The 57,671-nt window shown below is 62.1% G+C and carries 24 protein-coding genes (2 of these 24 running past the window's edge); 17 read left to right on the top strand and 7 right to left on the bottom strand.

All coding sequences use genetic code 11. The features are described from left to right. The 5 genes from pvdM to AC0R79_RS10590 form a co-directional block, all read left to right on the top strand. Positions 1 to 868, top strand: the 3' portion of a protein-coding gene (pvdM, locus tag AC0R79_RS10610) for a pyoverdine-tailoring dipeptidase-like protein PvdM (RefSeq protein WP_007956370.1). It extends 503 nt beyond the left edge of the window; 868 of the gene's 1,371 nt are visible here — the last part of the coding sequence; the start codon falls outside the window, past its left edge; the stop codon is at positions 866 to 868. Further along, complete coding sequence (pvdN, locus tag AC0R79_RS10605) at positions 865 to 2,148, top strand: pyoverdine-tailoring periplasmic protein PvdN (protein ID WP_474734349.1); 1,284 nt, start codon at positions 865 to 867, stop codon at positions 2,146 to 2,148. The genes pvdM and pvdN overlap by 4 nt, the downstream gene beginning before the upstream one ends. A 32-nt stretch (positions 2,149 to 2,180) precedes the next feature. Next, the gene (gene pvdO, locus AC0R79_RS10600) at positions 2,181 to 3,089 is read left to right on the top strand and encodes a dihydropyoverdine dehydrogenase (protein ID WP_127797451.1); all 909 of its coding nucleotides are present in this window, start codon (positions 2,181 to 2,183) and stop codon (positions 3,087 to 3,089) included. A 151-nt stretch (positions 3,090 to 3,240) separates the two neighbouring features. Then, the gene (locus AC0R79_RS10595; protein WP_007956365.1) at positions 3,241 to 4,902 is read left to right on the top strand and encodes a cyclic peptide export ABC transporter; all 1,662 of its coding nucleotides are present in this window, start codon (positions 3,241 to 3,243) and stop codon (positions 4,900 to 4,902) included. Positions 4,903 to 5,028: 126 nt separating this feature from the next. After that, positions 5,029 to 9,192: an amino acid adenylation domain-containing protein gene (locus AC0R79_RS10590; protein ID WP_474734347.1), complete on the top strand. Its 4,164-nt coding sequence runs from the start codon at positions 5,029 to 5,031 to the stop codon at positions 9,190 to 9,192. A gap of 175 nt (positions 9,193 to 9,367) precedes the next feature. Here the strand turns inward: AC0R79_RS10590 and AC0R79_RS10585 are convergent, their stop codons facing one another. The 5 genes from AC0R79_RS10585 to AC0R79_RS10565 all read right to left on the bottom strand — a co-directional run bounded on the left by AC0R79_RS10585 (position 9,368) and on the right by AC0R79_RS10565 (position 42,288). Then, positions 9,368 to 11,857, bottom strand: a complete 2,490-nt coding sequence (locus AC0R79_RS10585; RefSeq protein WP_474734346.1) for a TonB-dependent siderophore receptor — start codon at positions 11,855 to 11,857, stop codon at positions 9,368 to 9,370. A gap of 334 nt (positions 11,858 to 12,191) precedes the next feature. Continuing rightward, positions 12,192 to 15,422, bottom strand: a complete 3,231-nt coding sequence (locus tag AC0R79_RS10580) for a non-ribosomal peptide synthetase (protein WP_474734345.1) — start codon at positions 15,420 to 15,422, stop codon at positions 12,192 to 12,194. Then, positions 15,419 to 28,966 (bottom strand): non-ribosomal peptide synthase/polyketide synthase, encoded by a 13,548-nt coding sequence (locus AC0R79_RS10575; RefSeq protein ID WP_474734344.1) that lies wholly within the window; start codon positions 28,964 to 28,966, stop codon positions 15,419 to 15,421. The genes AC0R79_RS10580 and AC0R79_RS10575 overlap by 4 nt, the downstream gene beginning before the upstream one ends. After that, positions 28,966 to 41,376 (bottom strand): non-ribosomal peptide synthetase, encoded by a 12,411-nt coding sequence (locus AC0R79_RS10570; RefSeq protein ID WP_474734342.1) that lies wholly within the window; start codon positions 41,374 to 41,376, stop codon positions 28,966 to 28,968. The genes AC0R79_RS10575 and AC0R79_RS10570 overlap by 1 nt, the downstream gene beginning before the upstream one ends. Positions 41,377 to 41,550: 174 nt before the next feature. Beyond that, positions 41,551 to 42,288 carry a thioesterase II family protein gene (locus tag AC0R79_RS10565; protein WP_221533012.1) on the bottom strand — a complete coding sequence of 246 codons (738 nt, stop codon included), beginning with the start codon at positions 42,286 to 42,288 and terminating at the stop codon, positions 41,551 to 41,553. Positions 42,289 to 42,417: 129 nt separating this feature from the next. Between AC0R79_RS10565 and AC0R79_RS10560 the strand changes: the two genes are divergently transcribed. Continuing rightward, positions 42,418 to 43,551 carry a cupin-like domain-containing protein gene (locus tag AC0R79_RS10560; protein WP_474734340.1) on the top strand — a complete coding sequence of 378 codons (1,134 nt, stop codon included), beginning with the start codon at positions 42,418 to 42,420 and terminating at the stop codon, positions 43,549 to 43,551. Positions 43,552 to 43,557: 6 nt separating this feature from the next. Here the strand turns inward: AC0R79_RS10560 and AC0R79_RS10555 are convergent, their stop codons facing one another. Beyond that, complete coding sequence (locus AC0R79_RS10555; protein WP_474734338.1) at positions 43,558 to 44,730, bottom strand: MFS transporter; 1,173 nt, start codon at positions 44,728 to 44,730, stop codon at positions 43,558 to 43,560. An 84-nt stretch (positions 44,731 to 44,814) separates the two neighbouring features. Further along, positions 44,815 to 45,990: a 1-deoxy-D-xylulose-5-phosphate reductoisomerase gene (gene ispC, locus AC0R79_RS10550; protein ID WP_474735087.1), complete on the bottom strand. Its 1,176-nt coding sequence runs from the start codon at positions 45,988 to 45,990 to the stop codon at positions 44,815 to 44,817. 399 nt (positions 45,991 to 46,389) lie between these two features. On the opposite strand from ispC, the gene idi reads away from it, so the two are divergent. From idi to AC0R79_RS10495, 11 genes are all read left to right on the top strand, one after another. After that, a complete protein-coding gene (idi, locus tag AC0R79_RS10545) occupies positions 46,390 to 46,935 on the top strand; it encodes an isopentenyl-diphosphate Delta-isomerase (RefSeq protein WP_433899345.1) in 546 nt (181 codons plus the stop codon). Positions 46,936 to 46,948: 13 nt separating this feature from the next. Continuing rightward, positions 46,949 to 48,781 carry a 1-deoxy-D-xylulose-5-phosphate synthase gene (dxs, locus tag AC0R79_RS10540; protein ID WP_474734337.1) on the top strand — a complete coding sequence of 611 codons (1,833 nt, stop codon included), beginning with the start codon at positions 46,949 to 46,951 and terminating at the stop codon, positions 48,779 to 48,781. Positions 48,782 to 48,808: 27 nt separating this feature from the next. Next, positions 48,809 to 48,961: a hypothetical protein gene (locus AC0R79_RS10535; protein WP_474734335.1), complete on the top strand. Its 153-nt coding sequence runs from the start codon at positions 48,809 to 48,811 to the stop codon at positions 48,959 to 48,961. Beyond that, positions 48,962 to 49,768, top strand: a complete 807-nt coding sequence (locus AC0R79_RS10530) for an SAM-dependent methyltransferase (RefSeq protein WP_474735086.1) — start codon at positions 48,962 to 48,964, stop codon at positions 49,766 to 49,768. 30 nt (positions 49,769 to 49,798) lie between these two features. Next, on the top strand, positions 49,799 to 50,878 hold the full coding sequence (locus AC0R79_RS10525) for a terpene synthase family protein (protein WP_474734334.1): 1,080 nt from the start codon (positions 49,799 to 49,801) through the stop codon (positions 50,876 to 50,878). Between the two features lie 105 nt (positions 50,879 to 50,983). Then, positions 50,984 to 52,018 (top strand): Rieske 2Fe-2S domain-containing protein, encoded by a 1,035-nt coding sequence (locus AC0R79_RS10520; RefSeq protein ID WP_474735085.1) that lies wholly within the window; start codon positions 50,984 to 50,986, stop codon positions 52,016 to 52,018. Between the two features lie 167 nt (positions 52,019 to 52,185). Further along, positions 52,186 to 53,115 carry a 4-hydroxy-3-methylbut-2-enyl diphosphate reductase gene (gene ispH, locus AC0R79_RS10515; RefSeq protein ID WP_474734332.1) on the top strand — a complete coding sequence of 310 codons (930 nt, stop codon included), beginning with the start codon at positions 52,186 to 52,188 and terminating at the stop codon, positions 53,113 to 53,115. A gap of 25 nt (positions 53,116 to 53,140) precedes the next feature. After that, on the top strand, positions 53,141 to 54,409 hold the full coding sequence (gene ispG / locus AC0R79_RS10510; RefSeq protein ID WP_474734331.1) for a flavodoxin-dependent (E)-4-hydroxy-3-methylbut-2-enyl-diphosphate synthase: 1,269 nt from the start codon (positions 53,141 to 53,143) through the stop codon (positions 54,407 to 54,409). Positions 54,410 to 54,653: 244 nt separating this feature from the next. Next, positions 54,654 to 55,454 (top strand): glucose 1-dehydrogenase, encoded by an 801-nt coding sequence (locus AC0R79_RS10505; RefSeq protein WP_474734330.1) that lies wholly within the window; start codon positions 54,654 to 54,656, stop codon positions 55,452 to 55,454. Beyond that, on the top strand, positions 55,447 to 57,273 hold the full coding sequence (locus tag AC0R79_RS10500; RefSeq protein WP_474734328.1) for a glycoside hydrolase family 15 protein: 1,827 nt from the start codon (positions 55,447 to 55,449) through the stop codon (positions 57,271 to 57,273). The genes AC0R79_RS10505 and AC0R79_RS10500 overlap by 8 nt, the downstream gene beginning before the upstream one ends. Before the next feature lie 308 nt (positions 57,274 to 57,581). Then, a protein-coding gene (locus AC0R79_RS10495) for a hypothetical protein (protein WP_007956348.1) crosses the window boundary here: on the top strand, positions 57,582 to 57,671 show its 5' portion. Its footprint extends 300 nt past the window's final position; the window shows 90 of its 390 coding nt (coding positions 1-90); it begins with the start codon at positions 57,582 to 57,584; its stop codon lies beyond the right edge, outside the window.

Genomic DNA, 57,671 nt, shown 5'->3' with positions numbered 1-57,671 from the left:
CATGCTCAACGCCTACCCGCTGGGCCACGACCTGAACCTGCTGGACCTGTGGACAGCGCGCGGCATGCGCATGTTCGGCTTCAGCTACATCGGCAACAACGACTGGGCCGACTCGTCGCGCCCGCTGCCGTTCTTCAATGATTCGCCGGACGCCCTCGACGGTCTTTCGGACCTGGGCAAGCAAGCGGTGAAACGCCTGAACGACCTGGGCGTGATCATCGACGTGTCGCAGATGTCGACCAAGGCCCTGGAGCAAGTCGCGCAACTGAGCCGCACCCCGCTGGTGGCGTCGCACTCGGCGCCGCGCGCCATGGTCGATATCCCGCGCAACCTCAGCGACAAGGAAATGCAGCTGATCAAGAACAGCGGCGGCGTGGTGCAGATCGTCGGCTTCTCGCAATACCTGCGCCCACTGACCCAGGGCACTCAGGACAAGCTGAATGAACTGCGCAAACGCTACGACCTGCCGCCACTGCCGAACCTGGCCGTGGCCCTGATGCCGGGCGATCCGATCATCTCGGCGTGGTCGGAGCAGAAATTCGGCGAATACGCCGGCCAGCTCTACGCGATCCTCGAAGGCGAACCCAAGGCCAGCCTCAAGGACCTGGGCGACGCCATCGATTACACGGTCAGAAAGATCGGTATCGACCACGTCGGCATCAGCTCGGACTTCAACGAAGGTGGCGGCGTCAAAGGCTGGGAGAACGTCGGCGAAATCCGCAACGTGACCGCCGAACTGCTGTCGCGCGGTTACACCGAAGCCGATATCGCCAAGCTCTGGGGCGGCAACTTCCTGCGGGTGTGGGATCAGGTGGAGAAATCCGCCAAACCGGCACTGGCCACTGCCCGGGAAGCCGCCAAGCCATGAGCAACCGTCGTGACTTTCTCAAGCAGGCCGGGATCCTCGCCGCTGCCTTGCCGCTGGGCGCGAGCCTGCCGAATATCGCCAGCGCTTCGACCGCCACCGCCCCGCTGCCACGCAACAAGTGGGCGCAGTTGCAGCAATTGTTCGATCAGGATCCGGCGTGGCTGCACTTCTCCAACTTCCTGATCACCACCCACCCGCGCCCGGTGCGCGAGGCGATCGAAATGCACCGCGCCGCCCTCGACAAGAACCCCGGGCTGGCGATGGACTGGGACCACGGCGTCACCGAAAAACGCGAGGAAGCCGTGCGCGTGCTGGCCGGCCAATACGTGCAGGCCGATGCCCGGCAGATTGCGCTCACCGGCAGCACCACCGAAGGCCTGGCGATGATTTACGGCGGCGTGCAGGTGCGCGCCGATCAGGAAATCCTCACCACGGCCCACGAGCATTACGCAACGCACACCATCCTCGAACTGCGCACCCAGCGTGACGGCACCAAGGTGCGCAAGATCCGTCTGTTCAAGGATCCTTACCGGATCAGCAAAGACGAAATCCTGACCAGCATCGACCGCGCCATCCGCCCCGAAACCCGCGTGCTGGGCATGTGCTGGGTGCATTCGGGCAGCGGCGTGAAACTGCCGCTCGCCGACATCGGTGCGCTGGTCGACAAACACAACCGCGGACGCAGCGAAGCCGACCGGATCATCTACGTGGTGGACGGCGTGCACGGTTTCGGTGTGGAAGACATGAGCTTCCCAGCCATGAACTGCGACTTCTTCATCGCCGGCACCCACAAATGGATGTTCGGCCCGCGCGGCACCGGGATCGTGGTCAGCCGCACGCCCGAAGTGAAATACGTCACGCCGATCATCCCGACCTTTTCCGAGGCCGAGCACTTCTCCACCACCATGACCCCGGGCGGCTATCACGCTTTCGAACACCGCTGGGCGCTGACCGAAGCCTTCACCTTGCACCTGCAACTGGGCAAGGCCGACGTGCAGGCGCGCATTCATGAGCTCAACAGCTACCTGAAAAAACGCCTGCTGCAACGCCCGCAGATCGAGCTGGTCACGCCGTTGAGCCCTGAGTTTTCCGCCGGCTTCACCTTCTTCCGGGTCACTGGCAAGAACAGCGACAAGATCGCCGCGCACCTGATGGCCAACAAAGTCGTGGCCGACGCCGTCGAGCGCGATGTCGGGCCAGTGATCCGCACCGCGCCGGGCCTGCTCAACGACGAAGCCCAGATCGACCGCCTGCTGGCCGTGCTGGATCAGGCGCTGTGAGCCGAACCTTTTTCCTTTTGACGAGACTCGAAATGAACAGTGAACTGCCTCGTTTTGCCTTGAAAAGCCTGTCGGCGCTGACGCTCGCCGCCCTCGCCGCCTGCCTGCTGCCGACCACCGCCCAGGCTGCCACCCCACCGGCACCGGGCAAGGTGTTCAAGGACTGCAAGGACTGCCCGGAAATGGTCGTGCTGCCCACCGGCACGTTCACCATGGGCACGCCAGAAGACGAAGTCGGCCGCGAGCCCGACGAAGGCCCGATGCACCCGGTGACGTTCGCCAAACCGCTGGCAATCAGCCGTTTCCAGGTGCTCAAGGGCGAATGGTTTGCCTACCTCAAGGACACCGGTTACGTCATGCCCGATGGCGATACCCGCCCGGGCCGCGCGTGCAAGGCCGGGATCCCGGATTACGCCGGCAGCGACCCGCGCAAGCAGTACACCGACAAGCACCCGGCGGTGTGCATGGACTTCGCCGAGGCCAATGCCTACGTGGCCTGGCTGTCGAAAAAGACCGGCAAGCAATATCGGCTGGTGAGTGAGTCCCTGCGCGAATACGCCGCCCGTGGCGGCACCACCGGGCCGTTCCCGTTCCCGTTCGATGAGGGCAAGGAATACAGCATCGCCAAGCACGCCAATACCTACGGTGCGGCCGATGGCTACAACTTCACCGCGCCGGCCGGCAGCTTCCCGCCCAACGCCTTCGGTGTGTACGACATGCACGGCAACGTCTACGAATGGACCGCCGATTGCTACAACGAAAACTACGAAGGCGCGCCGAGTGACGGCAGTGCGTGGGAGACCGGCAAGTGCCAGTTCAAGCGCATTCGCGGCAACGACTGGGGCGAAGCGCCGGTGTTCTCCCGTTCCGGCAACCGCAATGCGCTGGTGCCGACCGAGCGTGGCGACTGGATCGGTTTTCGCGTGGCGCGCGACCTGTAACCGCGAGCACCGCAGCGGCACCCGTCGCTCGCTCGTCGCTTGAGTCCTCGAGAAACCCGCGGGCGGCTAAATCGCTGCCCGCGGGTTTCGTCTTTTAACCAGCCCTACCCTTGAACCAATGCCTTGACCGGCACCAAAAGCGGAAACCTCCATGACCACAAAATCGCGCGGAGCCATCAGTGAAGTCCTCGGCCTGCTCAAGCCTTACCGGGTCGTCGTGGCGCTGTCGATCCTGCTCGGCATGCTCGGTGGCGTCAGCGTCACCGCCCTGCTGGCGACCATCAACAAAGCCCTGAACGGCGCCGGCAGCCCTTCGGCCACGGTATTGGCGACGTTTGCCGGCCTCTGCGCCTTTGCCCTGTTGACCTCGATTCTGTCGGACATCGGCACCAACCACGTCGGCCAGCACATCATTGCCGGGCTGCGCAAATCCCTGGGTGAAAAGGTCCTGCTGGCGCCCATCGAACAGATTGAACGGTTCCGCAGCCACCGCCTGATTCCGGTGCTGACCCACGACGTCGACACGGTCAGCGATTTCGCCTTTTCCTTCGCGCCGCTGGCCATCGCCTTTACCGTGACGCTCGGTTGCCTGGGCTATCTGGCGTTCCTGTCGCTGCCGATGTTCATCCTGCTGCTGGTAGCCCTGGTGGTCGGTATCGCGGTGCAATACGTCGCCCGCAACAAAGGCATCAAAGGCTTCGAAACCGCTCGCGAAGCCGAGGATGAACTGCAAAAGCACTACAGCGCGATTGCCGCCGGCGCCAAGGAGTTGCGCATTCATCGGCCGCGTCGCCAGCGCATGTTCAGCCAGCGCATCGAAGGCACCGCCGATTTCATCTGCCGGACCCACATTCGTTCGGTCAACATTTTCGTGATGGCCAAGACGTTCGGCTCGATGCTGTTTTTTGTGGTCATCGGCCTGGTGCTGGCCCTGCAGTCCTTGTGGCTGGGCACTGACAAAGCGGTGCTCAGCGGTTTTGTACTGGTGCTGCTGTACATGAAAGGCCCGCTGGAATACCTGATCACCACCCTGCCGGTGATCAGCCGCGCGAACATCGCGTTCAAGCGCATCAACGATCTGGCCGAGCAGTTTTCCTCGCCGGAGCCGCACCTGCTGTTGAGCGAATCCGCGCCGGTGAGCAAGACCCCGGTCCAGCAGCTGCAAATGCACAACGTGCATTACGCCTTTCCCCCGGTCAAAGGCAGCGCCGCCTTCGAACTGGGCCCGGTCAATCTGAACATCGCTCAGGGCGACATCGTGTTCATCGTCGGCGAGAACGGCGGCGGCAAGACCACCCTGATCAAACTGCTGCTGGGGCTGTATGCGCCACAGCGCGGTGAAGTCCTGCTCAACGGTCAGGTGGTCGATGCCCGGGCCCGCGATGACTACCGCCAGCTGTTCACCACGATTTTTGCCGACTACTACCTGTTCGATGAGCTGGTACAGGGCGATCAACAGGTCCCTGCCGATGCCGGCCGTTATCTGGAGCGCCTGGAAATCGCCCACAAAGTGAGCATTCAGGACGGCGTGTTCAGCACCACCGATCTGTCCACCGGCCAGCGCAAACGTCTGGCCCTGATCAACGCCTGGCTGGAGGAACGTCCGGTGCTGGTGTTCGACGAATGGGCCGCCGACCAGGACCCGGCGTTCCGGCGGATCTTCTACACCGAGTTGCTGCCGGAACTGAAACAGATGGGCAAGACGATCATCGTGATCTCCCACGACGACCGCTATTTCGACGTCGCCGATCAACTGGTGCGCATGGAGGGTGGCCGGGTCGTCACCCACAAAAAGCCCCTCGAAACCGCCTGAGCGAAAGCGCCCTTTCAGCCGACAGCGCCTGTGCGCTGTCGGCCTTCAACCTGAATGTTTATCGCCGTGGACCCGACTGTCGGCAACGCCGTCAGCGACCACGGCGCTGCCAACCACGAGAGACCGATGAACGACTTACTCGATGATGAAGTGCTGGCGCTGCTGATGGCTGATGCCGGCGTGCAACTTCAAGGCATCCCGGCCCGCCTCCACCCGGTCCCGGCGCCGCTCTCCTTCGCCCAGCAGCGCTTGTGGTTCGTGCAACAGCTGACGCCCGACAGTGCCGCCTACAACCTGCCCCGTGCCGTGCGCCTGAACGGCGTTGTGCAAGCCCGGCATCTGCAAGCGGCGCTGAACAAAGTCATCGCACGCCACGACGTGCTGCGCAGCGCGATCGTCGAGATCGACGGCGTGGCGATGCAGGTCGTCGATGAACACGCGACACTCGAACTGGCCTTCGAAGACCTGCGCCACCTGAGCGCCGAAACACGCGACCCCGAACTTGCCCGACGCATTGCCGTCGAGGCCGGTCTGCCCTTCGATCTGAAAACCGCGCCGCTGATGCGCGCGACGCTGCTACAGACCGCCGACGACGAACACCTGCTGTTGATGAACATGCACCACATCGCCTCCGATGCCTGGTCCAACGCCATTCTCATGCAGGACCTGATGCAGGCCTACGAACAGGTCGTGGCGGGCGATCCGTCGCCGCTGCGCCGACCGGCCATCCAGTACGCCGACTACGCCAACTGGCAACGCGGCGAATACCTCGACAGCGCCGCGTGTGCCGCCAGCGCCGACTATTGGCGCAACTACCTGGGGCAGACCCTGCCGCCGCTGGAACTGCCGACCGACTTTCCTCGCCACGAACAGCAGACCCACCCGGCCGGCAAACACGACTTCAGCCTGCCGACGGCGCTGACACAGAATTTGAACCGCTTCTGCCAACAGTGGGGACTGACGCCGTTTGTGGTGGCGCTCGGCGCCTGGCAATTGCTGCTGAGCCGCTACAGCAACCAGCAGGACTTCACGGTCGGCGTGCCGAATGCGAGCCGCAATCGCAGCGAAACCCAGGAGCTGGTGGGCTTTTTTGTCAGCGCCCAGGTCTACCGCGTGCGCATCGATCCACAGCTGCCGTGCCAGGATTTTCTCCAGCGCCTGCGCCGCGAAACCCTCGCCGCGCTGGATCATGCCGACTACCCGCTGGAGCTGAGCTTCGACGACCTGCAACTGCGCGCGAACGGGCAGATCAATCCGCTGTTTCAAACGCTGTTCAACTGGCGCACCGAGGTCTCCGGCGAGGGCCCGCTGATGCTGGGCGACCTTGCGCTGGACTTCCTCCCGGCGGACACGACCCAGGCCAAATTCGACCTGTCGCTGGACATCGCCTATTCGCTGGAGCGCATCGACGCCAGCCTCGAATACAGCCGCGACCTGTACACCCCCGCAACCCTCGAACGCCTGGCGGGTCACTGGCAGAACCTGCTGCACGCCATCACCGAAGATCCGCGCCGCGCGCTGAGCGAACTGCCGCTGCTGAGCCGCGATGAACGCCGCGTGCAGCTCGAACAATGGAACCCGCCCGCCTCGGCCTTGCCCGACGAAGGCGTACACCAGTTGTTCGAGCGTCAGGCGCTGGCCACACCGGACGCGGTGGCACTGATCGTCAATGACCTGCACGTGAGTTATGCCCGGCTCAATTCGGCGGCCAATCGACTGGCGAACACCCTGATCGCCTGCGCCGTCGGCCCGGAAGTCCGCGTGGGCATCGCCGTCGAGCGCTCGGCGCACATGATCATCAGCCTGCTGGCGGTGCTCAAGGCCGGCGGGGTCTATGTCCCGCTCGACCCGGACTACCCGCAGGAACGCCTGACCTGGATGATCGAAGACAGCGGCCTGGATGTATTGCTGACGCAGGATTCGCTGCTTGAGCGCCTGCCGTCGCCGTCATCGGTCAAGGTGGTGTGCGTCGATGAGGTTGATCCGCTCGATGACCGACCTGTCGACAACCCGCCCTGCCGCACTTTCGCCAGCAATCTGGCGTACGTGATGTTCACCTCGGGCTCCACCGGTCGCCCGAAAGGCGTGGGCATCACTCACGGCGCCCTGAGCCGTCACGCGCAAATCGGTCGGGAGTTCCACGGTCTGACGCCTGCCGACCGCTTGCTGCAGTACGGCACGTTCAATTTCGATGCGTTTGTCGATCAGCTCTACCCGGCGCTGATCTGCGGCGCATCGGTGGTGCTGCGCGGGCAGGACATCTGGGACAGCGAAACCTGGTATCAGCAGCTGCTGGAGAAAAAATTCACCGTCAGCGAACTGACCACGACGTACTGGAACCTGCTGGCCAAGGACTTCGCGGCCGCCGGCCCACGGGACTACGGATCGCTGCGTCAGGTGGTGGTCGGCGGCGAAGCCATGCCGCCGGAAGCGGTCGCGGCCTGGGGCCAGGCCGGTCTCGGCCATGTGCGCCTGCTCAATGTCTACGGCCCGACGGAGGCGACAGTCGACTCCACGTTGCTCGATTGCAGCGACTACGTCACCGGGCGCACGGCCTTGCCCAAAGCCATGCCGATTGGTCGACCGCTGGCCGGTCGTGCCGTGTACCTGCTCGACAGCGGCGGTCAGCCGGTGCCCGTCGGGGCCGTGGGCGAACTGATGATTGCCGGCGACCTGCTCGCGCGGGGCTATTTCAATCGACCGGAGCTGACCGCCGAACGCTTCATCCCGGATCCGTTCAGCAACCGGGGCGGACGCCTCTATCGCACCGGCGATCTGGCACGCTATGGCGCCGACGGCGTGATCGAATATGTCGGGCGCCTCGACCACCAGGTGAAAATCCGCGGTTTCCGCATCGAGCTCGGCGAAATCGAGTCCTGCCTGCTGCAATGGCCAGCCGTACGTGAAGCCGTGGTCATCGCCCACGAAGGCGCGACCGGTACGCAGTTGATCGGCTATGTAGTGCCGCATGCAAGCGAGCAATCAGAGGACGAACTGCGCGAAGCCCTCAAGGCAGAACTGAAAAACCGTCTGCCCGGCTACATGGTCCCTGCTCACCTGGTGGTGCTGAGTGCATTGCCACTGAGCCCCAACGGCAAACTGGATCGCAAGGCCCTGCCACTACCCGATCTGCATCAGACGCAGCGGCCGTTTCGTGCGCCGCAAACGCCCCTAGAAACAGCGCTGGCCGAACTCTGGCAAGAGGCGCTGCACGTCGAGCGCGTGAGCCTGGACGACAATTTCTTCGAGCTGGGCGGCCATTCGATTCTGGCCATTCAGTTCATTTCCGCCTTGAACACACGCCTGGGGATCAAACTGGCCCTGCAACAAATGCTCGCGCATCCCACGGTCGAAGTGCTGGCCCGGTTCATCGGCATGGAACATCAACAGCAGGTGCAATGCGTGGTCGAGCTGACCGGCGCCACCTCAACCGCCACACCGCTGTTCTGCCTGCACCCGAGCGGCGGCATCGTCTTCTGTTATCAGCCGCTGGCCAAGCGTCTGAGCAAGCACGCACGCACCTTCGGCATCATGCACAAAGGCTTCGCCGACAAGGACGCCAGCACCCAGACCTGGCCCGAGATGATTGCCGAATACACCGAACAGATTGTCGAAAAGCACCCCGACGGCCCCTATCGCCTGATGGGCTGGTCGCTGGGTGGCGCGATCGCCATGGACGTGGCCGCTGCACTGGAGCGCCAGGGCAAACAGGTGACATTCCTGGGCCTGGTCGACACCACGCTGCCGGAAAGCATCTTCCCTGCGGACCTGCCACGCAAACCGCTGGAGGAAGACAACCCCGAGTACCTCAGCGCAGACAACGAACTGTCCGTTGCCGTGGAAATGTTCAGCCTGATGTTTGCCCATCTGGAAGAGCCGGCGGCGCGTTACATCGCCGAGAACCCGACAACCAGCCTCAAGGCCTTTTATCAGTGGGCCAGCCAGCAAGCCGTCACCGACGAACAGGAAATGATCGCCACGCTGGAGGCCATCAAGCAGGAAATCATGAACGCCCAGGCGTTCGACATCCACGAGCGGCTGGTCAAGAGTTTCGATGCGTTCTCGCTGCCAACTCTCAAGGTCAAGGCCAGCTGCTGGTGGTCGTTACAGCACAAGACCCTGGAGCAAGTGCTGCACTCGGAGCAGGTGCTGCGCCAGTACAACCTCAGCGGACAGTTGCAAGGTTCCGTCCATTCACCCTTGCCGCACCGCAGCATGATCTATGGCGAAAGCCTGCTGGACTCGTTTGAATCCGTGCTCCTCGCCTGCGAGGGCGTGACGCGGGACTGATCCTTCGGCAACACAAAAAACGCAGACGCCTCGGCCTCTGCGTTTTTTCATGCCTGCTGTTTTGTTCGGGTGTGCTTTGTTTCAGCAAGGTGCCGGCGAGAAAATCCGGGCATAAAAAAACCGGCCCACCCTCCTCATCAAGGAGCGTGGGCCGGTTCGGCGCCCGGTCAGTGCATCAGAACTGCGGGGTGTACTTCACGGAGAACATCACGTTGCGTGGGTCACCGAAGTTGTTGTTACCACTGAGCTGGTTGTACGCCGCGTTGACGTACTTCTTGTCGAACAGGTTATTGGCGTTGACCGCCAGGCTGATCTCCGGTGTCAGCTGGTAAGCGACACGGCCGTTCCACACGGTGTAACCCGCCACCTCGTAAGAGCCTTCGTAGCCCAGGGTGTGGTTTTGAGTGGTGAAACCAAGCCCGGTGCTCAGACGGTTCAAATCACCGGTGAACTGGTAGTTGCCCCACACGCGCAGCATGTGTTTCGGTGTCCAGGTGCTGAACGTGCGACCTTCCATGTCCGGGTCGTCGAGATACTTGGTGGTGTTGTAGGTGTAACCGGCAAACAGTTGCAGGTTGTCGGTCACAGCACCACTGATCTCGGCGTCCAGACCCTGGCTGCGCACTTTGCCCGCCGCCGTGGAGCAGTACCAGCCGTCACATTCCATACCGCCGGAAACATCATCGACCGCACGGTTTTTCTGGTCGTAGCGGAATAGCGCCAGGGAGGTGTTGACCCGGCCGTCCATCAGCTCGCCCTTGAGGCCGATTTCGTAGTTGCTGCCGATGATCGGCTTGAGCATCGAGCCATTGGCATCGCGCACCGTCTGCGGCTGGAACACGTCGGTGTAGCTGGCATACACCGCCCACTCGCGGCTCAGGTCGTAGACGATACCGGCGTAAGGGGTGACTTCCCCGGTTTCGTTCGATTTGCTCGGATCGGCGGTGACGTATTCATCGCTGAAGGCCGCGCGGTTCTTGGATTTGTAGCTGAAGTCATACCAGCTGACACGCGAACCCAGCACCAGCGTCAGGTCATCGACCGGTTTGACGCGCCAGGTGCCATACAGACCTTTCTGACGAATATCGTACTTGCTGTCGGTGGCACGGCCGCCAGCGGTGTTGAGCAGACTGTCGTAGCTGATGTCCGGACGATCGTGGTTGACGTTGAAGATCGTGTCGGTGGTGTTGTTGTTGAAAGTACGTGCGAGCTGGTCATCCGTCTCCAACTGGGAGTAGTTGCCGCCGATCATGACTTCCTGCTGCATCGACAAGGCTTCGAACTTGCCGGTCAGGTTCATGTCGAGACCGACCTTGGTGGAGTCGAAGTCGGTGATGAAGTCGGCGTACTGAATACCGGTGCCATCCGGCTTCAGACCGGCACCGGAGCTTTGCAGTCGCTGGCTTTTCGACTCGTTGGTTTCAGTCATCTGCACGGCACCGACCTTGAACGCCCAGTCGTCGTTGAAACGGTGTTCGAGGTCAGCGTAAAGGGTGGTGACGTTGATCTGCGAGTGGTTCCATTTGGCACCGCCGTAGGTCGAACGCGAAACGTCCGGCATTCTGCCGTCGGCGTAACGCGGCAGGCCACGGATCATCGGACGCGACTCGGCCTCGGTGCGGCTGACCGCCAGGCCCAGGGTGGTGTCTTCACTCAGGTCGAAGTCCAGCGAGCCGTACAGCGAGTGGGTCTTGCTCCATTCGTAGTCGACGAAGGAATCGCTCTGGTCTTCATCGGCAACGAGACGGCCACGGATAGTGCCGGCCTGGTTCAGCGGGCCGCCCGCGTCCAGTTGCAGGCCGTAGTGATCCCACGAGCCGGCCTTGCCGGTAATGCTCACAGTCGGTGCCGCCTGACCGCGTTTGCGCACCAGGTTGATGGCACCGCCAGGGCTGCCGGTCCCTTGCAACAGGCCGGATGCGCCGCGCAGGATTTCCAGACGGTCGAAGAAGATCAGGTCCTGGGTCGCCCAGTTGCCCAGCGAGTAGTTGTTACGTGGAATCGGTACGCCGTCGTACTGCCAGTCGTCGATCTGGAAACCGCGCGAAGAGATGATGATGCCCTTGCCGACGCCCTGCAGACCGACGATACCGGTGGTCTGGTTCAGCGCGTCCTTGAGGTCGACCAGGTCCTGATCATCCATCTGCTTGCGGGTCATCACGGTGACCGACTGCGGAATTTCCTTGAGGGTGTGAGTGCCCTTGCCGATCGTGACGGCGTTGGAGGTGTACGAGTTGCTGCCTTCGGTGGTTGCCCCGACCTGCTGCGCACTGATGTTGGTCGCGCCCAGTTCCAGACCCTGTGTGGCCGTGCCGCGCACCAGCATCAGGGTGTTGCCCTCGATGCTGTAACGCACGCCGGTGCCGCGGAGCAATTCGGCGATGGCGGCCTGCGGGCTCATCTTGCCGCTGACGGCGTGGCTCTTGAGTCCGGCCATGTCGTCAGCGTTGTAGATCACTTGCTGGTTGGTCTGCTGACCGAACGCCTGCAATGCCTGCGGCAGCGATTGGGCCGGGATGTTGATGCTGACGTCTTCAGCCATCACTTGAGCGCTGAGCGGCAATACGCAGACCAGCCCCAGACCGGTCAACACTCGGCGCGAACGCAGGCCGCGGGACATGACGAGTGCCTTGAACAGAGGTTTCAACTCATGAATTGCTGACATCGTGCTCTCTATTATTGGTAGAAGTGGAAATCCATTGGGCCGAAGGGCCCGCCGCTGTCTGCACAAGTGAGCCGCGCACTCGATGGCCCTCGGGCGATCTGTCAGTGCGCGGTCGACCGGCCCCTCCCCGGGCACGGTCATCTGGCTGGACAACGGCGAAATTTTTCGCTGAACAAATCCGGTGACCTGGCTGCCCTGCCCGACCCGATTTGCCCACATACCTTAGTAAGACGCAGCACCTCCAAAAAACCGGAATGAGTTTATTTATCATTAGCGCGAAAAGTTAAAAAAAAGGCCGACGCTGTTGGGCGACGGCCTTTTGTTTCATGCCATGTCAGCTGCCTTGCGCAGCCTTGGCGGCTTGCAGCTGCCGCGCCTGCTCGGCCAGGCGGGCCTTTTCCTCGGGGCTCATCGCGTCCATGCGCAGGCGTACCTGGGCCATTTTTTCCAACTGGCCCGGGGTGCTTTCCACCGCCCGCAACGCCATTGCAAGCGATGCCACGGTCGGATGATCGAAGACCAGCCCCGGATGAACTTCGCACTGCAGCAACTTGCGAATCCCGGCCACCAGCTTGATCACCAGCAACGAATGGCCACCGGCGGCGAAAAAGTCGCGATCAACCCCCAGCCGCTCGAGCCCGAGCAACTGCGCCATGCGCGAGGCCAGCAATTGCTCGAGTGCATCGCGCGGCGCGACACCTTCGTCATCCGCCGCCCTGCCCGCCAGTTGCTGCAATGCCTTGCGATCGATCTTGCCGTTGGCCAACCGTGGGAAACGGTCGATCAATTGCAGATGCTGCGGCACCATCACGCCGGGCAGTCGTGCGCTCAACTCTGCGCGTGCAGCGTCCAGCAAGCCCGCCGACAGGCCCTGATGCGCGACGACAAAGGCCAGCAATCCCTGCTCGGCCGACGCGGCCGGCAGCACCAGCGCTTCGGCCACCGGCGCCAGACGCAGCAGCTCGGCTTCGATCTCCGCCAGTTCAATGCGGAAGCCACGCACCTTGACCTGCTGATCGCGCCGACCGTGCAACTGAATGCCGCCGTCCACGCGATAGCGCGCCAGGTCGCCGCTGCGATACAGACGCTGCGCCGGATCAAACGGGCTCTGAATGAACGTCTGCTCATCAGCTTCGGCATTCAGGTAGCCACGGCACAACTGCGCACCGCCCAGGTACAACTCGCCCAGCACACCGACCGGCGCCAGACGCAATTGCGCGTCCAGCACGTAAACCTGGTTGTTGCCCAGCACCTGCGTCAGCGCCGAACAATCGCCGGCAGCGCCGTGCAGATCCAGCGGATGAACCATGACCCCGACCGTCGCTTCGGTAGGGCCGTAGTGGTTGAACACGCGGCAGTCGCTGCGCAACCGCGCAATGCGCTCTATCAGCGTCGTGGCAATCGGCTCGCCGCCGAGCACCAGGGTGCGCGGCAGGCTTGCCCTCTCGCTGTCGAGCAGCGCGGCGAGGTGCGACGGCACGATCTTCAGGCAATCGATCTGTTGCTGTTGCAGGTACTCGGCGAACAGTGCGCCGTCCTGCATCTGCTCATCGCTGGCAACGTGCAGCGTGGCCCCGTTGAACAACGCACCGAACAACGCGGTGTTGCCCAGGTCCGCCGCCACCGTCGAACTGAAACCGACGTTGCGGCACTGTTCCAACCCCAGGGCCTGGCTGGCCTGAGCCGTGTAGTTGAGCAGTTGCCGATGCTCGATCACCACGCCTTTCGGCACACCGGTGGAGCCGGAGGTAAACAGCACATACGCGATGTCGTTGCCTTGGGTGGCGAGCGCCGGCAACGTTGCGCTCGACTGGCTGATATCAGCCAGGGTCAACGTCTTGTGCGGTTGCCCTTGCCAGACTGGCCGATGCGCGGCGTCGGTCAGCAACAGTGCGGCGCCGGCCTGTTCCAGCATCAAGGCCTGACGTGCCTGCGGCCAGTGCACATCCAGCGGCAGATAAGCCGCACCGATGCGCCAGCTCGCCAGCATGGCGATCACCAGATCGGCCGAGCGCGGCAGCGCCAGCGCGACAATCGAACCTTCGCCCAGCCCCTGCGCCTTGAGACCTTGCGCGACGCTGTCCACGCGGACTTGCAACTGGCCGTAGCTCAATGACTGCCCGGCATCGGTCAGGGCGATGGCATCCGGGGTGTGCAGCATCAGATCGGCGATGCGCTGCGGCAGATAACGGCTGTCGGCCAATGGCTGCGCTGATGGATTGATGGCCAGCAAACGCTGCTCTTCGGCATGACCGAGCAGGTTGAGCTGCGCCAGCGCGGTGTGCGGGGCGGCCAGGATCGAATCCAGCAGAACGCCGAATTGCTCCAGCACCACGTTCGCGGCTGCCGGCGAATAACGCGAGCTCGCATAAAGCAGATCCACCGCCACCGGTTGCTGTGCGTCGTCCAGTTGCACCTGCAACAAGCATTCAAAGGCATCCGGCTGCACCGGCAAGGCATCCGACACCGCCCAGCGCAAACCGCCGCTGTTGCCGCTGCGACCGGCCTGGCCAAGCGTAAAGCCGTAGGCCGGGCGCGCTGCATCCGGCGCCAGATCCGGGGTCCAGTATTCTTGCCAGGTGCGGTGTTCTTCGAGGCGCGCGGCCAGTTCGACCAGCCAGTCGCTGAAGGTTGCACCGGCCGGCAACGATACGGACAGCGGCAAGGTTTTCTCGAAAACCCCTACGGCGCTGGCGAAGTATTCATAGTCGCTGCGGCTGTCGTGGCGTACACCGACCAGTGCCTGCTCAAGCCCGCTCAAGCGGCCCAGCAACACCCACCAGGCACCTTGCAACAGCGTGGCGACGGGCTGGCCGAGCTGCTCGGCCAGGGCCTGCAAACCTGCGCGTTGCGCCGGTTGCAGCACCAGTGACAGGCGCGAGTCGGCGCCGGCCGTCGTCTGGCTGACGCTGCGGGCGGCCAGCCAGGGCGTGGCGATGTCGACCTGAGCACCTTGCAGCTGTTGCTGCCAATAAGCCCGCGCCGTGGTCGCGTCTTCGTCGAGCACCACTTCGCTGCGCCATTCCAGGTACTGGCTGAACTCGCCCGGCGCCTCATCTTCGGCGGACTCGGCACCGGCGTAGGCTTGCTGCACCTGCTCCAGCAACAGATTCAGCGATTGCGCATCGGCGCTGTGGCGAGCGATACCGATCAGGCACTGCCATTGCTGCGGCGCCAGTCGATAAAGCATCGCCTGAACACCCGCCGATTCGCCGACCACAAAAGCGCGACCCATCGACTCTTCGATCTGCGCCTGAATGTCCTCGGCACCCTGCTCGGCCGCCTGAATCGTCAGCGGAAAACGGGCGACCGGGATCGCGCTCTGACGCAGGCCGTGGAAACCGGCGACCTTGCTCAATTGCGCCAGCAACATCGGCTGTTGCGCCAGCAGCGTATCGAAAGCGGCCTGCAGGCGTTGCGGATCAAGGTCGCCCTCCAGGGTCACACTCAACCAGCGCAATGCCTCACCGCAGGTCGCCGTGTTCGACAGTTGCTCCAGCAGCGCCTGTTGCTCGGGCGTCAGGGCGAATCCGCTTTCCTGCGTGTCCATCATGACCTCGTTCATGCTCCGGTTTCCTCGGTGTTCACTGCGCCCGGGGCGGTTTGCCCGGCGGCCGGCGCACGTTCAAGACTGCTGTGGTCGTACATGTCGCCCATCGCCACGACGATCTTGCGCGGCCCCTCGAACGGATCACGGGCATGGGCCACGAGCATGTTGTCGAGCAGGATCGCGTCGCCTTTCTGCCAGTCGAAACGCACGGCGCACTCTTCGTACAGATCGCCGATGCGCTGCATTACCTCGTCTTCGATCGGGGTGCCGTCGCCGTAGTACACGTGACGCGGCATGCGCTCGGGACCGAACATCGACAACAGGTCCTCACGCACATCCGGCTCCAGCCAGTAGATGTGGTGCAGCTGCACCTGATTGAAGAACGACTTGGCGCCCGTGATCGGGTGACGAATGATCGCCGGCCCCGGTGTGCGGGTTTGCAGTTCGTTGTTCTCCAGCCAGCGCCACTCGATACCGCCGGCCCGGCAACGGGCTTCGACTTCGGCGCGGTCTTCGGTCTTGAAGAAGTGCTGCCACGACACATCGAGGTTGTCGGTGAACGTACGCACGTACAGCAGGCCCTTGGACTCGAACTTGTCACGCAGGTCGGCCGGCAGTTTTTCGTACATCAACCGGCAATCCACCACCGGCGTCGCACCGCCCACCGGTGCGGCCACCTCGCAATAGAACATCTGCTTGCGCGGCCAGCGGTCCTGGTGGGAGCTCTCGTTGTGGAACAGGATCATCTTGCGTTCCGGGTACGGCGTAGAGCGATAGGTGTTCTTGCCGCCCTCCTTCTTCGGCAGGTCGCCGTACTGGCCGTACAGGCCCGGTTGAATCGCTTCGGCGAACGCCTCGAAACCCTGAATGCCGTCGAGTTCGAAACCACGGAACAGGATGCCGGCGTGGGTGGCGAGTTTTTCTTCGATCAGCGGCCGGTTGTTCTTGATCCATTCAATCAAGTCCAGTTGCGGCTCGTTCGGCTCCACCAGCAGCGGGAACGGCTGGGGTGCGGCGATCAGCGATTCGCGTACCGGGGCCGGGCGAACCTTGGCCACCGGGGCGGCGCCGCGCTTGAGGAACTTGCCCAGTTTGTCGGCCTTGGGTCCGGGCGCAGCGGGTTTGGCGGCCACTGCGAAATTGTCGACTGGCATGCTGATAGCTCCCAATTGAATGTCCTGATCAGCGACGATCTGTTCCAACAGGGCTATCCAGGCCTTCACCAGGTACTGAATGCGCTCGTGTCCGAACAAGGTTGTGGCGAATTGCCAATTACCCAGCAATTGCCCTTCTTCTTCGTCAACGAACAATGCCATGTCGAATTTAGAATGGGTCTGCAACGCCGCCAGCGGTTCAACGCTCAAGCCCCCCATCGATTGCGTGCGCCCCGGCAGGTTGTTCATCACGAACAACACCTGCACCAGTGGGTTCATGCCCTTGTGACGCGGCACGCCACAGCTTTCGACGATCATGTCCAGCGGCAGGTCCTGATGCTCCAGCGCACCGAGCAGGTTGTCCTGCGTGCGGGCCAGGAAGTCCGAGAACGCGCTGTGCGCCTCGAAGCGCGAACGCAGCGGCAACACGTTGACGAAGAAGCCGATCAGACGCTCCAGTTCCGGCTGTTCACGCCCGGCGACGTCCGCGCCGACCAGCACATCGTCACCCCCGCTGAACTGATGCAACAGCACCTGGAACGACGCCAGCAGCGTGCTGTACAGCGTCACCCCGGCGTCAGTGGAGACCTTGCGCAAGCCCTGGCTCAGATCCGCCGGCAGACGGAACTGCACGGCATCGCCGTCGTACGACGCGACCGCCCCGCGCGGTTTGTCCAGTGGCAGATTCAACTGCCCGCTGTAACCGTCGAGCCGCTCTTTCCAGTAAGCCGCCTGCTGCCCGAGAACGCCTGCGCGCTCCAGTTCCTGTTGCCACAGGGCGAAGTCGGAGTACTGCACGTCCAGCGCCGGCAACGGCGTGTGGTCGCCCGCCTTGCTCAGCTCGTAGATTTGCACCAGCTCGTTGACCAGCACGCCCATCGACCAGCCGTCGGAGATGATGTGGTGCATCGAGAACAGCAGCACATGCTCGGTCGGCGAGAGATGCAGAATGCGCCCGCGCCACAGCGGCGCCTGCTCCAGGTCGATCGGCGTGTGCGCGTTGTCCAGCACCGCCTGCGCCACCTGCTCTTCCTGGGCACTGCGCGACAGACCGGACAGATCGAGCACCGGGAAATCGACGTCGACCTGCTCGGCGATCAAGGCGATCGGATCACCTTCATCGTCCTGGGAATACGCGGTACGCAGCACCTCATGACGGCGCACCACTTCGGCGAAGCTGCTGATGAACCGCTCGGTCGACAGCTCGCCGCGCAGGCGCAAGGCCAGCGGCATGCCGTACGCCGAACTGCCGCCGGACAACTGCTCGGCGACCCACAAGCGGCGCTGCACCAGCGACAACGGTGCCGTCGACTTGGCGCCAAAGGCCTTGAGCGGCAAGGCCTGGCTGCCAGCGTCGGTAGCCGTCGGCGCCTGAGCCTGACTCATCCACGCCGCCAGATCCTTGAGGCGCGGATGGTTGAACAGATCCCGCAGACCCAGCGTGCCGGTGGTCAACTGGCGCAAACGCGACACTGCCTGAGTGGCCAGCAACGAGTGCCCGCCCAGCTCGAAGAAGTGGTCTTCGCGGCTCACCTGATCGAGCTCCAGCACGTTCTGCCAAATCACTGCGATCTGCTGTTCCAGCTCACCGACCGGCGCCACGAAGTCCCCGGCCGAAACCACGCTCTCGACGCCCGGCAAGGCCTTCCGATCAATCTTGCCGTTCGGCGTCAGCGGCAGGCTGGCGAGGAACAGCAGGTGCGCCGGGATCATGTAGTCCGGCAGGTTTGCCTTGAGCTGCGTCTTCAAGTCTTCGCGCAGCAAGGTTTGCACGGCGACATCGGCGTTCGCCACGGCCGCGTCGTCCATCACCACGTACGCCACCAGTTGATGGCTGGAAGCGATCGGTTGCGCCACCACCAGTGCCTGACTGACGCGCTCGATCTGCAACAGACGCGCCTCGATTTCACCCAGCTCGATACGGAAACCGCGCACCTTCACCTGATGGTCGATACGCCCCACGTACTGCAAGGTGCCGTCGGCCTGATAACGGGTCAGGTCGCCGGTGCGGTACATGCGCTCGCCATGGCCGGCGAACGGGTTGGGCACGAACTTCTCGGCGGTCATGGCCGCCCGTCCTAGATAGCCTCGGCTGAGGCCGGCACCGGCCAGGTAAAGCTCGGCCGACACGCCCAGTGGCGCCGGTTGCAGATCGCCGCCCAGCACGTAACTGGCGGTGCGCGCCATCGCCCGGCCGATGTTGGCCGTGCCGCCCGCTTCACGACGGGTCCAGGTGGAATAAACGGTGTCTTCCGACGGGCCGTACAGGTCGATGACGTCTTCGATGCTCGCCTGTTTGTAAAGCAGGTCCACCAGATTCTGCTTCAGCGCTTCGCCGCACAGGTTGATGAGCCGCACACCCGCCGGAATGTCGCCGGCGTCCTGCAAGGCATTGATCGCCGACGGCACGGTATTGATCAGGCGCACCTGATCGCGAGCCGGCAGTTGCGGCAGTTCAAGGGCATTGCGGGCGATGATCAGCGAGCCGCCATTGGCCAGGGTGACAAACAGCTCCCACACCGACAGGTCGAAACAGACCGAGGTCGAAGCCAGCACGCCTTGAATGTCATCGCGGCTGTAGGTGTTTTTCGACCAGTCGCTCAGCGCCATCACGTTGCTGTGGGTGATCGAAACACCCTTCGGTTTGCCGGTGGAGCCGGAGGTGTAGATCACGTAAGCGAGATTGTCCGCGCACACGTCCGTGACCGGCGCAATTGCGCTGTTGGCCGACAGGTCGAGTTGATCCAGAAGCAACACTTGCGTATCGCCACCGACCGTCAGAATCGCGGCCACCTCGGTTTCAGTCAGCAGCACCCGGGCGCGGCTGTCTTCGAGCATGTAAGCGACCCGATCCGCCGGGTAATCAGGGTCCAGTGGCACGTAGGTGCCGCCGGCCTTGAGCACCGCCAGCAGCGCCACCAACAGTTGATCGGAACGCTGCATGGCCACGCCGACCCGCACTTCCGGGCCGACCCCGCAATCGATCAAACGGTGAGCCAGGCGATTGGCCCGGGTGTCGATGTCGGCATAAGTGAACGACTGATGACCGAAGGTCACGGCCCGCGCGTCCGGCTGGGCAGCCACCTGACGCTCGATGGCCTGGTGGATGCACAGCGCCTCGAGGGGGTTGGCCTCGACCGGATTCCAGTCATGCACGATCCGTTGCTCGTCCGCCGCTTCCAGCAGGTTCCATTCGCCCAGGCAGCCTTCGGCGCTGAGGTCGAGACGCGTCAGCAGCTGTTGCAGCTGCGCGGCCAGTTTGACCACGGTCTCGGCGGCAAAGCTTGTGCGCTGATAGCTGAAATGCACGGTCAGTTGCTGGTCGAGGTTGACCATCAACGTCAGCGGATAGTTGGTCTGCTCATAGCGGTCGACCTCGCCGAAGCGCAGGTCATCCGATGCGGCCTGCTGCAAGGCTTCGGCAATCGGGTAGTTCTCGAACACCAGAATGTTGTCGAACAACGCCTCCCCGCTCTGCCCGGCCCAGCGCTGAATGTCGAACAGCGGCGTGTGTTCCTGCTCGCGCAGCAACAGATTCTGCGCCTGCACCTGTTGCAGCCATTGCGACAACGGCTGTTCGGCCCGAGGGCTGGCGATGATCGGCAAGGTGTTGATGAACAGGCCGATCTGGCCTTCGACGCCGCTCAACTGCGCCGGACGCCCCGAGACCGTGGCGCCGAACGCGACCGTGTCCTGCCCGGTGTAGCGCTGCAGCAGCAACAGCCACGCGGCCTGCACCAGGGTGTTGACCGTGACTTTTTGCACGCGGGCAAAACGGTTGAGTTCAGCAGTCGCGCGACTGTCGAGCGTGAGCAGGTGCTCGCCCTGGCCTGCCACCGAGCTGTCCGCGCTGTGCGGCACCGCATCAGCCAGATAGGTCGGCATGTCGAAATCGGCCAACTGGCCCTTCCAGAAGTGCTCCGTGACCTGCGCGTCCTGCTGCGCCAGCCACTGAATGTAATCGCGATAGCGCCCGGCACCGCTCACCGGCGCCTGGCCGTGGTAGCGCTGCAGGACTTCGCCGAGCAACTGCGAGTTGCTCCAGCCGTCCATCAGAATGTGGTGCGAGGTGTAAATCAGATGGAAGCGCTCGGCTGCCACCCGCACCACCACCAACCGCAGCAACGGCGCCGCGTGCAGGTCAAAACCTTGCTGACGCTGCGCACGTTCCAGCTCGCTCAGGGCCTGTTCCAGATCGCTGCGCTCACGCCAGTCGAGCACGCTGAACGGCACCTGCAACCCCTTGTGCACCACTTGCAGCGCATGGGGCAGATCACCTTCCCAGACGAAACTGCTGCGCAGCACGTCATGGCTGTCCATCGCCGCTTGCCAGGCCTCGCGGAAACGCTCGACCTGCAAACCGTCCACGGCCACGCACATCTGGTTGATGTAATCGCCCGACTGCTGCGCGTAGAGGGTGTGGAACAACATGCCCTGCTGCATCGGCGACAGTGGATAAATGTCTTCGACCGGACGCGGCGCAGTCGGCAAACCGTCGAGCTGAGCCTGAGTCAGACCCGCCAGCGGGAAGTCCGACGGGGTCAGGCCTTCCACGCCCGGCGTCAGGCAGTGGCCAATCAGCGCGGCGAGTTCATCGGCGTAGTCGCGGGCCAGCGCTTCAATGGTGGCGCTGTCGAAGCGTTCTTCGCTAAAGGTCCAGCCGACGCTCAACTCACCGCCATACACCTGACCGTTGAGGGTCAGCCAGTTACCCAGCGGCGCGTCCGGGCTTTGTTCCAGACCAGCGTTGTCCGGGGCCGGCGCGAACAGTGCGCCGTCATCGGCTTCGAAACTGCCGTCGAACTGACCGAGGTAGTTGAAGGTGATGCGCGGGGTCGGCAACGCCTTCAGGCTGCTTTGCGCCTCGGCATCACCAAGATGACGCAGCGCACCGAAACCGATGCCCTTGTTCGGGATCGAGCGCAGTTGTTCCTTGATCCGCTTGATCGAATCGCCCGCGCCTTCGGCCGGAGTCAGACGCACCGGGAACAGACTGGTGAACCAGCCCACGGTACGGGTCAGGTCGACGCCGTCGAACAGCTCTTCGCGACCGTGACCTTCCAGTTGAATCAGCGTCGACGGCTGCCCGCTCCAGCGCCCGATCACTCGGGCCAGCGCGGTCAGCAACAGGTCGTTGACCTGGGTGCGATAGGCCGCCGGTGCTTCCTGCAGCAGTTGCCGGGTCAGCTCCGCGCTGAGGCGAGTCTGCACGGTTTGCGCCAGACGGTTCTGCTGGCCGGCGTCGAGACACTTGCACGGCAGATCGGTGCTGACGTCGCTCAGGCAGGCCTGCCAGTACGCCCGTTCCTCCTGCAATGCCGGGCTGTTGGCGTAGCGCTGCAAGTGTTCGCTCCAGTCCTTGAAGGCACTGGTCTTGGCCGGCAGGCCCAGGGCCTGCCCGTTGCTGGCTTGCTGATACGCGGTTTGCAGGTCTTCCAGCAGAATCCGCCACGACACGCCGTCCACCGCCAGGTGATGAATCACCAGCAACAGGCGTTGGCTGCCATCGGCCAGATTGGCCAGCACCGCCCGCAGCAGCGGGCCGTTTTGCAGGTCGAGGCTGCGCTGGGCGCGGTTGCCCAAAGCTTCAAGATCCGCGATGTCGGCAATGGTTTCCTGCCAAAGCAGGTCTTGCGACAAGGCGTCGACCGCCAGATGTTCGGCCTGCCAGACGTTGCCCTGCTGGCTGAAACTCAGGCGCAAGGCATCGTGATGGATGACCAGCGCGCGCAACGCTTGCTCGACCTTTTCGGCCGTCAATGGCTGACGCGGTTTGAGCAGCACCGACTGGTTCCAGTGGTGACGCTCGGGGATCTCGTCCTCGAAGAATTGCTGCTGAATAGGCAACAGCAACGCCGGGCCGGTGACCGGTTGCTGATCGATGGTCGACTCGCTGCCACCGATCTGCGCGACCAGTGCCAGACGCTGCACGGTCTGGTGCTGGAACAGGTCTTTGGGGTTCAGACGGATACCGGCCTGACGGGCGCGGCTGACCACTTGAATCGAGATGATCGAATCGCCGCCCAGCTCGAAGAAGTTGTCGTTCAGACCGACTTGCGGCAGCTTCAGCACGTCCTGCCAGATCTCGGCCAGACGCTGTTCCAGTTCGCTTTGCGGTGCCTGATAAGCCTGCTGCGCCTGACTCGCATCCGGCGACGGCAAGGCGCTGCGGTTGAGTTTGCCGTTGGCGGTCAGTGGCAATTGTTCGAGCAACAGCAAGTGCGCCGGGATCATGTGATCCGGCAGGTTTTCCTTGAGCGCGGCCCGCACGCTGTCACGCCACTGGCCCTGTTCGGCAGCGTCGGCGTCGAGCAATGCGGCATCGCTCGGCACCAGGTACGCCACCAGTTGCTGACCACTGAGGCCCGGTTGCGCCAGCACCACGGCCTGACGCACGGCGGACTGTTCGAGCAGCTGCGCTTCGATCTCGCCGAGCTCGATGCGGAAGCCGCGAATCTTCACCTGATGGTCGATCCGGCCGATGTATTCGATCACGCCATCGGCGCGATAACGCGCCAGGTCACCGGTGCGGTACAGACGCCCGCCATCGGCGGCAAACGGATCGGGAATGAAGCGCAGCGTGGTCAGGTCCGGACGGTTCAGATAACCCCGGGCCAGACCGGCGCGACCGACGTACAGCTCGCCGATGCAACCCTTGGCCACCGGGTTCAGGTCGCCGTCGAGCAAGTACCAGGACAAGTCCGGAATCGGCTCGCCGATCGGGCTGCTGGCGTCGCGTTGCAGGTCGGCCAGTGAGATCGGCCGGTAGGTCACGTGAACCGTGGTTTCGGTGATGCCGTACATGTTGATCAGTTGCGGGGCCTGATCGCCGAAGCGCTCGAACCATGGGCGCAGGCTCTTGACCTCCAGCGCCTCGCCGCCGAACACCACGTAACGCAGGGCCGGTTGCGCCGCCGCGTGTTCCGGGGCGCACGCCACTTGCATCAGTTGCTTGAACGCCGACGGCGTCTGGTTGAGGACGGTGATCCCTTCACGGCACAGCAAGCCGTAGAAATCGTCCGGCGAACGGCTGGTCTCGTACGGCACGACCACCAGTTTGCCGCCGTACAGCAGCGCCCCGAAGATCTCCCAGACCGAGAAGTCGAACGCGTAGGAATGGAACAGGCTCCAGACATCCTGCGGGCCGAAATCGAACCAGGCGTCGGTGGCCTTGAACAGGCGCAGCACGTTGTGATGGGCGAGCAAGGTGCCTTTCGGCTGGCCGGTGGAACCGGAGGTGTAGATCACGTAAGCCAGGTTGTCCGGGCTCATGGACACCTGCGGGTTGCTGTCGCTGTAGCCTTCGAGGCCGTCGCGCTCCTGATCGAGCATCACGCTGCGCACCGAGTCCGGCACCGGCAGACGGCCGAGCAGATGACTCTGGGTCAACAGCAGACCGATGCCGCTATCGCCGATCATGTAGGCCAGACGGTCTTCCGGATACGTCGGATCGAGCGGCACATAGGCGCCGCCGGCCTTCAGAATCGCCAGCAGCCCGACCAGCATTTCCAGGCTGCGCTCCACCGCCAGACCGACCCGCACGTCCGGCGCGACACCGCTGGCAATCAGCTTGTGGGCCAACTGGTTGGCGCGGCTGTTGAGCTCGCCGTAGCTCAGGGCCTTCTCGCCGTAAGTCACGGCCACCGCTTGCGGCGCACGCGCAGCCTGCGCCTCGATCAGTTGATGCAGGCACGCCTCGCTCGGCAAATCGGCCACGGCCGGGTTCCATTGCAACAGCGTTGCCTGACGTTCAGCCGCGTCATGCAACGGCAGCTCGGCGATGCGCTGGGCGCAATCGGCGACGATGCCGTGCAGCAGATTGGTCCAGTGTTGCGCCAGACGTTCCATGGTCACCGCGTCGAACAGGTCGGTGGCGTAGGTCAGTTCGGCCCAGACGTTGTCCGCCGATTCGAACGTGTCGAGGGTCAGGTCGAACTGTGCGGTATGCGAGACCCAGCTCAGGCCTTCGATCTCGATCTTCGACAGACGCGTCGCGCCTTCGGCCTGACGGGCCTGGCTCTGGTGGTTGTGCAGCACCTGGAACAGCGGACTGTGGCTCAGGCTGCGTTCCGGTTGCAGCGCATCGACCAGTTGCTCGAACGGCAGGTCTTGATGGGCCTGAGCACCGAGCACGGTGTTTTTCACTTGCTGCAGCAGGCTGCGGAACGTCTGCTGACTGTCGAACTCGGCTTTCAGCACCTGAGTGTTGACGAAGAAGCCGATCAGGCCTTCGGTCTCGACCCGGTTGCGGTTGGCCACCGGCACACCGACACGAATGTCGGCCTGGCCGCTGTAGCGATGCAGCAGGGTCTGGAACGACGCCAGCAGCAGCGCGAACAGGGTGACGTTTTCCCGTTGTGCGACCTGCTTGAGGCCGGCGGCCAGTTCGGCGCTCAGCGGGATATCCTGACGCGCGCCCCGGTAGCTTTGCTCCGGCGGACGCGGACGGTCGGTCGGCAGCTCCAGCAACGGCTGGTCGCCGTCACCCAATTGCGCGGTCCAGTAACTCAGTTGACGCTCGCGCTCACCGGCGTCCATCCACTGGCGCTGCCACACGGCGTAGTCGGCGTACTGCACCGGCAGCGCCGGCAACTGCGCGGTCTTGCCTTCGCTGTGCGCGGCATACAACGCCACCAGTTCGTTGACCATGATGCCCATCGACCAGCCGTCGGAGACGATGTGGTGCAAGGTGATGATCAGTGCGTGGTCATCGGCGGCCAGACGCAGCAGCTTGACCCGCAGCAGCGGACCTTTCTGCAAGTCGAACAGGTGCAGGGTTTCGGCAGCGACCAAGGCTTGCAGCGCGGAGTCGTCCAACTGGCGGTCGATGGTTTCGACAACGATGTCCAGCGCTGCCTGGGCCTGGATCACTTGCAGGGTCTGGCCCTGCTCCTCGACAAAGCAGGTGCGCAGGGATTCGTGGCGGGCGATCAGCGCATCGAAGCTGCGCTGCAACGCCGGCAGGTCCAGTTCACCGCGCAGGCGCAGTGCGGCTGGCACGTGGTAAGCGGTGCTGGTCGGCTCCAGTTGCCAGAGGAACCACTGACGCTCCTGAGCGTAGGACAGCGTCAGCGGTTGCAGGCGCGGCAACGCCACAATCGGCGGCTCCTGCTGCGCCTGCTCGACGCCGAGGGCGGCGACGAAATCCACCAGCGTGCTGTGTTCGAACAAGGTGCGCAGCGGCACCTGAACATTGAGCGCCTGACGCACTCGAGAAACGACCTGGGTCACCAGCAGCGAATGACCGCCGAGTTCGAAGAAGTTGTCGCCCAGCCCCACCTGCTCCAGTTTCAGCACCGCTTGCCAGATTTCGGCGACGGTGTGCTGGGTGGCGGTCTGCGGCGCGATGTAGGTCGACTGCAACTGGCTGGCGTCGGGCGCCGGCAAGGCCTTGCGGTCGACTTTGCCGTTGGGGGTCAGCGGCAGTTGCGCGAGGAACAGCAAGTGCGCCGGCACCATGTATTCCGGCAATTCAGCCTTGAGGCTGGCCTTCAGTGCAGCGCGCAACGCGGCTTCGCCATCGGCATCCAGCACCTCGCCGGACGCTGGCACCACGTAGCCCACCAGTTGCGGGCCGGTCGGGCCGTCCTGAGCGACGACCACGGTTTCGCGCACGCTGTCGAGCGCCAGCAGGCGCGCTTCGATTTCGCCCAGCTCGATGCGGAAACCACGGATTTTCACCTGATGGTCGATCCGCCCGATGTATTCGATCACGCCTTCGGCGCGGTAACGGGTCAGGTCGCCGGTGCGATACAGACGCTCGCCGGTGGTCGAGAACGGATCCGGCACAAAGCGTTCGGCGGTCAGCGCAGGTCGCTGGAAGTAACCCCGCGCCAGGCCATCGCCACCGATCAGCAGCTCGCCCGGCGCGCCGAGCGGATTGAGTTCCAGATCGCTGCCGAGGATGTACAGCGCGGTGTTGTCGATCGGTTTGCCGAGGAATGGACGGCTGTTGTCCACGCTCAGCGGATGCAGCGCCGACCAGATCGTGGTTTCGGTCGGGCCATAAAGGTTCCAGACCTTCGGCGAGCGCGCCAGCATGCGGTGCGCCAGTTCCTGGGGCAGCGCTTCACCGCCACACAGGAAGGTGCGGCCGTCGAGAATCGCGGCGTGTTCGTTGTCCAGGAGCATGCGCCAGGTCGAAGGCGTGGCTTGCAGCATGGTCACGCCGTGACGGTCGATCAGTTCGAGCACCGCTTGCGGATCCTGATGCACGTCCTTGCCGGTCAGCACCACGGCGGCGCCGGCCAGCAGCGGGCCGTAGATTTCCAGGCCGAAAATATCGAACGAGAAGGTGGTCAGCGACAGCATGCGATCCGCCGCAGCGATGCCCGGTTGCTCGACCATGCTCGCGACGAAGTTGCTCAGGGCTGCGTGGCGGACCATCACGCCTTTAGGCTTGCCGGTCGAGCCGGAGGTGTAAATCGTGTAGGCCAGATGCTCGCCGTTCACAGCCACGTCAGGCGCGGTGGTCGGGTACGCCGCCAGCCAGTCCTGCGGTTGATCCAGCAACACCGTGGCAAGGCCGGCCGGGATCGGCAACAGCGTCTGCAAGTGCGACTGGGTCAGCAGCAATTCGATGCCGCTGTCCTCGATCATGTAGGCCAGACGGTCTTCCGGATACGCCGGGTCCAGCGGCACGTAAGCGCCGCCGGCCTTGAGGATCGCCAGCAGGCCAACGATCATTTCGACGCTGCGCTCGACCGCGATGCCGACCAGTCGATCCGGGCCGACGCCCAGTTCGATCAGCTTGTGCGCGAGCTGGTTGGCGCGGGCGTTCAACTGGCCGTAAGTCAGCTGGTCTTCGCCGATGATCAGCGCGGTGGCGTCAGGCGTCTGCGCGGCTTGCAAGGCGATGCGTTGCTGCACGCACGGCGCCGGCGCGGCGTGATCGACCACGCGTTTCCAGTCCTGCAACAGCACTTGATGTTCGGTGGTTTCCAGCAACGGCAGTTCACCGACACGCTGCCCCGGCGCGGCGACGATGCCATGCAGCAGGTTCAGCCAGTGGCGTGCCAGACGCTCGATGGTTTGCGGTTTGAACAGGTCGGTGGCGTAGGTCAGTTCCGCCGCCACGCCTTCGCTGGATTCGTACGTGCCGAGGGTCAGGTCGAACTGCGCGGTGCGGCCCTCCCAGACGATGTCCTCGACGCTCAGTTGCGGCAGTTGCACCTGGCTCTGACGCTGAGTCTGGTCGTTGACCGCCTGGTGGTTGTACATCACCTGAAACACCGGGCTGTGGCTCAGGCTGCGTTCCGGTTGCAGGGCTTCGATCAGTTGCTCGAACGGCAGATCCTGATGCGCCTGGGCCGCCATCGCCGACTGTTTGACCTGGGCCAGCAATTGATTGAACGGCAGTTGCCCGTGGACGTCTGCGCTCAGCACCTGGGTGTTGACGAAGAAGCCGATCAGGCCTTCGGTTTCCACTCGGTTGCGGTTGGCGGTCGGTACGCCGACGCGGATCTGCGACTGGCCGCTGTAGCGGTGCAGCAAGGCCTGGAACGACGCCAGCAGCACCATGAACAGACTCGCGCCTTCACGCTGGGCCAGTTGCTTGAGGGCATCACCCAGTGCGGTCGGCAGGTTCAGATCGAGGCGCGCGCCACGGAAGCTTTGCACCGCCGGGCGCGGATGATCGATCGGCAACTCCAGCACCGGCTGTTCGCCGCCGAGGGTGTCGATCCAGTATTTCAGCTGCCGCTCACGCTCGCCGGCCTCCAGCCAGTGGCGCTGCCAGATCGCGTAGTCGGCGTATTGCACGTCCAGCGGCGGCAGGCTCAGGGACTGGCCGCTGGTGTCGGCGGCGTAATGCTTGATCAGCTCGCCGACCAGCACTTGCATCGACCAGCCATCGGAGATGATGTGGTGCTGGATCAGCGCCAGCACGTGATCGTCTTCGCCGACCTTGAGCAACGACACCCGCAGCAACGGGCCCTGTTGCAGATTGAAAGGGCGCGCGGTTTCGTGCTCGACGAAAGCCTTGATCGCAGCGTCGGCGTCCAGACCGGCCGCCAGCGTCTCGACCGTAATGCTCAACGGCATCTGCGCGTGAACCTTCTGGCAGAAGGTTTCACCCTGCTCGACGAACGTGGTGCGCAGGCTTTCGTGGCGGGCGACCACCGCATTGAAACTGCGCTCCAGCGCCGCGACATCCAGCCGGCCCTTCAACCGCAGGGCGCTGGGAATGTGATACGCGGTGCTGTGCGGGTCCATCTGCCACAGGAACAACTGGCGTTCCTGGGCGTAGGACAGCGGGATCGCCTCGAAGCTTGAGCGAGTTTCCGGAATCGGCAGGTTGGCCGGCGAGACGTCCTCTTCGAGCATCTTTTCCAGGTAGAGCTTACGTTTGTCCAGCGGCAGAGTGATAAAGCGCTTGGCAATCCTCAAAGCAACACTCGTGTCCATCAGAACTCCTCCATATCGTCAAGCAGGGCTTCCAGCTTGTTCAGTTTCTGTTCGTTGATTGCCCCGCCTCCTGTAGTGAGGTGAGCGACAAAGTCGCTCAGGACGGGGTGCTGGAATAGCAGTTGCGGCGTCAGCGTCAGGCCCAGTTCCAGGGCGATGCGCGACACGACATTGACCGCCAGCAGCGAGTGCCCGCCGAGTTCGAAGAAGTGATCGTTCAGACCGATGCGTTCCACGGTAAGCACTTGCTGCCAGATTGCCGCGACCTGTTGCTCAAGCTCCGATTGCGGCGCGACATACGCGGCCTGCATCTGGCTGGCATCCACCGCTGGCAGCGCCTTGCGGTCGAGCTTGCCGTTGGGGGTCAGGGGCAACTGCTCAAGGAACAGCAGGTGCGCGGGAATCATGTAGTCAGGTAACGAAGACTTGAGGCCAGTCTTTAGTCCGTCGCGCAGTTGGCGCTGCGCTTCACCGTCGTACAGGTCCAGTTGTGGAGCGACCACATAGGCCACCAGTTGCGCGCCACCCTCGGCCTCGACGGCCAGCACGGCCGCCTCGCTGATGCCCGGTTGCGCCAGCAGCCGCGCTTCGATTTCGCCGAGTTCGATACGGAAACCACGGATTTTCACCTGATGGTCGATCCGGCCCATGTACTCCAATTCGCCGTCCTCGCGCTGACGGATCAGGTCGCCGGTGCGGTAGAGACGCTCGCCGTTGCGGGCGAACGGGTTGGGTACGAACTTCTCGGCGGTCATCGCCGCTTTGCCCAGGTAACCGCGCGTGACACCGGCGCCTGACAGGTACAACTCGGCCGACACGCCGTGCGGCACCGCTTGCAGGTCGGCATCGAGCAAGTGGCTGGCGGAGTGATCCAGCGCCCGGCCGATGCGCGCCTGACCACCGGCGGTGCGGCGAGTCCAGGTCGAATAGGTGGTGTCTTCCGACGGGCCGTACAGGTCGTAGACATGCTCGACCGTCGATTGCTGATAAAGCGCGTCCACCAGCCCTTGTTTGAGCGGTTCGCCCGCCAGGTTGATGATCCGCACACCCGGCGGAATCTGCCCGGCGCGCTGCAACGCGTTGATCGCCGACGGCACGGTGTTGATCAGGCGCACCTGATCGCGGGCCGGCAGTTGCGGCAGTTCCAGCGCATTGCGGGCGATGATCAGCGAGCCACCGTTGGCCAGGGTCACAAACAGCTCCCACACCGACAGGTCGAAACACACCGAGGTCGAGGCCAACACGCCTTGAATGTCTTCGCGGCGGTAGACCTTGGCCGACCAGTCGATCAACGCCATGACGTTGCGATGGGCAATCGCCACGCCTTTCGGCTTGCCGGTGGAACCGGAGGTGTAGATCACGTAGGCGAGGTTGTCCGGGGTCACGGCGGTTTGCGGCGCCTGAGCCGAATAGGCATCCAGCGCGATCTGATCCAGCAACAACACTTGAGTCTCGGACGGCACGGTCAACGTGACAGCCAGTTCCTGCTCAGTCAGCAACACTCGCGCACGGCTGTCTTCGAGCATGTAGGCCACGCGATCGGCCGGGTAGTCCGGGTCCAGCGGCACGTAGGCGCCGCCGGCCTTGAGCACTGCCAGCAGTGCAATCAGCAACTGCTCGGAACGCGGCAACGCCACACCCACCCGCACTTCCGGGCCGACGCCGAGTTCGATCAACTTGTGCGCCAGACGGTTGGCCCGGACGTCCAGTTCGGCGTAGGTCAGTTGCGTGTCGGCGAAGGTCACGGCCAGTGCATCCGGGGTCGCGGCGACCTGATGGGCGATGCTCTGGTGGATGCACAGTTCGGTGACGAAATCGGTGTGAACCGGCGCCGTCTCGATCAGGTGCAATTGGCTGAGCGAACGCTCGCCCGCCTCGGTCATCTGCTCAAGCAAACGCTGCAAATGCGCGCCGAGTTGCGCCACGCTGACGTCGGCAAAACGGTCGCGCTGATAGCTGAAGTGCACCGACAGTTCGGCGCCCAGATGCACCAGCAGGGTCAGCGGGTAGTTGGTCTGCTCGTGGTTTTCCACCGGACCGAATCGCAGGCCCTGCGGCGCGCCTTGCTCCAGCGCTTCGGCAATCGGGTAGTTCTCGAACACCATCAGGCTGTCGAACAGCGCGTCACCGCCCTGCCCGGCCCAGCGCTGAATCTGCGCCAGCGGCGTGTGTTCAAACTCGCGCAGCGCCAGGTTCTGCGCCTGCACGCCTTGCAGCCAGCTGGCCAGGCTCTGCTGCGCTTGTGGCGCGGCGATCACCGGCAAGGTGTTGATGAACAGACCGACCTGCTGCTCGGCTCCCGGAAGATCCGCCGGACGCCCGGCGACGGTGGCACCGAACGCCACGCAATCCTTGCCGGTGTAGCGCTGCAACAGCAGCAGCCATGCGGCTTGCACCAGGGTGTTGACGGTGACTTTCGAGGCCCGGGCAAACTCGCCCAGACGCTGGGTCAGACCGGCATTGAGCACCTGGAAATGATCGCCGTAACCGACGCTCGACAGACCGGCACTCGGCCGTGCGATGGCATCGGCCAGACGCGTCGGCTCCTGCAGATTGCCCAGCGCCGCCAGCCAGTAGGCTTCGGCGTTCGCGGCGTCCTGGCGCTGCAGCCAGGCGATGTAATCGCGGTAGCGCCCGGTCGGACGCGGCACCGCTTCGCCGCTGTAATGCTGCAACACTTCGCCGAGCAACTGCGCGCTGCTCCAGCCGTCCATCAGGATGTGATGGTTGGTGTAGATCAGGTGATGACGGTTTTCAGCGATGCGCACCAGCACCAGACGCAGCAACGGTGCGCGGGTCAGGTCGAGGCCTAGGGCACGTTCTTCATCGGCAAGTTTTTTCAGCGCAGCATCGAGGTCGGTCTGGCCATTCCAGTCGAGTACGCGGAACGGCACGTCGAGCTGACGCTGCACCACTTGCACCGGCTGCTCCAGATCGCCCTGCCAGACAAAACCGGTGCGCAGGATGTCATGGGCATCCACCACCGCTTGCCACGCGGCGCGGAAACGCTGCGGGTCGACGCCATCGACGTCCAGACGCATCTGGTTGATGTAGTCGCCGTTGCCGTGTTCGAGCAAGGTGTGGAACAGCATGCCCTGCTGCATCGGCGACAGGGGGTAGATGTCGTCGATGGTCTGCGGCTGTGGCGCCAGTACGTCGAGCTGAGCCTGGGTCAGGGTCGCCAGCGGGAAGTCCGACGGGGTCACGCCACGGTTGGCGCTGTCGCAGCAATGGGCGATCAGCGCGGTCAGTTCTTGCAGGTAGTCGTCGGCCAAACGCTGGATGGTCTCCGGTTCGAACATCTCCCGGCTAAACGTCCAGCTCAGGTCCAGCTCACCGTTGAACACCTTGCCATCGAGGGCCAGTGGGCTACCCAGCGGGCCTTGCATGTTGACCTCTTCGCCACCGGATTCGCTGGTCGGCACGAACAGCGCTTCATCGCCGGCATCGAAACTGCCGTCGAACTGGCCCAGATAGTTGAAGGTCAGGCGCGGCGTCGGCAGCGCTTGCAGGGTGGCCCGGGCGTGGTCGTCGCCCAGATGCGCCAGCGCACCAAAACCGATGCCTTTGTTGGGGATCGCCCGCAGCTGTTCCTTGATCTGTTTCAGCGATGCGCCGAGGTCGGCGGTCGGGGTCAGTTTTGCCGGGAACAGGCTGGTGAACCAGCCCACGGTGCGGGTCAGGTCGACGTGGTCGAACAGGTCTTCACGACCGTGCCCTTCCAGTTGCACCAGCACATTGTCGTCACCGGTCCAGCGCACCATCACCCGCGCCAGGGCGGTCAGCAGCAGATCGTTGACCTGCGTGCGGTAGGCCGCCGGGGCCTCTTGCAACAGTTGGCGGGTCAGGGTCTTGTCCAGCGGCGTGCGGATCGCCAACGCCTGGCAATGTTGCTGGCCACCCTGCGGGTTGTCGCATGGCAACGCGTTGGATGCGCCTTGCAGTTGTTGCTGCCAGAAGCCCAGCTCGGCTTGCAGCGGCGCGCTGCCGGCGTAGTCCTGCAACGCTTCAGTCCAGGCTTTCACGGCGCTGGTCTTGGCCGGCAGCTGCACGGCCGCGCCTGACTGGATCTGCCGGTAAGCGCTTTGCAGGTCTTCGAACAAAATCCGCCACGACACGCCATCCACCACCAGGTGATGGACCACCAGCAGCAGACGCTGGCTGCCATCGGCCAGGTTCGCCAGCACCGCACGGATCAGCGAACCGCCGCTCAGTTGCAGGCTGCGCTGGGCCTGATTGCCAAGCACTTCGAGTGCCGCCAGATCAGCAACCTCGACTTGCCACAGCACGGTTTCGCCAGCCTGGGTTTCGACGTCGCGGTAGTGCGCCGTCCAGCCTTGCCCTTGCTCGGAAAAGTCCAGGCGCAGGCTGTCGTGATGCACGACCAGCGCATCCAGGGCTTGCTCAAGCACAACCGCGTCCAACGGCTGAGCGGTCTTGAGCATCACCGACTGGTTCCAGTGATGACGGTCAGGAATCGGCTGGGCGAAGAACCACTGATGAATCGGCAGCAATGCGGTTTCGCCGGTCACCGGTTGCTGATCGATCTGCTGCACCGGCTCGCCGGTCTGCACCACATTGGCCAGCGCCTGAATGGTCTGGTGCTGGAACAGGTCTTTCGGCGTAAAGCGCAGGCCGGCCTGACGAGCGCGGCTGACCACCTGGATCGAGATGATCGAATCACCGCCCAGCTCGAAGAAGTTGTCGGTCAGGCCGACGCGCTCCAGCTTCAGCACGTCCTGCCAGATCGTTGCCAGTTGCTGCTCCAGCGCGCTTTGCGGCGCCACGTAGGTTTGCTGCAATTGGCTGACGTCAGGCTTGGGCAGGTTCTTGCGATCGAGCTTGCCGTTCGGCGTCAGCGGCATGCGCTCAAGGGTCAGCACGTAAGCCGGGACCATGTGCGCCGGCAAGCTGGCCTTGAGTTGCGCCCGCAGTTGCTCGGCGAAATCCGCCTGCTGCGAGTCGCCGACCACGTACGCCACCAGCCGTTTGCTGCCAGCGCTTTCCTGGGCCACGACCACCGCTTCGCGCACGCCGTCGAGGGCTTGCAGGCTGGCTTCGATTTCACCCAGTTCGATGCGGAAACCACGGATCTTCACCTGGTTGTCGATGCGCTCCAGGTAATCAAAAGTGCCGTCGGCACGCTGGCGCACCAGGTCGCCGGTGCGGTACAGCACGCCACCGGTTGTGCTGAACGGGTCCGCGACAAAGCGCTCGGCGGTCATCGCCGGACGATTCAGGTAACCACGGGCCACGCCGCTGCCACCGAGGTACAGCTCGCCGGCCATGCCTTGCGGCAGCAGGTTCAGATCGGCGTCGAGCACGTAGGCGCTGCGGTCGCCGATGCGGCTGCCGATCGGCGCATAGGCGGCGCCGCACGGCACATCGCGACCGGCCTTCCAGATCAGCGGCGTGACCACGGTTTCGGTCGGGCCGTAGCCGTTGATGATGTACTCCGGATTCAGCGCGCGTTTGACTCGCTCGAAACTGGCATTCGGCACCGCATCGCCACCGAAGCAGTAGATCCGCACCTTCGGCGGATTGCCCACGCGTTCGGCGTGCTCGGCCAGTTGTTGCAGATACACCGGCGGGAACGCGACCACGGTCACGCCGTGCTCGATCATCGCGTTGTAGGTCTGCTCCGGCGTCCACAGGCTGTCGTCGCGGATCAGCAGCGAGCCACCGTGGGTCAGGCTGGTCAGCCAGCGTTCATGGGCACCGTCAAAGGCGAACGACATGAAGTGGAATTCGCAATCGCTGTCGCGCATTTCATAGCGCTCACCGATGGCCAGGCAGTGCATCGCCAGCGGCCCGTGGGTGACGCTGACGCCTTTCGGGTTGCCGGTGGAGCCGGAGGTGTAGATCACGTAGGCCAGATTGTCCGGATCAATCTTCACCACCGGCGCCTGCGCCGAATGGCCGCTGAGGTCGAGGCGATCCAGTTCCAGCACGCTCATGGCGTCGTCGATCGGCAGTTGCGCCGACACGCGGGAATCGGTCAGCAACAACGCCAGACCGGAATCCTGCATCAGGTACGCCAGACGCTCGCGCGGGTAGCTGGTGTCCAGTGGCACATAGGCGCCGCCGGCCTTGAGCACCGCCAGCAAGGCAACGATCAGCCCTTCGCCGCGTGGCATCGCCACGCCGACACGCACTTCGGCGCGAACGCCACGGGCCACCAGTTCATGGGCCAGACGGTTGGCCCGGGCATCCAGTTCGCCGTAGCTGTAATGCTTGCCATCGAAGATGACCGCCGTGCGATCCGGTTGCTGCGCGGCCAAGCGGGCGTAGCGCTGGTGCACGGCGATATCGGTCGGGTACGCCTGCGGATGGTTCTGCGCCTGTTGCCGCGCGTGTTCGTCGGCCGTGGCCAAAGCGATTTCACCGAGACGACGTTCGGCGGATTCGGCGAACTGTTCCAGCAGGTGCAGCAACTGCGCGCTCAGGCGCTCGACGGTGGCGACGCTGAAATGCGCCTGGTCGAAGCTCATGTGCAGCGCCAGGGTTTCGCCCAGCGTCACGCCGAGGGTCAGCGGATAGTGGGTCTGATCCTGGTTGGCGACTTCGCCGAACACCACGCCCTGGGCGGTGCCGTGTTGCAGCGCTTCGGAAATCGGGAAGTTCTCGAACACCAGCAGCGTGTCGAACAGCGACTCGCCACCCTGCCCGGCCCAGCGCTGAATGCTCGCCAGCGGCGTGTGTTCGAACTCGCGCAGCGACAGGTTCTGCGCCTGCACCGCCGCCAGCCACGCGGCCACGGTCTGGTCCGGACGACTGCCGGCGATCACCGGCAAGGTGTTGATGAACAGACCGACCTGCTGCTCGATCCCCACCAGTTCCGCCGGACGCCCGGCCACGGTGGTGCCGAACCCCACGCAGGCGCTGCCGGTATAGCGCTGCAACAGCAACAGCCACGCGGCTTGCACCAATGTGTTGACGGTGACTTTTTGCTCACGGGCAAACGCGTTCAAGCGACGGGTGCGCGACGCATCGAGGTCGTAATGTTTGAGCAGATGACCGACCTCGCTGCGCACCTCGCCACCGCCGGCAGCGGCTTGCGCCAGCACGGTCGGTTCGTGGAATTCCGCCAGTTGTTGCAGCCAGAACGCTTCGCTGACCGCCGCGTCCTGACGTTGCAGCCACTGGATGTAATCCGAGTAACGGCTGACCGGACGCGGTGGTTGCTGGCCGGCATAACGTTGCAGGACTTCGCCGAGCATCTGCGCGCTGCTCCAGCCGTCCATCAGGATGTGATGGTTGGTGAAGATCAGGTGATGACGCTGGTCGCTGATGCGAATCAGGGTCACGCGCAGCAGCCCGGCCTGGTTCAGGTCGAACCCTTCGGCCAGATCGGCAGCGGTGAAATCCTTGAGGGCCTGGGCGATGTCGCTGCGCTCGCGCCAGTCGAGCAGCGTGTACGGCAGCGCCAGTTGGCGATGGATGATTTGCAGTTGTTCCTGCAATTCGCCCTGCCAGATGAAGCCGCTGCGCAGGATGTCGTGGGCGTCCATGGTCGCTTGCCACGCCGCGCGGAAACGCTCGGGATCGAGGCCGTCGACATCGACGCACAGCTGGTTGATGTAAGTGCCGGTGCCCTGTTCGTACAAGGTGTGGAACAGCATGCCCTGCTGCATCGGCGACAGCGGATAGATGTCTTCGATGCCGGCGGCCGGCACCGGGATCGCGTCCAGTTGCGCCTGATCGATGTGCGCCAGCGGGAAATCCGACGGCGTCACGCCCATCGAATCCGCATCGCAGCAATGGCTGATCAGCGCCTGGAGTTCACGTTCGTAATCTTCGGCCAGACGGGCGATGGTCGCCTCGTTGAACTGCTCGCGGCTGAAGGTCCAGCGCAAGTCGAGTTCGCCGTCGTAGACTTGGCCTTCGACGCCCAGCCAGTTGTCCAGCGGCGCGTCGAGGCTTTGCTCCAGCCCGGCGCTTTCACCGGCCGGGCTGAACAGTGCACCGTCCTCGGCATCGAAGCTGCCGTCGAACTGGCCGAGGTAGTTGAAGGTGATGCGCGGCATTGCCAGCGCCTTGAGGCTGGCCTGGGTGGACGCGTCGCCGAGATGGCGCCGCACGCCGAAACCGATGCCCTTGTTCGGAATGGCGCGCAGTTGTTCCTTGATCTGTTTGATCGCCGCTGCAACGGAATCCGCCGGGGTCAGGCGTACCGGGAACAGGCTGGTGAACCAGCCGACGGTGCGGGTCAGGTCGACGTCGTCGAACAGGTCTTCGCGGCCGTGGCCTTCCAGCTGAATCAGGGTGTCGGCGTGGCCGGTCCAGCGGCTGATGACCCGCGCCAGCGCGGTCAGCAGCAGATCGTTGACCTGCGTGCGATAAGCGGCCGGGGCCTGTTGCAGCAATTGCTGGGTGAAACTCTTGTCGAGGCGGCTGTGCAGCACCAGAGCATGACGGCTTTGCAGACTGCCCTGCGGGTTATCGCAGGGCAGATCCAGTGCCGCGCCGTCGAGTTGTTGCTTCCAGAATCCCAGTTCAGCCTGCAGCGCTTCGGTCGCGGCATAAGCTTGCAGATGCTCGCCCCAGGCCTTGTAGGCGCTGGTTTTCGCCGGCAGCTTGATGGCGATTTTTTGCGCAGCCTGTTGATAAGCCAGTTGCAGGTCTTCCAGCAGAATCCGCCACGAAACACCGTCCACCACCAGGTGATGCACCGCCAGCAGCAGACGCTGACTGCCATCGGCGACGGTCGCCAGCACCGCGCGCAGCAGCGGGCCGTTTTGCAGGTTCAGGCTTTGCTGGGCCTTGGCGTACAGCGCTTGCAGTTCGCTGTCGGCCAGCTTGTCGGCGGTCCACAACAGTTCCGGATCGTGCGCAATTGGCGCGACTTCGGCACGCCAGCCTTCGGCGCTTTCGACGAAGCGCGAACGCAGGCCGTCGTGATGCGCGATCAACGCGTTCAGCGCTTGCAACAGCGCCTCGGCGTTCAGGGTTTGATGGCTGCGCAGCAGCACCGCCTGGTTCCAGTGGTGACGCTGGGGAATCGAGTCTTCGAAGAACACTTGCTGGATCGGCAGCAACGGCAGCTCGCCGGTGACCGGGCCCTGATCGATGCTTACGCCACCGCTGCCCTGCTGCGCCACGCTGGCCAGACCTTGCACGGTCTGGTGCTGGAACAGGTCGCGGGGGCTGAAATGAATCCCGGCCTGACGCGAGCGGCTGACCACCTGAATCGAGATGATCGAGTCGCCGCCCAGTTCGAAGAAGTTGTCGGTGAGGCCGACCTGTTCGAGTTTGAGCACGTCCTGCCAGATGCCGGCGATTTTCTGCTCCAGCTCGCTGCGCGGCGCGACGAACGCCTGCTGCATCTGGCTGGCGTCCGGCGCCGGCAAGGCCTTGCGGTCCAGTTTGCCGTTCGGGCTCAGAGGCAGTTCGGCGAGGAACAACAGCTGCGTCGGCACCATGTAGTCCGGCAGACTGTCCTTGAGCTGCGCCTTGATCGCTTCCCGCGCCGCGCCTTGTTCGTCGGCGGACGCCGCGACCACGGACGCATCCTTCGGCACCACGTAGGCCACCAGTTGCAGGCTGCTGCCGCCCTGCACCGCCAGCACCACGGCTTCGCTGACGTCGTTCAGTTCCAGCAGGCGCGCTTCGACTTCGCCCAGCTCGATACGGAAACCACGGATCTTCACTTGATGGTCAACGCGGCCGACGTATTCGATCTGGCCGAGGGCGTTGTAACGCGCCAGGTCGCCGGTGCGGTACAGACGCGCCCCGCTGCTGGAAAACGGATCGGGAATGAAGCGTTCGGCAGTCAGATCGGCACGCTGAAAGTAACCGCGCGCCAGCAATTCACCACCGATCAGCAGCTCACCGACCACACCGACCGGGGTCGGCTGGCCGTCAGCATCCAGCAGATAGGTGTGACGGCCCGACAGCGGTTGACCGATCGGCAGGGTCAGCGGCAACGGCTGGCGACCGAACACGTAATCGCTGCAATCGAGGGTGGTCGCAGTGACGGTGGCTTCGGTCGGTCCGTAGGTGTTGAGCAATTTGACGTGCTCGAGCCCGGCCTGACGCCACGCCTGCACGCCTTCCGGCGGCATCGCTTCACCGCCGCTGTGCACCTGACGCAGCGCCGCGTAATCACGCGGGCCGGCGGCGGCGAATTCCTTGGCGATCATGTTCCAGTAAGCGGTGGTCAGGTCCATGACCGTGATGCCGTGCTCAACAATGTTCCGGTACAGGGTTTCGCTGTCCCACACTTCGTTGCCGCGCAGCACCACCGAAGCGCCGCAGGTCAGCGGCCCGAACAGTTGCTCGCCGAAGGCATCGAAGTTGAAGGTCGCAAATTGCAGCGCGCAATCGGCGGCGCTCAGGTCGTAGTAATGCTGCGAGGCGAACGCGTGTTTGCTCAGGGCACCGTGGCTGATGCCGACGCCTTTCGGGCGACCGGTCGATCCGGAGGTGAACATCACGTAGGCCAGGTTGTCGGCCCACACGGTGCGTTGCGGGTTGCTTTCGTCGGTGTGGGCCCAGACTTCGGCCTGATCCAGGCACAGACTCTGGACGTTCTGCGGCACCGGCAAACGGTCGAGCAAATGGCTTTGGGTCAGCAGCAAACGGCTGCCGCTGTCTTCGATCATGCACAACAGGCGATCACGCGGGTATTGCGGGTCCAGCGGCACATACGCGCCGCCGGCCTTGAGCACGGCGAGGATGGCGACGATCAGTTCCAGTCCACGATCCACCGCCACGCCCACCAGCACGTCCGGGCCGACACCTTGCGCCAGCAGCGTGCGCGCCAGGCGATTGGCCCGGGCGTTGAGCTGGGCGTAGGTCAGGCGCTGGCCGTCGAAAATCAGCGCGACGGCATCCGGTGTCAGCTCGGCCTGGGCTTCGAACAGTTGATGCACCGGGCGCTCGCTCGGCCACTGGGTGTCGTGGCGGCCCCAGTCCTGAGTCAGTTGTTCCAGCTCGGTCGTTTCCAGCAGCGCGATGTCACCGACACGCTGCTGCGGATCGCTGACGAGGCTGCGCAGCAAGTTCGTCCAGTGGCGCGCCATGCGCTCGATGGTTTCAGGCTCGAACAGATCCGTGGCGTAGGTGAACGCCGCGTGCAGTTGCCCGCCCTTCTCGTAGGTATCCAGACTCAGGTCGAACTGGGTGCTGCGGCTTTCCCATTCGATGACACCCAGTTCCAGACCGCTGCCGACCTTGAGCGTGGTGACGTCGGCGACTTCCGGCTGGTGGTTGTACATCACCTGGAACAGCGGGTTGTAGCTGAGGCTGCGCTCCAGTTTCAGCGCCTCGACCAGACGTTCGAACGGCAAGTCCTGATGGGCCTGGGCGCCGAGGGCGGTTTCCTTGAGGTCACGCAGCAGATCGGCGATCGAGGTCTGGCCGTCCAGTTCGACGCGCAGCACCTGGGTGTTGACGAAGAAGCCGATCAGCCCTTCGATTTCCCGGCGGTTGCGGTTGGCGATCGGCACGCCGACGCGCAGGTCGGTCTGGCCGGTGTAACGGTGCAGCAGAATATTGAAGGTGCCGAGCAACAGCATGAACAGCGTCACCCCGTGCTGACGGGCGACGCCGCGCAATTGCTCGACCAGCGCGGCGTCCACCACGCTTTCCAGACGCTGGCCCTGATTGCTCGGCAGCACCGGACGCGGGTGGTCCACCGGCAATTCCAGTACCGGGTGTTCGTCGCCCATCTGCGCCAGCCAGTAGTCGAGTTGACGCTGCTGTTCGCCGGCCTCCAGCCAGCGGCGCTGCCACAGGGCGTAGTCGCTGTATTGCACCGCCAGCGGCGGCAGTTCGGCAGCGCGGCCCTGATCGTGGGCGTCATAGAAGCGGCAGAATTCGTCGATCAGCACGTTCATCGACCAGCCATCGGAGACGATGTGGTGCAGGGTCAGCAGCAGCACATGTTCCTGCTCGGCCAGTTGCAACAGGCGCACCCGCAGCAGCGGGCCGTTGGCCAGGTCGAACGGCAGCAACGATTGCTCCTGCGCGGCGGCGGCCACACGGGTTTCACGTTCGGCGGCGGGCAAATCGCTGAGGTCGATGCGCTGGATGTCCAGCGGTTGTTGCAGCGGCACTTGCAGCAGGCTGTCGTCAGGCTGCTGCTGGAACACCGTGCGCAGGGTTTCGTGACGTTCGATAAGGCTGGCGAAGGCTTGCTCCAGCGCCGACTGGTTCAGGCGACCCGTCAGGCGCACCGCCGCCGGCAGGTTGTAGGCGCCGCTCTGCGGGTCCAGATGCCAGAGGAACCACATGCGTTGCTGGGCATAAGACAGCGCCTGCCGGTCCTCGGCCTCGACGCCTGCGGGAATCGGGAACCGGGAAAAATCCACCCCTTCTTTCGCCAGGGCAGCCAGGAACATCTGGCGCTTTTCCAGGGGCAACCCGATAAACCGGCGAGCGAGTTTCAAGGAGTCTTCTGCATTCATTTCTTGGCATCCGGATCAGTAGGCAGGCAGCACAAAGGCACGTCGTCCCTATAAAACGAATGCAGACCGGAAAAATTAGCGATTGAGAAGAAGTGTCAGAGAGGAGGTAGAGCGCGGATTTTCTGGTTTTCCAAATACCCCTGTGGGAGCGAGCTCGCTCCCACAGGTAAAGCCTCAGGCCGAGACGGCCAGCGCGTGGCGCCGGTGATGCACCTCAAGTTGATCCTTGATTACCTTGAGCACTCGGGCTTCGTGTTCATGAATGAAGAAGTGCCCGCCGGCCAGCATGTCCACCGAGAAACTGCCCGAGGTTTCCTTGCTCCAGCCGATCAATTGCTCGGTGGTGGCCTTGTCGGCCTTGCCGCCGAGCACATGCACCGGGCACTTGAGCAACGGGCGCTGCAACGGCTGGAATTTGCCACAGAGCAGGAAGTCCGCGCGCAGGATCGGCAGGGTCAGGCTCATCAACTCTTCGTTAGCCAGCACTTCCTCGCTGGTGCCGTTGAGCGTGCGCAGCTGGTCGATCAGCTCAGCGTCGGTCTTCGGGTCGGCAAAACCGCGGTCGTAATCGGCGCGCATGGTCGGTGCAGCGGTGCCCGAGGCGAACAGCGCCACCGGTTCCGGGCAGCCCAGCGCGCGCAGTGCATGGGCGATTTCGCAGGCCATCAGCGCGCCCAGGCTATGGCCGAACAACGCATAAGGGGTCTTGAGCGTCGGGCGCAACTCCCTGGCCAGTTGCATCGCCAGTGCGCGCATGTCGGTGTGCAGCGGTTCGTCGAACCGTGCGCCGCGCCCCGGCAGCTCCACCGGTTGCAGTTGCAGCCATTGCGGCAGCTTCGGCCGCCAACGGCTGTAGACCATGGCACTGGCGCCGGAGTACGGCAGGCACAGCAGGGTCAACTTGGTCACCACGCTTCCCTCGAAAAAATGTCTCTTCAAAAGGGTACGGATCAACGACCCGGAGAATTAGTCGGCGGTGGCTAAATTTCCCCCACAAACCCTCGTTAACCGTTCAGGCCAAAACAACAACGAGGATTCACCGTGGACCTGCAGACCATCCTGGGCAAGCTGTTCGCCAATGCCGGTGCCGTCGGCATCGAAGGCGTTTTCCAATTCGTGCTGGGTCCACAGCTGGCGTGCTGGTCCGAGGTCAAGGCCAGCACCCGCACCGAGGCCGGTCGACACCCGAACCCGGACGTGACCATTGAAGTGGCGCCGAACGATTTCGCCGGGATCATGGGCGGCACCGCCAACGTCGAAGAACTGTTCGCCAGCGGGCGGCTGAAGATCGGCGGCAACATGGGCCTGGCGACGATGCTGCCGCAGATCATCGACCACGCACGCCACGGTGGCGCGCCGGCGCAAAAGGTCGACATGAACAAACGCTACCCGACGCCGCCGCGCCGCAGTGAAACCATCACCGCCGCACGACCGGCGCAGGCCGTCGTCGAGCGCCGGCCGCGCAGCGAGTTGTCAGTCCAGGAATTCGAGGAGCGCTACCTGCCCTTCGGCACGCCGGTGGTCATCAGCAATGCCTTGCACGACTGGCCGCTGTTCAAGCTCAGCCGCGAAGAGTCGCTGGTGCATTTCGCCGAACTGCAGGGCATCACCCGCCACGGCGATTACGTGAAGAAAACCTTCTCCACCGAGCGGGATTTCCGCTCCACCTCGATGGCCGATTTCATCGCCTCGCTGGACAGCCCGGCGGTCAAGGGCGCGGACGGCGAGCCTCCGGCCTACATGGGCAACAACATCCTGCCGGCCGCGCTGATGCAGCAGATCAAATACCCGCCCTATTTCGATGGCTCGCTGTTCATCCCGCCACGGATCTGGATCGGCCCCAAGGGCACGCTGACACCGCTGCACCGCGACGACTCCGACAACCTGTTCGCCCAGGTCTGGGGCCAGAAGAAATTCACCCTGGCCGCGCCCCACCACCGCGAAGCGCTGGGCACCTGGTCCACCGCGCCGGAAGGTGGGCTGGACGGCTGCGATTTCAACCCGGATGCGCCGGACTATGAGCGCTTCCCCGCCGCACGCGACGTGACGTTCCTGCGCGTGACCCTGGAGGCCGGCGATCTGCTGTTCCTGCCCGAAGGCTGGTTCCATCAGGTGGAGTCCGTCTCGACGTCGCTGTCGGTCAACTTCTGGGTGAATTCGGGCCGGGGCTGGTAACCGGCATTATTTGAGGTGACGAAAGCTCTGCACCGCAGAGCCCAGCACCACCGCCCCGGCGGCAATCGCCAGCCAGAAACCGCTGCGGGCGCCGAACGCATCCACCAGTGCGCCGGAACCCGCCGCGCCGATGGCCACGCCGATGCTCAGGCCGGTCACCAGCCAGGTCAGGCCTTCGGTGAGTTTGGCCGGTGGCACGATGCGCTCGATCAACGCCATCGCCACGATCAGGGTCGGCGAGAAGAACAGCCCGGCGATGAAAACCGCGACGGCCAACCCGAAAATGTTGGTCGCCAGCAACAACGGCAGCGTGGTCACCGCCGTCGCCAGACCGCCGTAGAGAAACAGGCGCGGCAACGGCAGCTTCAAGCGCATCGCCCCAAAGGCGATACCGGCCAGACAGGAACCGATGGCATACACCGACAGCACAATGCTCGCCGCCGCCGGCTGGCCCTGCTGCTGGGCGAACGCGACACTGACCACATCCACCACGCCGACAATCACACCCATGGCGAGCATCAACGCCAGCAGCCATTGCACGTCGGTCGAACGAATGATCGAACCCTGATGCTGCGATTCGTGCGGATGCACCGGCGGCTCGGTGCTGCGCTGGGCGACGAACGCCGTCACGCCGATGGCCAACATCAACAAAGCCGCCAGCGGCCCGGCCTCGGGAAACACGCCGACGCACAGCCCCACCGACAGCGGCGGGCCGACAATAAAGCAGACTTCATCGAGCACCGACTCCAGCGCATAAGCAGTCTGCAACTGCGGCTGGCCGCGATAGATTTCGGTCCAGCGCGCCCGCGCCATCGCCGACATGCTCGGCATGCAACCGGCCAGCGCCGCGCAGACAAACAGGGTCCAGGTCGGCGCCTGCAAACGGGTGCACAACAGCAACATCAGCAGCGCGCCCCCGCCGATCAGCGCCGCCACCGGCAGCACCCGCCCCTGACCGAAACGGTCCACCAGCCGTGACACCTGCGGCGCGCAAAACGCCGTGGCCAGCGCGAACGTCGCGGCCACCCCACCCGCCAACGCATAGCCGCCGGTCAATTGCGAGAGCATGGTGATCACGCCGATGCCGGTCATGGAAATCGGCATGCGCGCGATCATCGCGGCAATCACAAAAGCCCGGGCGCCGGGGGCGTTGAACAGTTCGCGGTAAGGGTTTGCCATCGGATGCAGCCTCATCAGGGGCGGCCAAGTTGCCACAAAGCCTGACGGCCGGGGAAGCGAGGAATTGTTGGTGGAGTGTGAAGACTACAAGCGTGCGATTGACTCACGACTGACTCTACGTGCCTGGTCATCTATTGCCAGAATGTCGTCAATCGTATTAACCGGCGCTGAGTCGATGCGTTGCAGGGTTCGATCAATGACTCGCACGATGTCAGTAAAAGAAATTCGCAAGGACAAGAAGGCGTCGACCGCCACTTCATTTGACGCGTTCAGGACAATACTTGCCGCCGGCGGCTGATTGATCACCTCCATGGCCAACTCAAGGCACGGGAAACGAACAAGATCAGGTTTCTCGAAGGTCAATGCCGACAACTGGCTGAGATCCAAAGGCGCGACGCCTGAAGTTATACGTTGCGGATAGGCCAACGCATGGGCAATGGACATGCGCATATCGGGATTGCCCATCTGTGCCAGTACGGACTGATCCCGAAAAACCACCATCGAATGAACAATGCTCTGAGGGTGTATCAGCGCCTCGATACGCGACGGCGCCGTATTGAACAACCAGCTGGCCTCAATGATCTCCAGGCCTTTGTTAATCATCGTTGCTGAGTCGACGGATATTTTTCGGCCCATCACCCAGTTAGGATGAGCACAGGCTTCTTTGGGCGTAACGTCTCTGAGCGATGCCAGCGAACGCGTCCTGAACGGCCCGCCCGAGGCGGTCAGAATCAACCGCTCAACGCCGGATAATTCGGGATCACAACCTTGCAAGCATTGAAAGATCGCATTGTGTTCGCTATCCAGCGGCAAAATAACTGCACCGGACTCTCTGGCCGTGCGCATGAACAACGCACCAGACATGACTAAGGCTTCCTTGTTGGCCAAGAGTATTTTTTTTCCGGCCCGGGCAGCGCTCAAAGTTGGCAGAAGCCCTGCCGCACCGACAATGGCAGCAACGACGGTATCGCACTCTGCGACACAAACGACCTCGCACAAAGCCTCAATACCGCAACATACTTCGGTACGTGACTGTACTGCCTGTAGATGTGCCTGAAGCTCTATCGCGTGGTGCGGTTCACTTACGATAGCCACGATCGGGTTAAACTGAAGACACTGTTGAAAAAGCTTTTTTATATTGCAATGCGCACTTAATGCATACACAACATACTTGTCAGAGTTACGTGCGACCACATCTAAAACACTGTCGCCAATAGACCCGGTAGAACCGAGAACACATAGGCGCTGTAACATTTGAATACCCTAACCCATCAAAACCAGACGTTAAAACTTCGATATATACAAAATCGAAATCACCCAACATCAAAAAAACTCCCACGACCTGCGACATCCACCATCACAAAATTCAGAGAAGTTCTGTCTGACAATAGCTACAAAGCTACGTACCACAAGTGCTATCTCTATGAGCGTTTGCTATAAGCATCAATACAATTCTGAATATTCACTCGCAAAATACCGCATACACCATAGAACTATACAACCAGAAAAAAGCACCAAGAATAAGAAAAAGATCTAATCAAAAATTTGCCGCTTCAACAACAAACAACTAACTTCCAACCACAACACCCGTCTGTTTTTCCCTAAGAAGTCTGGTCAGCGTAGTAACGCCCAGTAGCGAAGACGTATTGGAGTCTAGCTATGGAAGAGTTACTTATTCTGGTCGATCGGCGAGATCGTAAAAAAGGCTGTGCGCCCAAGTTGCAGGCCCATCAATTCGGGCTTTTGCACCGTGCGTTCTCGATCTTTATTTTCGATAACACTGGCCGTGTCCTGTTACAACAACGCGCCTTCGGCAAATACCATTCTCAAGGCCTGTGGACCAACACTTGCTGCGGGCATCCCCGGCTTGGCGAGCGGACGCTTTCAGCCGCAAAACGCCGTTTGCAGGAAGAGATGGGCATAACCTGCTCCTTGCGCAAGGTCTCCACGCTGCTCTACCGCGAAGAAGTCTCGAACCAACTGATAGAGCACGAGTTCGACCACGTGTTCGTCGGTGTCAGTGACTGTGACCCCATCGCCAATCCCGAAGAAGCCCATGCATGGCAATGGCTCAAGCTTTCACAACTCCCCGCACGAATAGCAGCTGCCCCCGAGACCTTCACCGTTTGGTTCCGTCGGATCGTCGAGACCACCGGAGTTTCCAGGATAAGCGCCTGGAAAGAACTTGCAAAAATGAGCCACTAGAAAGGAATCCAGCATGTTCGAATTACTCAAGACCATCGATAGCCCGGTTGATTTGCGTGCGCTGCATGTCGCCGCCCTGGGCCCACTCGTGGATGAACTGCGGGCGTTCATTTTGCATAGTGTCGCTAGAACCGGCGGTCACCTCTCGGCCAACCTTGGCACCGTGGAATTGATTGTTGCGCTGCATTACGTGTTCAACACCCCCAACGACAGAATCGTGTGGGATGTCGGCCATCAGGCCTACGCCCACAAAATCCTTACCGGACGACGTGAGGCGATGGAGAGCATTCGCCAACTCGGTGGAATTTCCGGCTTTCCCCGCCGTTGCGAATCTGAATTCGACACCTTTGGCACGGCGCACTCGAGCACTTCCATCTCGGCGGCACTGGGCATGGCGTTGGCCGCTCGTAATCAATCGCAACCCCGCCATTGCGTAGCAGTAATCGGAGACGGCGCGGTAACCGGCGGCATGGCATACGAAGCGATGAACAATGCCGGCTTATATAAGGAATTGCCGTTTCTTGTGATTCTCAACGACAACGATATGTCGATCTCGCCACCGGTCGGGGCCTTACGCGAATACTTCGGGAATTTGAAACAGTTAAAAGAGTCAGGAACCGAGGCGACTTTTTTCGAAGCCTTGGGCTTTGGCTACACAGGCCCCATCAACGGTCATCATCTCGACGAGTTGCTCCCTGCGCTGCACGCCCTGAAAAAACTGCGCGGCCCGCAACTGCTGCACATTGTCACAGAAAAGGGGCACGGTTATTCACCGGCAGCATCCAACCCGGTGCTTTACCACGGACCGGGACAATTTGACCCCGCACACGGTATCGATCCCCCTGTGACCAGCAAGGCCACTTACACCCAAGTATTTGGCAGGTGGATATGTGATGAAGCTGAACGTGATCCAAACGTCGTGGCAATCACCCCAGCGATGTGCGAAGGATCAGGTCTGGTGGAGTTCGAACGACGCTTCCCCGACCGTTTTTTCGATGTCGGAATTTCCGAACAACACGCGCTGACCTTCGCTGCAGGATTGGCAGCCGAGGGTTTGAAACCGGTGGTGGCGATCTACTCGACCTTTTTGCAACGAGCTTACGACCAGTTGATTCACGATATCGCTATCCAGAATCTGCCTGTGGTTTTCGCCATAGACCGGGCTGGTATCGTCGGTGCCGACGGTGCCACTCACGCGGGCGCTTTCGACATCGCTTATCTGCGCTGTATACCGAACCTTACTGTCATGGCCCCGGCAGATGAAGACGAATGCCGACTGATGTTCCACACCGCCCTCCTCCAAAAAGGGCCGAGTGCAGTGCGATATCCACGCGGATCGGGTAACGGCGTCGTCACGTCGCGGGCATTGCATACCCTGCCGGTGGGCAAAGGTGAAATCCGCCGAAACTCCACGCAGCCCACGGGCTATCGCATCGCTATCCTGGCATTTGGCTCGATGCTGCGCCCCGCCCTTGAAGCCGCCGAAGCATTCGACGCCACTGTCGCCAACATGCGCTTTATCAAACCCCTCGATGGGGCCCTAGTTGAGCAACTGGCCCGGAACCATGATCTGTTGGTAACCATTGAGGAAGGTTGCGTGATGGCGGGTGTTGGCTCAGCGTGCCTGGAGCAGTTAGCCGCGATCAGCCACTCACCGCCAGTGCTGCAATTGGGCTTCGTCGATCAATTCATCGAGCACGGTGCATCTGAAAAATTACTGAGTATGTGCGGGCTCGATGCGCCCGGGATCACGCGTTCGATAGAGGTATTTATAAGCCGCCTCGATGTGAAGTTTCCCGACAACAGCAACGCAACGATCGGCGTGTCGTTGCGGACACGAGTATGACGTGAATATTCACAAGGAGAGAAAACAATGAGCAAACAAGCCAAACCGGCTGTCATCGCCGACGAAACTCACTTGCCCTATCAGATCATTCAAGGATCCAGCGTCGATAACTACCAGGAAAAGGTTGTATACACCTATGGCGACAGTCCCGAAGACTGGCGCAAGGCGATCGGTAATTAGATCCTCTTCCAGTTCGGTGTCTATGACGATCCACGTTCGACACCGCCAATCAGCCTCGACGAGTCAGGTATTCGCTACTTTGAGCGCCAACTGAAACTGGCAGGTCTGGAAGAACCCGATCGCCCACCGATCAAACGTATTCTCGATATCGGCTGTGGCTGGGGTTACATCCTTAAGTATCTGGCCGAACGCTTCCCGGAATGCCAGCACCTCGACGGCGTGAACGTCAGCCGGCGCCAACTGGAATTCTGCGCAAAATTTCACGCCGAACAGGGTTTGACCGATCGCATCAATCTGTACCTGTGCAACGCCAAAGACATCGAATTGCTCCCCGATGCCGATGAGCCCTATGACCTGGTGATCATTCGCGGCGTGATCTCGCACTTTCCCGATGAACTCTACGAAAACACCATGCGCGCCCTCTTTTCTCGAGTGCGCGAAAGCGGCGTCGTAGTGATTTCCGACAACCTATACAACACCGATCCCAAGGAATACAAACCCGACACTCCGGACGACGTGGATCGCTTGGCCTGCAAACACCGCAAGACACCTGAGTACTTTCGTCAAGTGCTGGAAGAGAGTGGTTTCACCACTCATGACATGCGCGTATTGCCATCCAACATAGATGTTGCACGCTGGTTGATGGATTCGAAAGCCAATATTGAAAACGAGGAACTGTTTCCGAATGGGGTGACGGGGGCATTGGAAGAGTTGCGGGTATTGGCGGAGAACTGGTCGGTGGCGCTGCTTAAGAACAAGGTTTCTACTTATAGTGTGATTGTGAAAAAGCCAGGCGAAAAGTTCTGATCGCTTTTAAAAATATCACAAGGAGTCTACATGACCACTCTTACACTAACCAATATCAATTGCCCATTGCCATATAAAATTTATCCAGAAAGTGAAAAGCTTGAGGAAGGAGTTATCTCGTGGATGGATAAATGGCATTTATACAGTGATGAAAAACATCGGCAACGTCTGGCCAGCGTTGGATGCGGCCGCCTGGCGGCACTGATGTACCCCGATGCGGCGAGTGCAGATATCGCACAAATCTTCGCGGACTATACTCTTTGGGCTTTTTCATTTGACGACGAGTACTGCGACGAAGGTGCAATGAGTGAAAACCCCGCGCGATCAATTACCGCCATGTTACAGATGCAACGCTCGATCGAATCACCCGAAGTCCCCGCTTACCCTGAAAACAATTTTGCAATGGCTTTACGCGACATACGTTTAAGGCTGGACAAATATACAACTCCATTACACACCTCTAGATTTGTAAATACTCAACGTGGCTACTTCATGGTCGAAGTAGGAAAACTGGTCAATCCACAACCAACCTTGAACGATAGCGCACTGCTGCGTCTTAGTTCAGGTGGCGGAATGGTTTTTCCAACTTTTGGCCATATTAGCACCCTGGTCAATATAAGCCAGTCAGATATGGAGGATCGACGCCTATGTGCTCTGACCGAAATGGCTGCAATGATGATTGTCTGGGAAAGTGACTTCTTTTCGTATGGCAAGGAACTGGCAAGAGATCCCGAGGGCAGACAACATAATATTGTCTCTCTGATTCAACAGCGCACTGGAATTACTCATAATCAAGCATTGGCAGAAGCTTTCAGCATGCGCGACAACATTGCTGGCTTGTATATGCGACTGAGAGAGTCTGTGCTAGCAAAAGCATCACCGGAAGTTGAAGCCTATATCCAGAGCCTGGATTGTTACTGGCGTGGGGGGTTGGAGTGGATAATTGAAAACCCTCGATACCGTTACTTGAATGGAGTCGACGGACCACTGGCTTATTACGGGGGAACTCTGACCGAGAACTTCCCGGATTATTGCAGGGGAATAGTCGATATTCCTTCAATATCTTGGTGGTGGCATTACGATCCTTTGCATTCAGCCCCTATAGACTAGGCCACATAGAGAAAAAAGTGTGCGACAGGAATCCGTCGATTACGAGATAGTGGGGAAACTCACCGTCCATTAATACTCAACTATAGGTGGGATCACTTCGTGACAATGTCGAGCACTCCTAATGAGAGGATAACTCCATCAACTTTATATCCTGACGGCTGGTTCGTACTGTGCTTCGCCAGTGAACTCAAACCCAAAGCTGTGAAAACGGTGCCATTCATGGGCGAGGAATTAGTGCTTTACCGCACGGAATCAGGCGCTGTCCGAGCCGTCGAGCCCTTTTGTCCGCACCTGGGTGCCCATCTCGGAAGAGGAGGAAAGATCGTCGGCGAAACCATTGTGTGCCCGTTTCATCATTTCGCGTTCACTGCGGATGGCCATTGCCTACACACTCCCAGCGGGATCAAACCGCCACAGGCAAGGCTCGCTCACCGCCGAGTACAAGAATGGAACGGACTGATATTCGTGTGGCAGGGATCTGATGTACCCCACGCAATATGGAAACTGCCCGACCTTCAATTGGCAGGATTTCCCACTCCGCTCAGAAGTCATCACAACGCACGGGGCAACCTCCAGAACATAGGCGAAAATGTCTTTGACCTGAACCATTTCGCACCTGTTCACAGCTGGATGAATGCAGTCATGCAGCCACCTATCGCCGAAGGTCATCAACTGACAGTCCAGTACACTATGGAAGTACTCGGGCTCGCCATAGAGATGAAAATGACGCTTTACGGGCTCGGATTAACGGTTGTGGATGTGACCCAGAAACGACTAGGTCTGCATATCATATTGATGGTGACTCCTACCCAGATAGCCCCACTCCAATGGTCATTGAAAGACTTCATGGTGCTTCGGGTCGAGAGGCTCTCGATGTTCCCACGCTGGATCAGAAACACATTGAATCTGGCCCTGACAGCGGCGGCTTACCATTTCTGGTTCATTCCTGAGGCGAAAAAAGACCTTCATATCTGGGCCTACAGAAATTACGGCGCAAAACCGAAACTCACCGTCAACGAAGGCCCTATTATGATTTTCCGCAATTGGACAGCGCAGTTCTATCCACCTCATGAAGTCCCGCCCGAAAAGCTACCGCTAACGGGAACGCTCATTGCTTCTACCCGCGACATACACACTTGAAGTGTCACGGAGCCAGAGCCAGCAATGGACACTGATCGCCCTTTGAGTAGCATCGAACAGCCGTAAAAGCCCCTCGCGAACCTTTAGCGACAGAGATGTGGGCGAAGCCTGTTCAGATAGATTGTGCTCATTGACAGGTAAATACCGAAGGAACGTGAGAATCCACCATGAAAGTCATCCTCGCCCAACCCCGAGGTTTCTGCGCCGGTGTAGTTCGCGCTGTCGATACCGTCGAACAGGCCCTTGAGCAATTCGGTGCACCAGTCTATGTGCGGCACGAAATCGTCCATAACCAGCACGTGGTCGAGGACTTGCGGGCCAAAGGAGCACGATTCATCGAAGATCTGAATGAAGTCCCAGCCAATGCCGTCACGATTTTCAGCGCTCATGGTGTTGGAAAAGAGGTAGAAAACGATGCTCACCAGCGGGGATTAAAGGTCCTGGACGCCACCTGCCCGCTGGTAACCAAAGTGCACAACCACGGCCGTCAATACGCCGCCCGAGGTTATCAGGTGATCCTGATTGGCGAACCGGACCATCCCGAGGTGATCGGCACGCTCGGACAAATTCCCTCTCCGGTGGTGGTCGTACAAACCGAAGCGCAAGTCGCCACACTCGAGTTTTCACAGGACACACCGCTGGCCTACATCACCCAAACCACCCTCAGCGTCGACGACACCCATGCAGTAGTCGACGCACTCAAGCGACGTTATCCGCAGATCATCGGACCCGACACCCGCGACATTTGCTATGCCGTACAGAACCGTCAAACGGCTGTACGTGAACTGAGCCAATGCGTCGATGTGGTGCTGGTGATCGGCAGCCCACAAAGCGCCAACTCCGTGACGTTGCGTGATATCGCCGCTGAAACAGGAATCCCCAGTTACCTGATCGCCGATGGCAGCGCAGTTCACAGCGAATGGCTTAACGATCAATCGACCATCGGTATTACCGCCGGCGCTTCAACACCCGAGGCGATGGTCAATGATGTGCTCAATGCGCTGAACAGGATCGCCCCGCTCGAGATCGAGACCCTACCAGGACGCGAAGAGCATGCTCACTTCCGTTTGCCCGACGGTTTGATTGCCCGTCAGTAAGCCGCGCCCTACAGGAGTCGTATCCATGGACAGCCCTATCGCTCGACGCAACACCCGGCAAGTCATCATCGGTCCTGTCAACGTAGGCAGCGACGGGCCCGTTGTTGTGCAGGCCATGACCAATACCGATACCGCCGACGCCCAAACTACAGCCCGCCAGGTCGAAAGCCTCGCGCTGGCAGGCGCCGAACTGGTGCGGATCACAGTCAACAGTCACGACGCCGCAGCGCAGGTAGCACACATTCGCGAGCTTCTGGATCGGCGCAACATCAAGGTGCCGCTGGTGGGTGACTTTCATTTCAACGGCCATCGTTTATTAGCGGCATATCCCGAATGCGCCGAGGCACTGGGCAAGTACCGCATCAACCCCGGCAATGTCGGCAAGGGCGCCAAGCGTGACGAGCAGTTCTGCAGCATGATCGAAGCCGCCTGCCGCTACGGCAAGCCGGTGAGAATCGGTGTTAACTGGGGGAGCCTGGACCCGGATTTGCTGGCTCGGATGATGGACGCAAACGCAGCATCAGCCCTGCCGCTGGAGTCCGATGCGGTGATGCGTGAGGCACTAGTGGTATCGGCGCTGGAGAATGCGCAACGGGCCATCGACGTCGGCTTGTCGGCAGACCGGATTGTGCTGTCGGCAAAAGTCAGCCATGTGCAGGATTTGATCGCGGTGTACCGCAATCTCGCCGCACGTTGCGATTTTCCGCTGCATCTGGGGTTGACCGAGGCCGGCATGGGCTCCAAAGGTATCGTCGCCTCCTCTACCGCGCTGGCGGTGCTTTTGCAGGAAGGCATCGGTGACACGCTGCGCATTTCCCTGACTCCGGAACCCAACGGTGACCGCACCCGTGAAGTGCTCGTGGCGCAGCAGATTCTGCAGGTCATGGGCTTGCGTGCATTTACCCCCACCGTGGTGGCCTGTCCCGGGTGCGGGCGCACCACCAGCAGCTTTTTTCAGGAACTGGCGCAGCAGATTGATGGTTTTCTTCAGGCCCGAATGCCCGAGTGGAAAATGCAATTTCCCGGCGTCGAAAATATGCATGTCGCGGTCATGGGCTGCGTCGTCAATGGCCCGGGCGAAAGCCGTCTGGCGGACATCGGCATTTCCCTGCCTGGAGCAGGAGAGCATCCATCGGCACCGGTGTACATGGACGGCGAGCGGGTAATGACACTCAAGGGCAGCAACATCGCAACGGACTTCACTGAGTTGCTCGATGCCTACGTGGCTGCCCGGTATGGCCTGCAATCCGAGGCCAAAGCCAGACTGGAAGCACTGTTAAATCCACCCCGGTGAATTTGAATAGATTTAGCAACGTCGTTGGAGATCTCTTCAAGTGTCAATGTGAACTCGTGGCCAAGTTGCCACAAAGCCTGACGGCCGGGGAAGCGAGGAATTGTTGGTGGAGTGTGAAGTCCCTGTGGCGTGCAGGGCCAATCGCTGCCGCATAAAGCTGTCGATGATTTCATGTACGCGGATGAACTCTCGCCGCCGCCCATCAGTCAGCTAAATAAGCCCTCAACCCAAGGCGCGACCCTGCATGCAGATTTCCCTCGCCCGTCAGGTGGCACTGGTCACCGGCGCCAGTTCCGGCATCGGCCACGGTGCCGCCAAAGCCCTGGCCGCTGCCGGTGCTGCCGTGGTCATCAACTACAACCGCCAGGCCGAGCCCGCCGAAGCGCTGGCCCGGCAGATCGTCGCCGACGGTGGCCAGGCCATCGCCATCGGCGCCGATGTCTCGAAGGAGGAAGACGTCGAGCGGCTGTTCCAGCAGACCCTCGACGCCTTTGGAACGCTGGACATTCTGGTGGCCAATTCCGGCCTGCAAAAAGACGCGGCGGCTGTGGATATGTCGCTGGCCGACTGGAACGCGGTGATCGGCGTCAACCTCACCGGGCAGTTCCTCTGCGCCCGCGCCGCGCTGCGAATCTTCAATCGCCAGGGCGTGCGCGAAGGCGTGTCCCGGTCTGCGGGCAAGATCATCCACATGAGCTCGGTGCACCAGCGCATTCCCTGGGCCGGGCACGTCAATTACGCCGCGTCCAAGGGCGGCGTCGATCAGTTGATGCAGACTCTGGCCCAGGAAGTCAGCCACCAACGCATCCGCATCAACGGCATCGCGCCGGGGGCGATTCGCACGGCCATCAATAAAGACGCGACCGAAGGCGACGCCGGGCAAGCCCTGCTCAAACTCATCCCTTACGGGCGCATCGGCGATGTCGAGGACGTGGCCAACGCGGTGGTGTTTCTCGCCTCCGACGCCTCCGACTACATCGTCGGCACCACCCTGTTCATCGACGGCGGCATGAGCCTCTATCCGGAGTTCCGTGGCAATGGCTGAGCATCATCCAGAACGACAAAGCCCCATCGACGCCCACGGCATCATTGGCGACATGCGCAGCGCCGCGCTGGTCAATGACAAGGGCAGCGTGGATTTTTTCTGCTGGCCGGAGTTCGACAGCCCGTCGATCTTCTGTTCGCTGCTGGACACGCCCGACGCGGGGATTTTCCAGCTTGCGCCGGATCTGCCGGATGCCCGGCGCGAGCAGATTTACCTGCCGGACACCAACGTCCTGCAAACCCGCTGGCTCAGCGATCACGCCGTGGTGGAAATCACCGACCTGCTGCCGATTGGCGACAACGACGATGCTTTGCCGCTGTTGATGCGCCGGGTGCGGGTGGTCAGCGGGCAAGCGACGTTTCATCTGCGCTGCGCGGTTCGGCATGACTACGCTCGCGCTGAAACCCGCGCCGCAATCGACAAGAAGGATGTGCTGTTCAGCGCCAGCGGGCAACCGACACTGCGGCTGGCTTCGGATCAAACCCTGAGCGTCGATAACGCTGCGGCAGTCGCACAGTTCACCCTCAAACAGGATCAGACGGCAGCGTTCATGCTCGGCGCCAGCGACGATCCGCGCTTCGCCGAAGGCGCCGCGCAGCTGTGCATCGAACGCACGCTGAAGTTCTGGCGCGACTGGATCGGCCAGTCCAACTATCGCGGCCGCTGGCGGGAAATGGTCAACCGCTCAGCCCTGGCCCTGAAGCTGCTGACCTCGCGCCAGCACGGCGCAATCCTCGCCGCCGCCACCTTCGGCCTGCCGGAAACACCCGGCGGCGAACGCAACTGGGACTATCGCTACACCTGGATCCGCGACGCCTCCTTCACCGTCTACGCCTTCATGCGTCTGGGCTTTGTCGACGAAGCCAACGGCTACATGCGCTGGCTGCGCGGACGGGTCAGCGATTGCAGCGGCCAGTCGATGAAACTGAACATCCTCTACGCCATCGACGGCCGCCAGGAACTGCCGGAAACCGAACTCACGCATTTGTCCGGCCATGGCGACGCAAAACCGGTTCGCATCGGCAATGGCGCCTACGACCAGATTCAACTGGATATCTTCGGCGAACTGATGGACGCCGTTTATCTGGTCAACAAGTACGGCGACGCGATTTCCCACGAAGGCTGGCAACACGTGACGGAAGTGGTCGATCAGGTCTGTGAGACCTGGCAGACCAAGGACGTAGGCATCTGGGAAATGCGCGGTGAGCAACATCACTTCCTGCACTCACGGCTGATGTGCTGGGTGGCGCTGGACCGGGCGATCCGCCTGGCCTCGAAACGCTCGCTGCCGGCGCCCTTCGCCCGCTGGGACCAGACCCGTCAGGCGATTCATGCCGACATCTGGGACAACTTCTGGAACGAAGAGCGCGGGCATTTTGTGCAATACCAGGGCGGCACGGCGCTGGATGGCTCGATGTTACTGATGCCGTTGGTGCGCTTTGTCAGTGCCAAGGATCCGAAGTGGCTGGCGACGCTGGAGGCCATCGAGAAACACTTGGTGCGTGACGGCATGGTTTATCGCTATCGCAACGACGATGCGGGTATCGACGGATTGTCCGGCACCGAAGGCGCCTTCGCCGCATGTTCATTCTGGTACGTGGAATGTCTTGCCCGCGCCGGACAAGTAGAAAAGGCCCATCTGGAGTTCGAGCAACTGCTGCGTTATGCCAATCCGCTGGGGTTGTACGCGGAAGAGTTCGATAACCGTGGCCGGCATCTGGGCAACACGCCCCAGGCGTTGACCCATCTGGCGCTGATCAGCGCGGCGAGTTTTCTCGATCGCAAGTTGAGTGGGGAGAAGAATTACTGGCAGCCCTAGTCATCCTTCTTCGCCAGAGCCTGTAAGAAAGATCTCAACTCCGATCGCCGTTTGTAGGATGGCTACCTACGAACGGCAACCCCCCCCGAGCCTTGCGGTTGAAGGGCTGGCCCACACAATCGATTCCTTTCGATACAACTTGTTGATGGCACGGCCTACAGAAACCTGCCAACCCCGTGTAACGCTTGGCCCGCAACTCGCACTTACACCCCGAAATACCTTGTTGCCAGCTGTTACATCCCCCCCTACCATCCACCGCAACGGGCACAGCGGAGCTGTCCAATAAAAACCCGATTCAAGGAACCAGAATGAGCCAACGCATCCACCGCCAGATCGACACCCCACTGCGCACCGGCCTCAAGCGCGACGAACTGTGGGAAGCCGCCGACAAGGGCCTG

The organism is Pseudomonas sp. HD57-3, from assembly GCF_056113135.1.
This window is presented reverse-complemented; position numbering and strand designations above follow the sequence as displayed.

Excerpts from the sequence above, each read along its gene's own strand:
- pvdN (WP_474734349.1), top strand. The coding sequence starts at position 865 with ATGAGCAACCGTCGTGACTTTCTCAAGCAGGCCGGGATCCTCGCCGCT.
- pvdO (WP_127797451.1), top strand. The coding sequence starts at position 2,181 with ATGAACAGTGAACTGCCTCGTTTTGCCTTGAAAAGCCTGTCGGCGCTG.
- AC0R79_RS10595 (WP_007956365.1), top strand. The coding sequence starts at position 3,241 with ATGACCACAAAATCGCGCGGAGCCATCAGTGAAGTCCTCGGCCTGCTC.
- AC0R79_RS10590 (WP_474734347.1), top strand. The coding sequence starts at position 5,029 with ATGAACGACTTACTCGATGATGAAGTGCTGGCGCTGCTGATGGCTGAT.
- AC0R79_RS10585 (WP_474734346.1), bottom strand. The coding sequence starts at position 11,857 with ATGTCAGCAATTCATGAGTTGAAACCTCTGTTCAAGGCACTCGTCATG.
- AC0R79_RS10580 (WP_474734345.1), bottom strand. The coding sequence starts at position 15,422 with ATGAACGAGGTCATGATGGACACGCAGGAAAGCGGATTCGCCCTGACG.
- AC0R79_RS10575 (WP_474734344.1), bottom strand. The coding sequence starts at position 28,966 with ATGGACACGAGTGTTGCTTTGAGGATTGCCAAGCGCTTTATCACTCTG.
- AC0R79_RS10570 (WP_474734342.1), bottom strand. The coding sequence starts at position 41,376 with ATGAATGCAGAAGACTCCTTGAAACTCGCTCGCCGGTTTATCGGGTTG.
- AC0R79_RS10555 (WP_474734338.1), bottom strand. The coding sequence starts at position 44,730 with ATGGCAAACCCTTACCGCGAACTGTTCAACGCCCCCGGCGCCCGGGCT.
- idi (WP_433899345.1), top strand. The coding sequence starts at position 46,390 with ATGGAAGAGTTACTTATTCTGGTCGATCGGCGAGATCGTAAAAAAGGC.
- dxs (WP_474734337.1), top strand. The coding sequence starts at position 46,949 with ATGTTCGAATTACTCAAGACCATCGATAGCCCGGTTGATTTGCGTGCG.
- AC0R79_RS10535 (WP_474734335.1), top strand. The coding sequence starts at position 48,809 with ATGAGCAAACAAGCCAAACCGGCTGTCATCGCCGACGAAACTCACTTG.
- AC0R79_RS10525 (WP_474734334.1), top strand. The coding sequence starts at position 49,799 with ATGACCACTCTTACACTAACCAATATCAATTGCCCATTGCCATATAAA.
- AC0R79_RS10520 (WP_474735085.1), top strand. The coding sequence starts at position 50,984 with ATGTCGAGCACTCCTAATGAGAGGATAACTCCATCAACTTTATATCCT.
- ispH (WP_474734332.1), top strand. The coding sequence starts at position 52,186 with ATGAAAGTCATCCTCGCCCAACCCCGAGGTTTCTGCGCCGGTGTAGTT.
- ispG (WP_474734331.1), top strand. The coding sequence starts at position 53,141 with ATGGACAGCCCTATCGCTCGACGCAACACCCGGCAAGTCATCATCGGT.
- AC0R79_RS10505 (WP_474734330.1), top strand. The coding sequence starts at position 54,654 with ATGCAGATTTCCCTCGCCCGTCAGGTGGCACTGGTCACCGGCGCCAGT.
- AC0R79_RS10500 (WP_474734328.1), top strand. The coding sequence starts at position 55,447 with ATGGCTGAGCATCATCCAGAACGACAAAGCCCCATCGACGCCCACGGC.